52 protein-coding genes, 1 tRNA gene and 1 pseudogene (2 of these 54 running past the window's edge) are annotated in these 56000 nt (G+C 65.3%); 19 read left to right on the top strand and 35 right to left on the bottom strand.

Going from position 1 to position 56000, the window contains the following annotated elements; translation table 11 throughout:
• The 7 genes from SLNSH_RS02860 to SLNSH_RS02835 form a co-directional block, all read right to left on the bottom strand.
• Window positions 1–2458 carry the 5' portion of an error-prone DNA polymerase gene (locus SLNSH_RS02860; RefSeq protein WP_106335131.1) on the bottom strand. Its footprint begins 1268 nt before the window's first position, so 2458 of the gene's 3726 nt are visible here — the first part of the coding sequence; it begins with the start codon at window positions 2456–2458; its stop codon lies off the left edge, out of view.
• Window positions 2455–3942, bottom strand: coding sequence for a Y-family DNA polymerase (locus SLNSH_RS02855; protein ID WP_210202473.1), 1488 nt, complete (start codon window positions 3940–3942; stop codon window positions 2455–2457). The genes SLNSH_RS02860 and SLNSH_RS02855 overlap by 4 nt, the downstream gene beginning before the upstream one ends.
• The gene (locus tag SLNSH_RS25195; protein WP_210202468.1) at window positions 3902–4666 is read right to left on the bottom strand and encodes an ImuA family protein; all 765 of its coding nucleotides are present in this window, start codon (window positions 4664–4666) and stop codon (window positions 3902–3904) included. Before SLNSH_RS25195 ends, SLNSH_RS02855 begins: the two co-directional genes overlap by 41 nt.
• A 243-nt stretch (window positions 4667–4909) precedes the next feature.
• A complete protein-coding gene (locus SLNSH_RS02850) occupies window positions 4910–6739 on the bottom strand; it encodes a methyl-accepting chemotaxis protein (RefSeq protein ID WP_106335129.1) in 1830 nt (609 codons plus the stop codon).
• Window positions 6740–7163: 424 nt separating this feature from the next.
• Window positions 7164–8822: an acyl-CoA synthetase gene (locus tag SLNSH_RS02845; protein WP_106335128.1), complete on the bottom strand. Its 1659-nt coding sequence runs from the start codon at window positions 8820–8822 to the stop codon at window positions 7164–7166.
• 72 nt (window positions 8823–8894) lie between these two features.
• Entirely contained in the window at window positions 8895–10001 is a 1107-nt protein-coding gene (gmd, locus tag SLNSH_RS02840) for a GDP-mannose 4,6-dehydratase (protein WP_106335127.1), read from the bottom strand.
• Between the two features lie 35 nt (window positions 10002–10036).
• On the bottom strand, window positions 10037–11209 hold the full coding sequence (locus tag SLNSH_RS02835; RefSeq protein WP_106335126.1) for a glycosyltransferase family 4 protein: 1173 nt from the start codon (window positions 11207–11209) through the stop codon (window positions 10037–10039).
• Between the two features lie 325 nt (window positions 11210–11534).
• Here SLNSH_RS02835 and SLNSH_RS02830 point away from each other — a divergent pair.
• Window positions 11535–11609 (top strand) — tRNA-Thr (locus tag SLNSH_RS02830).
• A gap of 165 nt (window positions 11610–11774) precedes the next feature.
• Here the strand turns inward: SLNSH_RS02830 and SLNSH_RS02825 are convergent.
• Window positions 11775–12068: a hypothetical protein gene (locus SLNSH_RS02825; protein ID WP_146140177.1), complete on the bottom strand. Its 294-nt coding sequence runs from the start codon at window positions 12066–12068 to the stop codon at window positions 11775–11777.
• A gap of 209 nt (window positions 12069–12277) precedes the next feature.
• Between SLNSH_RS02825 and SLNSH_RS24480 the strand changes: the two genes are divergently transcribed.
• Window positions 12278–12679: a hypothetical protein gene (locus SLNSH_RS24480; protein WP_146140176.1), complete on the top strand. Its 402-nt coding sequence runs from the start codon at window positions 12278–12280 to the stop codon at window positions 12677–12679.
• Window positions 12680–12793: 114 nt separating this feature from the next.
• Here SLNSH_RS24480 and SLNSH_RS02820 read toward each other — a convergent pair whose 3' ends face one another.
• Both SLNSH_RS02820 and SLNSH_RS02815 read right to left on the bottom strand, forming a co-directional pair.
• On the bottom strand, window positions 12794–13657 hold the full coding sequence (locus tag SLNSH_RS02820) for a hypothetical protein (RefSeq protein WP_106335124.1): 864 nt from the start codon (window positions 13655–13657) through the stop codon (window positions 12794–12796).
• A 13-nt stretch (window positions 13658–13670) separates the two neighbouring features.
• Window positions 13671–14225, bottom strand: coding sequence for an ATP-dependent DNA ligase (locus SLNSH_RS02815; RefSeq protein WP_158266652.1), 555 nt, complete (start codon window positions 14223–14225; stop codon window positions 13671–13673).
• Between the two features lie 249 nt (window positions 14226–14474).
• On the opposite strand from SLNSH_RS02815, the gene SLNSH_RS24475 reads away from it, so the two are divergent.
• The 4 genes from SLNSH_RS24475 (at window position 14475) to SLNSH_RS24470 (ending at window position 15868) form a co-directional block, all read left to right on the top strand.
• On the top strand, window positions 14475–14960 hold the full coding sequence (locus SLNSH_RS24475; protein ID WP_146140175.1) for a hypothetical protein: 486 nt from the start codon (window positions 14475–14477) through the stop codon (window positions 14958–14960).
• A gap of 92 nt (window positions 14961–15052) precedes the next feature.
• Complete coding sequence (locus SLNSH_RS02810) at window positions 15053–15292, top strand: hypothetical protein (RefSeq protein ID WP_106335122.1); 240 nt, start codon at window positions 15053–15055, stop codon at window positions 15290–15292.
• Window positions 15293–15386: 94 nt separating this feature from the next.
• Complete coding sequence (locus tag SLNSH_RS02805) at window positions 15387–15617, top strand: hypothetical protein (protein ID WP_106335121.1); 231 nt, start codon at window positions 15387–15389, stop codon at window positions 15615–15617.
• A 53-nt stretch (window positions 15618–15670) separates the two neighbouring features.
• A complete protein-coding gene (locus tag SLNSH_RS24470) occupies window positions 15671–15868 on the top strand; it encodes a hypothetical protein (RefSeq protein ID WP_146140174.1) in 198 nt (65 codons plus the stop codon).
• 16 nt (window positions 15869–15884) lie between these two features.
• Here SLNSH_RS24470 and SLNSH_RS02795 read toward each other — a convergent pair whose 3' ends face one another.
• On the bottom strand, window positions 15885–16103 hold the full coding sequence (locus SLNSH_RS02795) for a hypothetical protein (protein WP_106335119.1): 219 nt from the start codon (window positions 16101–16103) through the stop codon (window positions 15885–15887).
• A 231-nt stretch (window positions 16104–16334) separates the two neighbouring features.
• The gene (locus SLNSH_RS02790) at window positions 16335–16598 is read right to left on the bottom strand and encodes a hypothetical protein (RefSeq protein WP_106335118.1); all 264 of its coding nucleotides are present in this window, start codon (window positions 16596–16598) and stop codon (window positions 16335–16337) included.
• A gap of 163 nt (window positions 16599–16761) precedes the next feature.
• Between SLNSH_RS02790 and SLNSH_RS02785 the strand changes: the two genes are divergently transcribed.
• The gene (locus SLNSH_RS02785; protein ID WP_106335117.1) at window positions 16762–17025 is read left to right on the top strand and encodes a hypothetical protein; all 264 of its coding nucleotides are present in this window, start codon (window positions 16762–16764) and stop codon (window positions 17023–17025) included.
• A 2318-nt stretch (window positions 17026–19343) separates the two neighbouring features.
• Here the strand turns inward: SLNSH_RS02785 and SLNSH_RS02780 are convergent.
• Window positions 19344–19658, bottom strand: coding sequence for a hypothetical protein (locus SLNSH_RS02780; RefSeq protein WP_106335116.1), 315 nt, complete (start codon window positions 19656–19658; stop codon window positions 19344–19346).
• 376 nt (window positions 19659–20034) lie between these two features.
• Here SLNSH_RS02780 and SLNSH_RS02775 point away from each other — a divergent pair, with 376 nt between their 5' ends.
• On the top strand, window positions 20035–21099 hold the full coding sequence (locus SLNSH_RS02775) for a COG3904 family protein (RefSeq protein ID WP_106335115.1): 1065 nt from the start codon (window positions 20035–20037) through the stop codon (window positions 21097–21099).
• A gap of 25 nt (window positions 21100–21124) precedes the next feature.
• On the opposite strand, the gene SLNSH_RS02770 is transcribed toward SLNSH_RS02775, so the two are convergent.
• The 4 genes from SLNSH_RS02770 to SLNSH_RS02755 are packed head-to-tail and all read right to left on the bottom strand — an operon-like array spanning window position 21125 to window position 25813.
• Window positions 21125–23317 (bottom strand): hypothetical protein, encoded by a 2193-nt coding sequence (locus SLNSH_RS02770; RefSeq protein WP_106335114.1) that lies wholly within the window; start codon window positions 23315–23317, stop codon window positions 21125–21127.
• Window positions 23314–24825, bottom strand: coding sequence for a hypothetical protein (locus SLNSH_RS02765; protein ID WP_106335113.1), 1512 nt, complete (start codon window positions 24823–24825; stop codon window positions 23314–23316). The genes SLNSH_RS02770 and SLNSH_RS02765 overlap by 4 nt, the downstream gene beginning before the upstream one ends.
• Before the next feature lie 8 nt (window positions 24826–24833).
• A complete protein-coding gene (locus SLNSH_RS02760) occupies window positions 24834–25316 on the bottom strand; it encodes a hypothetical protein (protein WP_106335112.1) in 483 nt (160 codons plus the stop codon).
• Window positions 25313–25813 carry a hypothetical protein gene (locus SLNSH_RS02755; protein WP_106335111.1) on the bottom strand — a complete coding sequence of 167 codons (501 nt, stop codon included), beginning with the start codon at window positions 25811–25813 and terminating at the stop codon, window positions 25313–25315. The genes SLNSH_RS02760 and SLNSH_RS02755 overlap by 4 nt, the downstream gene beginning before the upstream one ends.
• Window positions 25814–26208: 395 nt before the next feature.
• On the opposite strand from SLNSH_RS02755, the gene SLNSH_RS02750 reads away from it, so the two are divergent.
• Window positions 26209–26871 (top strand): recombinase family protein, encoded by a 663-nt coding sequence (locus SLNSH_RS02750; protein ID WP_106335110.1) that lies wholly within the window; start codon window positions 26209–26211, stop codon window positions 26869–26871.
• A gap of 86 nt (window positions 26872–26957) precedes the next feature.
• Here SLNSH_RS02750 and SLNSH_RS02745 read toward each other — a convergent pair whose 3' ends face one another.
• From SLNSH_RS02745 to SLNSH_RS02715, 7 genes are all read right to left on the bottom strand, one after another.
• On the bottom strand, window positions 26958–27161 hold the full coding sequence (locus SLNSH_RS02745) for a hypothetical protein (protein ID WP_106335109.1): 204 nt from the start codon (window positions 27159–27161) through the stop codon (window positions 26958–26960).
• 276 nt (window positions 27162–27437) lie between these two features.
• Window positions 27438–27902, bottom strand: coding sequence for a terminase small subunit (locus SLNSH_RS02740; protein WP_158266651.1), 465 nt, complete (start codon window positions 27900–27902; stop codon window positions 27438–27440).
• 356 nt (window positions 27903–28258) lie between these two features.
• A complete protein-coding gene (locus tag SLNSH_RS02735; protein ID WP_106335107.1) occupies window positions 28259–30496 on the bottom strand; it encodes an AAA family ATPase in 2238 nt (745 codons plus the stop codon).
• A 53-nt stretch (window positions 30497–30549) separates the two neighbouring features.
• Window positions 30550–30822 carry a hypothetical protein gene (locus SLNSH_RS02730; protein WP_106335106.1) on the bottom strand — a complete coding sequence of 91 codons (273 nt, stop codon included), beginning with the start codon at window positions 30820–30822 and terminating at the stop codon, window positions 30550–30552.
• A 78-nt stretch (window positions 30823–30900) separates the two neighbouring features.
• Window positions 30901–31458, bottom strand: a complete 558-nt coding sequence (locus SLNSH_RS02725) for a hypothetical protein (RefSeq protein WP_146140173.1) — start codon at window positions 31456–31458, stop codon at window positions 30901–30903.
• A complete protein-coding gene (locus SLNSH_RS02720) occupies window positions 31455–31667 on the bottom strand; it encodes a helix-turn-helix transcriptional regulator (protein ID WP_106335104.1) in 213 nt (70 codons plus the stop codon). The genes SLNSH_RS02725 and SLNSH_RS02720 overlap by 4 nt, the downstream gene beginning before the upstream one ends.
• Before the next feature lie 136 nt (window positions 31668–31803).
• A complete protein-coding gene (locus SLNSH_RS02715; protein ID WP_106335103.1) occupies window positions 31804–33000 on the bottom strand; it encodes a tyrosine-type recombinase/integrase in 1197 nt (398 codons plus the stop codon).
• 302 nt (window positions 33001–33302) lie between these two features.
• Between SLNSH_RS02715 and SLNSH_RS02710 the strand changes: the two genes are divergently transcribed.
• A complete protein-coding gene (locus SLNSH_RS02710; RefSeq protein WP_106335102.1) occupies window positions 33303–34934 on the top strand; it encodes a DUF6538 domain-containing protein in 1632 nt (543 codons plus the stop codon).
• Between the two features lie 1770 nt (window positions 34935–36704).
• Here the strand turns inward: SLNSH_RS02710 and SLNSH_RS24465 are convergent.
• From SLNSH_RS24465 to SLNSH_RS24460, 3 genes are all read right to left on the bottom strand, one after another.
• Complete coding sequence (locus tag SLNSH_RS24465; protein WP_146140172.1) at window positions 36705–37853, bottom strand: YaaC family protein; 1149 nt, start codon at window positions 37851–37853, stop codon at window positions 36705–36707.
• Between the two features lie 80 nt (window positions 37854–37933).
• Window positions 37934–38590, bottom strand: a complete 657-nt coding sequence (locus tag SLNSH_RS02705) for a recombinase family protein (protein WP_106335101.1) — start codon at window positions 38588–38590, stop codon at window positions 37934–37936.
• Window positions 38591–39197: 607 nt separating this feature from the next.
• The gene (locus SLNSH_RS24460) at window positions 39198–39764 is read right to left on the bottom strand and encodes a DUF6680 family protein (protein WP_146140171.1); all 567 of its coding nucleotides are present in this window, start codon (window positions 39762–39764) and stop codon (window positions 39198–39200) included.
• A 478-nt stretch (window positions 39765–40242) separates the two neighbouring features.
• On the opposite strand from SLNSH_RS24460, the pseudogene SLNSH_RS25685 reads away from it, so the two are divergent.
• Window positions 40243–40416, top strand: a pseudogene (locus tag SLNSH_RS25685) (hypothetical protein); the annotation flags it as partial.
• 63 nt (window positions 40417–40479) lie between these two features.
• Here the strand turns inward: SLNSH_RS25685 and SLNSH_RS24455 are convergent.
• The 4 genes from SLNSH_RS24455 to SLNSH_RS02685 form a co-directional block, all read right to left on the bottom strand.
• Window positions 40480–40770: a hypothetical protein gene (locus SLNSH_RS24455; RefSeq protein WP_146140170.1), complete on the bottom strand. Its 291-nt coding sequence runs from the start codon at window positions 40768–40770 to the stop codon at window positions 40480–40482.
• A gap of 1215 nt (window positions 40771–41985) precedes the next feature.
• A complete protein-coding gene (locus tag SLNSH_RS02695; RefSeq protein WP_106335099.1) occupies window positions 41986–42237 on the bottom strand; it encodes a hypothetical protein in 252 nt (83 codons plus the stop codon).
• A gap of 619 nt (window positions 42238–42856) precedes the next feature.
• The gene (locus SLNSH_RS02690; RefSeq protein ID WP_106335098.1) at window positions 42857–43462 is read right to left on the bottom strand and encodes a general stress protein; all 606 of its coding nucleotides are present in this window, start codon (window positions 43460–43462) and stop codon (window positions 42857–42859) included.
• 24 nt (window positions 43463–43486) lie between these two features.
• Window positions 43487–43804, bottom strand: coding sequence for a PepSY domain-containing protein (locus SLNSH_RS02685; RefSeq protein ID WP_106335097.1), 318 nt, complete (start codon window positions 43802–43804; stop codon window positions 43487–43489).
• 553 nt (window positions 43805–44357) lie between these two features.
• On the opposite strand from SLNSH_RS02685, the gene SLNSH_RS02680 reads away from it, so the two are divergent.
• From SLNSH_RS02680 to SLNSH_RS02665, 4 genes are all read left to right on the top strand, one after another.
• Window positions 44358–44756 (top strand): DUF1622 domain-containing protein, encoded by a 399-nt coding sequence (locus tag SLNSH_RS02680; protein ID WP_342587853.1) that lies wholly within the window; start codon window positions 44358–44360, stop codon window positions 44754–44756.
• 201 nt (window positions 44757–44957) lie between these two features.
• Window positions 44958–45164: a hypothetical protein gene (locus tag SLNSH_RS02675; protein WP_106335096.1), complete on the top strand. Its 207-nt coding sequence runs from the start codon at window positions 44958–44960 to the stop codon at window positions 45162–45164.
• A 378-nt stretch (window positions 45165–45542) separates the two neighbouring features.
• The gene (gene ligK / locus SLNSH_RS02670) at window positions 45543–46226 is read left to right on the top strand and encodes a 4-carboxy-4-hydroxy-2-oxoadipate aldolase/oxaloacetate decarboxylase (protein WP_106335095.1); all 684 of its coding nucleotides are present in this window, start codon (window positions 45543–45545) and stop codon (window positions 46224–46226) included.
• A 30-nt stretch (window positions 46227–46256) separates the two neighbouring features.
• Window positions 46257–47036, top strand: a complete 780-nt coding sequence (locus tag SLNSH_RS02665; RefSeq protein WP_106335094.1) for a substrate-binding domain-containing protein — start codon at window positions 46257–46259, stop codon at window positions 47034–47036.
• On the opposite strand, the gene SLNSH_RS02660 is transcribed toward SLNSH_RS02665, so the two are convergent.
• The 3 genes from SLNSH_RS02660 to SLNSH_RS02650 form a co-directional block, all read right to left on the bottom strand.
• A complete protein-coding gene (locus SLNSH_RS02660) occupies window positions 46954–48141 on the bottom strand; it encodes an NAD(P)/FAD-dependent oxidoreductase (RefSeq protein WP_106335093.1) in 1188 nt (395 codons plus the stop codon). The genes SLNSH_RS02665 and SLNSH_RS02660 overlap by 83 nt on opposite strands.
• An 11-nt stretch (window positions 48142–48152) precedes the next feature.
• Complete coding sequence (locus SLNSH_RS02655) at window positions 48153–49205, bottom strand: YeiH family protein (RefSeq protein ID WP_106335186.1); 1053 nt, start codon at window positions 49203–49205, stop codon at window positions 48153–48155.
• 116 nt (window positions 49206–49321) lie between these two features.
• Window positions 49322–50932 carry a TolC family protein gene (locus SLNSH_RS02650; protein ID WP_158266648.1) on the bottom strand — a complete coding sequence of 537 codons (1611 nt, stop codon included), beginning with the start codon at window positions 50930–50932 and terminating at the stop codon, window positions 49322–49324.
• A gap of 247 nt (window positions 50933–51179) precedes the next feature.
• On the opposite strand from SLNSH_RS02650, the gene SLNSH_RS02645 reads away from it, so the two are divergent.
• Genes SLNSH_RS02645 through SLNSH_RS02635 form a run of 3 tightly spaced genes read left to right on the top strand, consistent with a single transcriptional unit; the run spans window position 51180 to window position 53921 of the window.
• Entirely contained in the window at window positions 51180–51956 is a 777-nt protein-coding gene (locus tag SLNSH_RS02645) for a hypothetical protein (RefSeq protein WP_106335091.1), read from the top strand.
• Between the two features lie 30 nt (window positions 51957–51986).
• Window positions 51987–53543, top strand: a complete 1557-nt coding sequence (locus SLNSH_RS02640) for a MotA/TolQ/ExbB proton channel family protein (RefSeq protein WP_106335090.1) — start codon at window positions 51987–51989, stop codon at window positions 53541–53543.
• Between the two features lie 18 nt (window positions 53544–53561).
• The gene (locus SLNSH_RS02635) at window positions 53562–53921 is read left to right on the top strand and encodes a PilZ domain-containing protein (RefSeq protein WP_106335089.1); all 360 of its coding nucleotides are present in this window, start codon (window positions 53562–53564) and stop codon (window positions 53919–53921) included.
• Here the strand turns inward: SLNSH_RS02635 and SLNSH_RS02630 are convergent.
• The gene (locus SLNSH_RS02630) at window positions 53918–55231 is read right to left on the bottom strand and encodes an HlyD family type I secretion periplasmic adaptor subunit (RefSeq protein WP_158266647.1); all 1314 of its coding nucleotides are present in this window, start codon (window positions 55229–55231) and stop codon (window positions 53918–53920) included. The genes SLNSH_RS02635 and SLNSH_RS02630 overlap by 4 nt on opposite strands.
• Before the next feature lie 114 nt (window positions 55232–55345).
• Here SLNSH_RS02630 and SLNSH_RS02625 point away from each other — a divergent pair, with 114 nt between their 5' ends.
• Window positions 55346–56000: the beginning of an ATP-binding cassette domain-containing protein gene (locus SLNSH_RS02625; protein WP_158266646.1), read on the top strand. 1550 nt of this gene lie beyond the right edge of the window; the window shows 655 of its 2205 coding nt (coding positions 1–655); its start codon is at window positions 55346–55348; its stop codon lies beyond the right edge, outside the window.

Genomic DNA, 56000 nt, shown 5'->3' with positions numbered 1-56000 from the left:
CGAGCTGCATGGCCTGCTCCTGGAAGAGCGGCACGCCCATGGTCTTGCCCAGCACGTTGCGCAGCTCGTCGGCGGGGCCGTGCTCCGGCGCAGGCGACGGGAAGGTGACCTCCTCCAGGCCGGCGCGGCGGCGCAGATAGGGGTGCACCATGTTGCCCTGGATGGGTCCCGGCCGGACGATCGCGACCTCGATCACGAGGTCGTAGAAGGTGCGCGGCTTGAGGCGCGGCAGCATGTTGATCTGGGCGCGGCTCTCCACCTGGAAGACGCCGATGGAGTCGCCCTTGCAGAGCATGTCGTAGGTGGCGACGTCCTCCCCCGGCACGTCGGCGAGGCCGAGTTCGAGGCCCTCGTGCTCGCCCAGCAGCTCGAAGGCCTTGCGGATGCAGGTGAGCATGCCAAGCGCCAGCACGTCGACCTTCATGAGGCCGAGCGTGTCGATGTCGTCCTTGTCCCACTCGATGAAGGTGCGGTCCGGCATGGCCGCGTTGCCGATGGGCACCAGCTCGTCCAGGCGCCCGCGCGTCAGCACGAAGCCGCCGACGTGCTGGGAGAGGTGGCGCGGAAAGCCCAGGAGGCGCTTGGCGAAGTCCACCGCGCGTCGGATCTCCGGGTTGTCCGGGTCGAGCCCGGCCTGCTGCACCTGGTTGCGGGTGATGTCGCTGCCCCAGCTGCCCCACTGGGTGCCGGAGAGGGCGGCCGTGACATCCTCCGACAGGCCCAGAGCCTTGCCGGCCTCCCGGATGGCGCTCTTCGGCCGGTAGTGGATCACGGTGGCGGCGATGCCGGCGCGGTGGCGGCCGTATTTCTCGTAGATGTGCTGGATGACCTCCTCGCGCCGCTCGTGCTCGAAGTCGACGTCGATGTCCGGCGGCTCGCGCCGCTCCTCCGAGATGAAGCGGGCGAAGAGCACGTTGTGCTCGTTGGGGTCCACGGCGGTGATGCCGAGCACGTAGCAGACGGCCGAATTGGCGGCCGAGCCGCGGCCCTGGCAGAGGATGCCCTTGTCGCGGGCCACCCGCACGATGTCGTGAATGGTGAGGAAGTAGCGGGCGTAGTCGAGCTTGCCGATGAGCGCGAGCTCGTCGCGCAGGAGGGTCTGCACCTTGGCGGGCACGCCGGACGGGTAGCGCGCCTCCGCGGAGCGCCAGGTGAGCTCCTCCAGCCAGTCCTGCGAGTCGCGGCCGGGCGGCGTCGGCTCGTCGGGGTATTCGTAGCGCAGCTGGTCCAGGGAGAACTCGACGCGCTCGAGAAGGGCCTGGGTCTCGGCGATGGCCTGCGGGCAGTCGCGGAACAGGCGGGCCATCTCGGCCGGCGGCTTGAGATGGCGCTCGGCGTTGGCCTCCAGGAGGCGGCCGGCGGTCTCGATCGTCACGCCTTCCCGGATGCAGGACAGGATGTCCTGCAGCTCGCGGTCTGAAGGGTCGGCGTAGAGGGCGTCGTTGGTGGCGAGCAGCGGCAGGCGCGCCGCGTCGGCGAGCGCCTTGAGACGAGCGAGGCGGCGGCGCTCGTCGCCGCGGCGGTGCATGGTCGCGCCGAGCCACACGGCCCCGGGCGCGGCTTCGTTGAGGCGCGGCAGCAGGCCCGGCAGGGGCCGGAGGTCCCGGCCGGGGGAGACGACCAGCAGCAGGCCCCGGGCGTCGGCCAGGAGGTCGTCGAGAGTGAGGAGGCACTCGCCCTTCTTCGCCCGGCGGGAGCCCTCCGTGAGGATGCGGCACAGCCGCCCCCAGCCGGCGCGGTCGGCCGGGTGGACGACGATGTCGGGCGTCCCGTCCGTGAACACGAGGCGGGCGCCGGTGACCAGCCTGAAGGTCTGGGCGCGCTCCTCGGCCCACTCGGCGATCACGGGCGGCTCAGGCTCCGGTGGGTCGGGCGGATCGGGCCAGGCGTAGCCCGGGGGCTGCGCGGGGTCGTCGGTCCAGGGCCGGTTGGGGTCCCAGGGGCCCTTGGAAAGGCCCAGGGGGGTGGAAGACTCGTGCGGGGCGCGGCCGACCTCCCTCCCCCTTGTGGGGAGTGATTGGGGCTGGGGGCCGCTCGACCCGTCATGATCTGGGGCAAGATCTCCACCTCTAGCCCTTCCCCACAAGGGGGAGGGGGACAGGCCGGGCGCCGAGCGCTCCTGGGTTGCTTCGCCTTCGGCTCGCAATGACGGGGGAGACAGCGGCGCGGTTCCCGCCAAGGCGTCCGGCAGGGGAAAGGGCTCGACGCTGAAGCAGCCGGGTTCGCCGCCAATCCGGCGCTTGAGGGGTGGGAGCACGCCGCCCTCGCGCAGGTCCTTCAGGGCCGCGAAGGCGCGCACCACGCCGGCCACCGTGTTGCGGTCGGCGATCCCGAGGCCGGTGTGGCCGAGCAGCAGCGAGGTCAGCAGCATGTGCTCGGCGTGGGAGGCGCCGCGCAGGAAGGAGAAGTTCGTGGCCGCGACGAGCTCGGCGTAAGGCGTGGAGGCGCGGGCGTTCATGCGAAGAGCCCGTGGAGGAACCAGCGCGGACGTCCCTCCCCTTCGCCATGGAAACCTTCCCGGAACACCCAGAAGCGGCGGCCCTGCCCGTTCTCCACGCGGTAGTAGTCGCGGGTCGCCGGCGGACGGGCGCCGACGCGCCACCATTCGGGGGCAATGCGCTCCGGCCCTTCGGCGCGGGCGACGTCATGCAGCACGCGCCGCCAGCGGAAGCGCAGTGGCGGCCCGTCCGGCACCTCGGCGAGCGCCTCGATCGCCTGGGGCGGGTCGAACAGGGTGACGGGGCGGGACGGCGGCTGGCCGGGATCGGGCTCGGGCCAGGGCGCCGCGGGAGCGGCGGCAGGCTCCAGCGCCGCCGCGCGCAGGGGGTCGTGCGAGTCGCGGGCGGCGAAGCGCAGCACCTGCGCGCGGCCGAAGCGGGCCACCAGCCTGTCCACCAACGCGGCCACGTCGCCGTCCGGGTCGGGCTTGCCCTCCAGGTCCGCCTGGCTCTGGTCGAAGGGCTCCGCTCGGCGCACGGCCAAGCGGAGCGCGTCGAAGCCGAAGCCGGGGTCGAGCGGGTCGGCGAGCGCGTCGATCTTGAGCCGGACGAGGCGCAGCAGGCCAGGCGCGTCGCGCAGGGGCTGGGCGGTCTCCACGACGATGCGGCGCACCGCGCCGTCCGTGCGGAAGAAGCTCGCCTCGAACAGGCGTCCGCCCTCCCCGCGCCGCTCCAGGATGGCGCCGACCTCGCGGCCGAGGCGCTCCAGCACGGCCATGAGCGAGTCCATGGCGCCCAGCGGCTCGGGGAAATGACGCTCGGCCATGCAGGCCGGCGGGTCGCGCAGGGGCGTGAGGCGGATGTCCTCCCGGCCCATGAGGCGGGCGAGCTTCGTCGCAAGGCCTGCGCCGAAGCGGGCCGTGAGCGCCTGGGAGGGGCGCTCGGCCAGTTCGCCCACGGCCCGGAAGCCGGCGCGCCCGAGGGCCAGGTGCGTGTCGGCGCCCAGGTCCAGCGCCGCAAGGGGCAGGCCGGCCACGAAGGCGGCGGTCTCGCCCGGCGGGACGACCTTGGCGGCGCCGTGGCGCGCCAGCGCGCGGGCGGCGTCGGGGGTGTCGGCCACCACCGCGCGGGTGTGGAGGCCGAGGCGCGCCAGCGTCCGGCGGGCCTGCATGCGCAGGCCCTCCTCGCCGCCGAACAGGTGGGCGCAGCCGGTGACGTCGAGCAGGACTCCGTCCGCGCCATCGAGCGCCACCAGCGGCGTGAACATCTCGCACAGGGTGGCGCAAGCCTGCAGCAGGTCGGCGTCGGCCTGCGGGTCCGTCTCCCCCACGCGCAGCGCCGGCAGGCAGGCGCGGGCGTCGGCCAGCGCCATGCCAGCCTTGAGGCCGCTCTCCAGCGCGGCGGCGTTCAGCGCGGCGATGCGCAGCGCGCCTCGCGCCTTGTCGACAAGGACGAAGGGCCCCTCAGCCTGCCCGGCGGACTGGCGCCGCCGCTCCTGGAGGATCCGGTCGGTCGGCAGAAAAGGGAACCACAGCGCCAGGTAGCGCCGGCCCGGTCCGCGCCGGGGAAGCGTCGGGGACGCGGTCTGCGAAGCGTGCGTGGTCACGGCTCCACTCCAGGCGCCACTCGCCGGGCGCGAGCCCGCCGCGGTGGCGCAGCAAGGTGAACGAGAAGGACGGGTCGCCCGGCGCGTTAGCCTCGAGCGCCCGCGATGGCGCAGCCTCGATCCGCCAGCGGGTCTCGGCGGCGCTGGGCTGCGGGTTCGCCGCGACGCGGGCCATCAGGACGAGCGTTCCGGACGTCCGCGCCGCCAGCGCGAGGCGCCGGCTGGCGGTGAGGTCGAGGGCCTTGGCCTCGCCCCAGAGCTCGATCACGGCGGCGCCCAGGGCGGCGCAGCGCGCGCCTTCAAGCCCCGCCTGGAGGGCGGAAGGGATGTCGCGGGCGCGCACCAGGGTGAGCCGGCCGGGGTCGAGCCCCAGTTCGGCCACGCCGGGCGGATAGAGCGCGCCCGTCTCGCGGTCCACGAAGGCGTGGCGCACCCACAGGATGGGCGAATCGGGGGCGGCCATGCGGGCGAGGGCCAGCAGGGCGCCGGTGACGGCCGGGCCGTCCGCGGGCGCCGCGGCATAGAACTCGTGCAGCGCCGCGCGCGCCAGACCGGCGGCAGGAGACGCCTCGCGAGCGGCCGCGGGGGCCGGCGAGAGGGAGGTGAGGCCATGGGCTCTCATCGCGGTGTTCCTATTTTGTTCTAGGATTCAAATTCCGCGTCCGAGAGTCAAGCAGAGTCCGGATTCAATCAGAGCGTGTGGACAAGCCCCGCTTGACGCGGGGCCTAGGCGCGGGACGGGGATCCGGAGTCCTGCGCGCCTTGCCCTGGATCCCCTTCCCTCCGCGGCTTCGCCGCTCCGGCCGGGGATGACGGCGGCGTTTTCAAGGGCTGGCTGCAAGGCGTCCAGCAGGCCTCCAGCCTGTCAGAACTCCGACCAGTCCCCTCCCCCGCCGGCTGCGCGCCTGGGGGCAGGCGCAGCCGCTTTCACTTTCCTGGCGAGTTGCGCCGCGCCTGACGGCCTGGCCGAGAAAGCCGCCTCGGCCAGGGCCTTGAGGCGGGCGGGTTCGTTGCGGCGGCCCTCCGGCTGGTCGAGGGTGCGGAATTCGCGCACCAGGGCGTTCAACTGCTCGATCTGGCCGGACAGGGCCCGGGCCGAGGCGGCGCTCTCCTCGGCCAGCGCGGCGTTTTGCTGCGTCATCTCGTCCATATGGGCCACGGCCTGGCTCATCTCGTCGATGCCGTTGGCCTGCTCGCCGGCGGCGACCGAGATCTCCGCCACGGTGGCGGACACCTTGCGGGCGGCGTCGACGATCTTCTCCAGCGCGTCGCCGGCGGAGCGCACCAGCTTCACGCCCTGGGCGACCTCGGCCCCCGAGGCGCCAATCAGGCCCGTGATGTCCTTGGCCGCCTCGCTGGAGCGCTGGGCAAGGGTGCGAACCTCCGAGGCGACGACCGCGAAGCCCTTTCCGGCCTCTCCGGCCCGCGCGGCCTCCACGGCCGCGTTGAGGGCGAGAAGGTTAGTCTGGAAGGCGATCTCGTCGATCACCGCGTTGATGTCCGAGATCTTCTGGGAGGCCTGCTCGATCCGGGCCATCGCCTCGACTGCCTCGCGCACGATGCCGCCGCCCGCCTGGGCCACGGAATTGGCCTGCTCGGCCAGATCAACCGCCTGGCGCGACGCGCTGGCCGTCGTCTTCACCGAGGCCGCCAATTCCTCGGTGGTGGCCGCCGTCTCCTCCAGGGAGGAGGCCTGCTGCTCCGTGCGGCTGGCCAGATCATTGCTGCCGCTCGCGATCTCGCCTGCGGCGGCCAGGGTTTCCTCGGCGGCCACGCGCACCGATCCGATCACCGAGGTGAGCGTGTCGAGGAGTTGGTTAACGCCCCCGGCGAGCTCCTTCACGTCGCCCTGAAGGCCGTCGAGCGACACCCTGCGGGTGAGATCGCTCGCCTTGGCGGCCTCCACGATGCCGATCGTCTGGCGAACCGCATCCTCCATCATGGCGGCCGCGCGCACCTGCTCGGTGATGTCGGTCGCGTATTTCACAACCTTGAAGGGCTTGCCGTCCGGATCGAGGATGGGATTGTAGCTGGCCTGGATCCAGACCTCCCGGCCGCCCTTGCCAATGCGGCGATAGCGACCGGCGTCGTATTCGCCATTGCGGAGCTTCTCCCAGAGGCGACGGTACTCCGGGCTGGTCCGCTCGGTCTCGCCGACGAACATGCCGTGGTGATGGTTCTGGATCTCCGCCAGAGCGTACCCCATGGCGGCCAGAAAGTTCCGGTTGGCGTGAAGGATCCTGCCGTCGAGCGCGAACTCGATCACCGCCTGCGCCTTGTCGATGGCTGCGATCTGGCCCGCGAAGTTCGCCTCCTTCAGTTTTTGCTCGGTGATGTCGGTCGCGAACTTGATGACCTTCACGGTCCGGCCGCGGCGGTCCAGCACTGGATTGTAGCTGGCCTGCAGCCATAGGGCGCCGCCGTTCTTCGCCACGCGCCGATACTGGCCGGCGAAATACTCGCCTCGCTTCAGCCTGTCCCAGAACTGCCGGTACTCGGCGCTTCCCTTCATCGATGGATCGACGAACAGGCCATGGTGCTTGCCCTTGATCTCTTCGAGCGCGTACCCGACCGATTCCAGGAACCTGCCGTTCGCGCCAAGGATCTCGCCCTCCGGCGTGAACTCGATGACCGCCTGGGAGCGGTTGATCGCGGCGACGATGTCCCGGGAATCGTCTCGGAGGAAAAAGCTCATCGGATACCTCGTGGGAGAGGCCCGGACTGGGCCGGGCTCGTCATTCCGGGGGACCAGGCCCGCCGGTTGGATTTACGGACTCGCCGCAGGGCGCTCGCTGCGAGGACGATGCAGCGCGCAAGGCTCACGAGGGGGATTACGTTTCCGAGGAAGGCGCGGATGCTCCGATCGGCAGCGGAAGCTTTCCGTGCAGGCGCTTATACACGCAGATGCTTAATCATTGACTGTATCCCCAATAATTGCAAAGACCCAATCCCTGGTCCTGGTCGTATTTCCATGAATTTGGTCGGGCAGCGTGTCATGGATAACGGACACGCACCGTGACCGCGATCGCCCGACCCCAAGCAGAATGAGGCCCGCCGACTTAACTAATGGTTGCTTATTGAGGGCTTTTCTACCTGAGGCGCCTTTATCTGAGTACGTATCAGTTCGTATTCGCCTTGCGCCCACTTCCTTCCGGCGCTTCTTTCCGGGCCTGCTCCCGCAGGGCTCGGCGGATGATCTTGCCGGTGGTGGTGAGCGGAAGCTGGTCGACGAAAGCCACTTCCCGTGGGTATTCGTGCGCAGCCAGGCGCGAGCGGACATGCTCCTGGATGGAGCGCGCCAAACCTTCGGAGGGCTCGTAGCCCTCGCGCAGCACCACGTAGGCCTTGACGATTTCGGTCCGCTCGGGATCCGGCTTGCCGACCACGCCGGCGAGCGCCACCGCCGGATGGCGCAGAAGGCAGTCCTCGATCTCCCCGGGACCGATCCGGTAGCCGGCGGAGGTGATCACGTCATCGTCGCGGCCGACGAAGCGCAGCGTCCCGTCACTCTCGGCCATCCCGATGTCGCCCGTCACCAGCCAGTCGCCCACGAACTTGGCCTCGGTGGCGCCGGGGTTGTTCCAGTAGCCCAGGAACATCACCGGATCGCCGCGACGCACCGCGATCGCTCCCTGCTCGCCTGGCGGGAGCCGGCGCCCCTCCGGGTCGATCACCGCCACCTCGTGGCCCGGGACGGGGCGGCCCATGCGGCCCGGCCGCGCCGGGAAGAGGCTCTGGCACGACGAGACGATCATGTTGCACTCGGTCTGGCCATAGAACTCGTTGATCGTGACGCCCAGCGCCGCGCGGCCCCAGTCCAGTAGTTCGGCCCCAAGCGTCTCGCCGCCGCTCGCCACGCTGCGCAGCTCGTAGCGCCAGCGGGAGCGAGGATCAGGCACGCCGCGCATCATCTTGAGCGCGGTCGGCGGGATGAACGCGTTGCGCACGCCGTGGCTGGCGATCAGGTTGAAGGCCGCCTCGCCCGAGAACTTGGCGAAGCGGCGCGCCACCACGGGCACGCCGTGGCGCAGGGCCGGCAGGAGAACGTCGAGCAGGCCCCCGATCCAGGCCCAATCGGCGGGTGTCCAGATCCGATCGCCCGGCTGGGGCAGGAGATCGTGGCTCATCTCTACGCCAGGCAGGTGGCCCAGCAGCACCCGGTGGGCGTGGAGCGCCCCCTTGGGCAGGCCCGTGGTGCCCGATGTGTAGATGATCAGGGCCGGGTCGTCCGCGGCCGTGTCAACCGGCGCGAAGGCGGCGCTCTCTCCCCGCATCAGGGCGTGGAGATCCTCCGCGTCGGCGGAGCCCGTTTCGATGCTGAAAACCGACCGCAGAGCCGGCAGGCCCTCGCGAATACGCGAGAGCTTGGCCGCGCCCTCGCCGTTCGTGATCACCGCCGCCGCGCCGGCGTGGGCCAGGCGATGCTGCAGGGCCTCCTCGCCGAAAAGCGTGAAAAGCGGAATCGCGATGGCGCCCAGCTTGTAGACGGCGATGTGGGCGACTGCGGTCTCCAGGGATTGGGGCAGCAGCACCCCGACGCGGTCCCCGCGCCCGACGCCCCGGGAGGCGAGCAGGTTGGCGCAGCGGTTCGAGAAGTCCCTGAGCTCACCGTAGGTCACCACGCGGGCGCCTGCTTCGTCGGCCAGGATCAGCGCCTCTCGGCCGGGCGCCTCCGCAGCCCAGCGGTCGCAGGCGTCCACGCCGATGTTGTAGCGCGGCGGAATCGCCCAGGCGAACCCGGCGCAAAGGTCCTCGTAGGTGGCGGCCCTCGTCAGCACCCTGCCCTCCCCGCGCTGCTTCTGGAGAATGCTAGCGCCGTTCGGGGCCGCCCGACTACGGGCTCCTGCGGTCTAAAGCCGCGGAGCGGCGACCGCCCGCTCCGCCAGCCAGGCGTGGCCGGCCGGCTGGCCAAGCGGCTCGTGCGCAGCGTGCCGCTCGCGCGCGACGCGGGCCATGTCGGCGTCCACCATGAGGGCGCAGAGCTCCTCCAGGGTGGTCGTCTGGCGCCAGCCCAGCACTTCCCGGGCCTTGGCGGGATCGCCAATCAGCAGGGACACCTCGGCCGGGCGGTAGAACTCGGGATTGATGCTCACCAGTTCGGACCCGTCGATGGCGGAAACGCCCTTCTCGTCCTCGCCCTGTCCCGTCCACACGATGGGGATCCCCGCCCGCTTGAAGGCCAGGGCGGCGAAGTCCCGGACGGTTTCCGTGCGATTGGTGGCGAGCACGAAGCTGTCGGGCTCGTCGGCCTGCAGCATGCGCCACATGCCCTCGACGTAGTCCTTGGCGTAGCCCCAGTCGCGCTTGGCGTCGAGATTGCCCAGCGTCAGCGGCTTCTTGGACCCGTGGGCGATGCGGGCCACCCCGTCGGAGATGCGACGGGTCACGAACTCGAGCCCGCGGAGCGGCGACTCGTGGTTGAACAGGATGCCGCTGGCCACGAACATGCCGTAGCTCTCGCGGTAGTTGATGCCCATCCAGTGAGCGAACACCTTGGCGACCCCGTAGGGGCTGCGGGGGTAGAAGGGCGTCTTCTCGTTTTGCGGGACCGTCTGCACCTTGCCGAACATCTCGGCGGAAGAGGCCTGGTAGACGCGGATTTTCGGGTTCACGATCCGCACCGCCTCCAGAAGGTTGAGCGGCCCCATGCCGGTCATCATGGCGGTGGCGATCGGCTGCTCGAAGGAGGCGGCCACGTAGGTCTGGGCGCCGAGGTTGTAGAGCTCATCCGGCTCGGCCGTGTCGATGAGCCGGGCCAGGGATCCGAGGTCGGTGACATCGCAGCACGAGAGCGTCAGGTTCGGGTGCTCGCGCACGCCGAGATCCTCCAGCCGCCAGAAATTGGGCGTGCTGGACCGCCGATACGTCCCGTGCACCCGGTACCCCTTCTCCAGCAGCAGGGCCGTCAGGTAGGCCCCGTCCTGTCCGGTGACGCCAGTGATGACGGCGCGCTTCATGCGATTGCTCCTTTTTTGCGAGGCCCCTCTCCGGCTCAGACCGAAAGCGCCTCCAGTTTCGGCTTGCTGGGCCGGAACCGCGCCCCGGGCGCGATGCGCGCCCGGTGCCTCGCCCATTGGGCGACGACGAAGTCGTGGAACTCGCGCCGGAACCGCTCGGTGGAGAACAGGTCCGCATGCGCCCGGATGGCCTGGGGGTCGAAGCGCTCCGCCATGGTCTCGAAGCGCGCCACCACGTCGCGGATAGCCGCCGGAGTCTGCTCGGAGAAGTGCAGTCCGGTGACGCCGTCCACCACGGTCTCGCTGGCCCCGCCCCGGTCGAAGGCCAGCACGGGCGTGCCGCAGGCCTGGGCCTCCACGGGCGCGATGCCGAAGTCCTCCTCCGAAGCGAAGATGAAGGCCTTGGCGCGCTGCATGTGGTCGAGCAGCACCGGATAGGGCTGGAAGCCCATCACCTGGACGTTGGGGGTCGCGAGGCTCTTGCACTTCTCCAGCATCGGCCCGTCGCCGATCACCACGAGCTTCCTGTCCGGCATGGACGCGAAGGCTTCGACGATGAGCTGCATCTTCTTGTAGGGGACCAACCGGGACGACGTGAGATAGAAGTCGTCCCGCACCGCGGGCCCAACCGGGAACCGGTCCACCGCCACGTTGGGGTAGATGACCGTCGACTCGCGCCGGTAGACCTTGTCGATGCGGCGCGCGATGTAGCGCGAGCAGGCGATGAACTGGTCGACGCCGGCCGCCGTGCGCATGTCCCACAGGCGCATGCGATGGAGGAACAGGCGGGCCATGGCGCCCCGCAGCCCCGTCCATCCAGATTCCTCCAGGTACTGGTTCTGCAGGTCCCAGGCATAGCGCATGGGCGTGTAGCAGTAGCAGATGTGCAGCTGGTCCGGCCCGGTGATCACGCCCTTCGCCACGGCATGGCTGTTGGACACGATCACGTCGTAGCCGGACAGGTCGAATTGCTCGACCGCCAGCGGCATCAAGGGAAGCAGGTTGCGGTAGGATGTCCCGACGCCCGGGATCTTCTGGAGAAAACTCGTGGTGATCTTCCGCCCCGCCAGCCAGCCCCTGTCCTTCTCTGGCATTTTGTCCACCAGAGTGAAAAGATCAGCTTCTGGGAAGAGCTCGAGCATGACCTCAAGCACTTTCTCCGAACCGGCGTAGGTCGTAAGCCACTCGTGAACGAAAGCGATCTTCATGGACCGCTCCTTTTAAAGAGCCCTCGATTTACAAAGATCACGGTGAATGAGCTTGGCTGCAGTGGGAAGCGCGGCGCGTTCCCTTCGTTGGTAGCAGTTGCAGGCGTAAGACCTAGCCTTTCGGAGAGCAGGCTTATGCCGATCGTATGCCTGCCTTCGAGGGAACGGCGGCGCCAGCCTCATTCATCGGCGCCACGCCACTTTTGCAGGCACGGTGGTTCGCCCGCCTCGACCGCGGCTTTTTTCCACCGTCACGGCTTGCGCCCCCGCCCCCCGTGTGGCAAGAGAGCCCCGCTTCGGGACGGGCGTCTGCGCCGCATCCCACGCTGCCGTAGCTCAGTGGTAGAGCACTCCCTTGGTAAGGGAGAGGTCGAGAGTTCAATCCTCTCCGGCAGCACCATTTTACCCGCAATATCAATGGCTTGCGACTTCTGACGGGAGTGGTTTTCGGACACTTGCGCTACTCGGCAGCACGCCGGCAGCACGCATTGCAGAGCATGTCAGGAGCCGTTCTGGGCGCGTTCGGCCAGAATCGCTTGAGAATGCCGGTCAGGATCACGCGCAATCAGGACCGGACGCAGGAGCCGAGGCTTTGCGAAGGCACGAAGTCGCCTTGCATGACGGTGTTTCTGCTGTGAACGGCCTTGCCGGTGCTCAAGATGATTGTCGTCGTCTGGACGGCGCCGCTCGGCACCTCCTCAACGAAGGACAGCGAAGAGACGTTGTCGAGCGCCGTCCCAGCGTGAGCGACCACGTGCACTCTGCCGGCCGGGCCGAGAAGGGCCGCGGTGCGGCTCTCCATGTCCACTAGATAGACGAGAGGCGCCATAAGGTTCGGGAACGTACATACGATGCGCACCTCGTGGGCCTCGGTAGGCGCGGCGCATCCAATGACTGCCCCAGCTAGCGCTATCGCACCTGCTCTCACGGCCGCCCCCTAGCCTCGCAACCCGAGAAGCGGAAGCCCTCGGTTTTTCAGTCGCGAGAAGCATTCATTAACATGCCTCAATGCAGATTGCGCGGCTTGCTGGTGGAAGGCACCCCGAGCTAGAACTGGGAATATCGAATATGAAGGTGAGCCAAGGCCTTGCGGCCGTGTTCCTAATGGCCGGGCTAAGTGGTTGTGTCACAGCCGAACAAGCGAATCAGGCCTACGCATCGGCCCGGCCAGCGACAGCTCAACAAAAGGCCGGCATCATCTCCAAGGTTCGCAACGTGTTTTTCGACCCTTACTCTATTCGGGACGCGGAACTGTCGTATGTGATGTACGGGAACAACGGCCGAGGAGTTGTCTGCCTTCACGCCAACAGCAAAAACAGAATGGGCGGATATGTGGGCCGAAGCTACACGGCCTTTCTTCTTGACCAGTCAGGCGCAGTCATTTCCTCTGACGATGGGCCTGGCATCACTCGTGACTGCGCGGACGCGAGACTTAGATACATGCCGTTCCCTGAAGCTGAAAAGCTGTGATCGGTGGCCGTCGGATCTACCGACGGCCTGTGCGATGCTCAATGGAGCGGGAGGGCAGAGATCGATCGGGAGACGCCCGGCCGTTCGGAGCCTCGCGCTTAGCGACGCTCAAGGTCACCGAGCCGCAGATATATTCAACTCCGTTCGATCAGCTTTTTCCCCGGCGAGAACGTCGATGTTAAGCCGTTCTCTCACCAGATTTTGCGCCTTTTCCAGTCGCGGGCGACGAGCGTCGGTAAAATTCCCCACCGTTTTCAGCGTTCGGTCCATTTGATGCGCATCGATACCGCGTTTGTCTTCCATGTCGCTCCATACGAGCACCTCCGTGATTTCATCGATAATCGCGTTTACTTCGGAAGTGATCTCTTCGGGCCAAAATATTGCGTTTCTCCGATTGAAGCTGCCCAATTTCCACATAGCTCGCCGAGCAGCGTTCGCGCGCCGGACCTTATTGATTCGCAGGATGGCTTTCGATTTGTCCGTTTCGTTGAGAAGAAAGGCGGTTTCGCTCTCCGTATAGTCGTGCTCAACTGCGTAGCGCCGTAATTCCTCCTCTCTGCTCCCGGAGAGATCCTGTATCCGGTCGAAGCTGAATGCCACCGCTGCGGTCGCGCTGAAGGCCTTGTCGAGCAACTCCCAAAGCCGTGGTAGGGCCTCGAATTCGTATTGGTGAAGTCTCAACCGCCGATCAGCCTGGGCGTTGATCCTTCCTTTCAGGATTTCCACCTCCCGACTCAATCCACCCTTGAGGAGCTCGACGTCCTTGTCGAGTTCGTTCTTGAGCCTTGCCGCTTCCTTATTCTGTTCGTGTATATGGTTCTGAAGGCGCTTCTTGAACCAGTTCTCGATCGCGCTCCGTCCGAAGAACTGCAGGAGAGCGGCCGCCACTCCGACGAGGGCCGCGTATTTCAAGACCGCGCCGACCAGGGTGCCGACTGTCAAAGGCCACCAGCCAAGCCACGTCAGCCACTCGTACATCGAGGAACTCCGTTCAGCGCCTAACGTAGTCCGGACACTTCGCCTTGAGCCATGCGAGCGACGGACCGGAGCGATAAAGGCTGTCCTTGCGCTTGCAGACAAGCCCCTCAAGTCCGAGCTCGCACGCGTGGCGGAACAGGTCCGGCCCTTGCTCGTCCAGGGCGTCCACAAGCGCAATCCCGTCGACGGGCGCCGCCAAGAGCCGCGCCAGAGCGGCGCGGCGCTCAACGAGAGGCAACTGCCGCAGATCGCGCCCATCCAGTTCGAGCAGGTCGAAGGCCATCAGGACTGCCTGGAGGCCGGCCTGCTTCGACCGGAGCGCGTGGAAGTCATCTCGTCCATCCGGGAGTTGAACAACCGCCTCGCCATCCAGGACGCAGGAGGCGCAGGGAAGCTCCCTGACGCCCGAGGCGATGCGCGGCAGGCGCTCGTACCACGCCAGGCCATTGCGGCTCCACAGACGCACCTTGCCGGCCCGCCAGTGGGCCTGCATCCGGTAGCCGTCGTGCTTCACCTGATAGAGCCACCCTGGGCCCGTGGGGATCACCTGAGACGGGGTCGCCAGCATGGGCGGAACGAACCCCTCCGGGGTGCGTCGATCACGAGCGAGGGGACGCGCACGCCAGGCCATAATTGGCTCATGTCGGCTGCCGTGTGTTTCGTTCCATCCCCGGATTGCACTGAAGCCGATTTGGCTTCAGCGTAGCCGCAACTTTCTGCTGGACCTAACGTCATGCAGCGCTGGTGCGTACTCGCAAGCCTTTTCTTGGTCACCCTCTCGCCCGCGAAAGCGAGCACGGAGGAGTTGCAAGCTGCCGTGACCAAACTGACGATCGAGGGCGGCCAATTCCGAAAATCCTACTCTGTGCAGGACCGACAAGCTCTGGCCGGCGCACTGGCCAGGTACTGGCAGTCATTCCAGGAGAGAGTGCCCCGGATCTCGCCAGCAGAGCGCGCTTGGATCGAGGGTGAGACGAATTCGAACTCCTCTGAGCGCTTGGCCAAGGTTCTGAACAGTACGGAATGGAACCTGTCTGAACTGGCCGAAACGGCTGAAAATTGCGCGAAAGCTTACAAAGAGCTTGCGACGGATATTGGTGCGAACAGCAAGCGCGAGGCGCTTCGATGGGTTCGAACGCTCCGTTGTTACAATGAGGATGTTTCCGAGCGTCTCTCGGTAGTTGGGCTGAACCCGCGCGGACAATTAGACGGGCCATTCAAGGCGCAGATGTTCAACTTCTGGCGTACAGCGATCACTGGCCCTTTGCTGGGTTCAGTTTTGGGTGAGCCGGAATTCCGGTGACATCGGGCCCAAGCCGTCCCGGCCACCTGTGGAGAACGGGGACGCGCGGAAACTGATCTGGCGCATGCCGGGCATCTCCGTATGTTCGTTCTATGTTCCCCGATATGACCATCGCCGCTTTGGAGCGGGACCGGATCACCCATGCCGAATACGAGTGCTGCGGCTCACGCGTGATGGTGCCCTGGCGCATGCTGGGCGCCGCACCGGACGAGACCTTTGACGACGTGGTCGAGCGGCTGGTCTGCCGCCGCTGCGGCGGAAAGCCGAACCCGGGGACTGTCCGGCCGTGGGGTCAGTGGATGTGCGAGGGGTGGGTGGATACGCCGTGCTAATCCGGGGTTTTTACGTAATTCAACTGACGAGATCTGTGCTTGGGTTTGCCGCATTCTCGCAGACAGGAGCCGTGCTGTTCCGTGAGGGCGGGCGATGTCGTTCATCGCTTGGGACGACAAGCCAGGCGTTGTGATGGGGACCACGATCTACGTGCTTTCCAGACATGGAAGCAGTTGGATCCCAGTTACGCTCGATGCACTCGACTGTCTGGAAGTGATCGGGGAGGCGGAATTCCGATTGCGCTTCGCTGACTGGAATTTGCCTCCTCTCCCGGCCGAGGACACCCAGAAGCTAGCCGTGGGATCGGCCGCGATCACGAGCTGAGCACAACAGCATCAGTGGTGGCGGGGATCACCATGCGAGCGGTCGACGTATAGGTGCACGCACGCATCCACGAATGCGTCGGGATCAAGTTCCGGATGTTGGGAGAGGAAATCGACAACACTCTGGCCGAACGCGTCTTCGTCGAGGTGTCCTTCGTCCTCTACGAATTGGGTCGCCAGTCTCCAGAGAAGCGCTTGCTTGGGGTCGTGGTCGTTCATGCCGCTTGGGGTTGTTATTCTTCCAAGCAGTGAACGCCGTAGGGCCCACTCAGTTCAGACGGCTGCGGCGGTGCCGGAGCTCTTCGACAGCAGCATGGATCTGTTCCAGACGTTCCGTCTTGGGCAAGCCGCTCCAACCAGCGATCGGCGTTATTGCCCTGAGGTCCAAAAGGTTGGTGTAGAGGATTGCGAGCGCGTCATCAGACGGCTCGTCCAAATCCAACACAGCCTCGAAAACATCCAATGACGGTGCCAAAATCCGCTCCATGCATCGACCCTAGCTCGGCCCGGACGATCCGGAATTGACGATGCTCAGTACAAAAAGGCCCCGATGATCACTCAGCGGGGCCAAGGGCATGGCGGATTGCCTGGGTTGGGGGTCCACCAGCACTCTTCAAATGCTGTGAACGAAGATTTGTTCCCAAAAGGCGCCGGCGCTGCGCGATCGGCTCCGACCGCCATCTGACGCGCCTGGTATTCTGGCTCTTTCCGCCCCGGTTCAGGCCGGCTTTGGAGCGAATCCCCTGCGGCAAAGTTCGGCCAGCACGAGATCTATGAGGTCCCCAGCGACATCGTCCTCCGTCTCGCTTCCGGCCTCGAGCCGGGCATAAAGCCCGCCCATCTCGGCCAGGAAGCCGGGCCAGTCTCCCTTGTGGAACTCTCGCGCGCGGCTCTCGAACCAATGCAGTAGATCAAGCGCGGCCTCGATCTTGTCGCCGAGCGGAAGAGAGCTGCCGGCGATCTCGGCCAGCTTCTCAGCCATCCCGTCCCTCATGCGGAGAGCTTACGCCGGCTTACCGGGCGTGGCGACCTGTCTGGGATAGGTGAATGGCCACGTTCACCCTGTCCGAGACGCCGGGTCGACGGCCCCGCATTGCTAAGCTAGCGTCGTGCGCCGCCTCAATGGCGGGCTGGGGAAACATCAAATGAAAGCTCTTACAATCGCGACGGGCCTGCTGCTCCTGTCGTCGCCCGCGTTCGCGCAGTTCACATACGGCACTGGGTCCAGCGGCAGCAGCCACTACGTGCAGCCGCACTACAACAGCAACGGCTCTTACACGTCCGGGCACTATCAGACTAACTCAGACGGCTACGGCGGCAACAATTACGGCGCCTCCGGCAACTACAACCCCAATAACGGGATGTATGGCAACGGGTACGGCGGCTCTAATCGTCGCTCGCCTTACTGACATGAAGCTCAGTCGTTTAAAACACTGCGAATAGAGGCAGAAGCGGAGATGCAGGCCTCCTCGCGCAAACTACTCAGCAGCAAGCCGATGGCGAACAGAACCTGAGGTCAAGGCGACGTTGGGCCGCATGAGGGTGTGTACACCCACTCCTCGCTTCCGCTGTAGGCGTCGTTAGTGTCCAGACCCCCATTCGGCCCTTTGGGGAATCGGCACCAGTCATTGCGGTTCGCTTCATCGACCGCGCTATCCTTTGCTGCTCTGCAGTTCGAATTCGCGACTCCGATCACGTCACTAAATCCGCCGCCCATGCAATATCGTCTCAGAAAGATATGCAGCTCCCAAGGATGAACGGGAGGCTTGGCAGGGTCCGGGGGAATGGGCGGCTGATCTGGCTGCTTTGGGGGCACGTCAGCACATTCAGCTCGTTCACGCTCCTCGACGGTCGCACCCACTTTAATCCAGGTCACGAAAAATTCGGCATGCAGCCACCTTGTTTCACCGAACCACCCGCCAGAGGGATTCACCCAAGCATGCCACCTCATTAGCCCCGCGGAGCTGTCGATCAGTGCGTACCCAGCCTCCCCTTGCTGCTCAGGAGGAAAGGTACGAGGACTCCTGCTGTGTTCCCAGACCGCGTGCTTACAGTACTCGTATTCACTACCCTCTTGGCCAGGGGCCCGTAGGGCGAAATAACCGTTCCAGGAATTCTGGTCGTAGTTTACGGACGCCTTCGCCTCGGCACGCGTAACAATGGTGCTTTGTGGAGCTTGCAGCGGCGGTGTTTGGGGCAAGGCGGGGGAAAGTGTTTGCTGGAACAGGACGCAGAGCGAGACTGCATTTGAAGCCCGCATGTACAAACTCCTGTGCAAAAGACTGTCTCAGTTCTTGACCCCGGGATTGGCACGCACTCACGGGACCCACTGCCTCCGCAACGGCCGGCTGCTGCTGCCGCCTTGCAAGGTCATTCCAGCCTGGACACTTCGCTCGGCAAACTATCACTTTTTATGCATCGTCTACCACCAATGCTCACATCAAACGACGGCTGACGCCGCGTGGAAAAAGTGCAAATTGGGCGTCATGTCGGACAGTCTCCCTGGCATTGGCCCGGGCCTGTCGCGGCCACGGATGCCCTGAGGCACCAATGAGAAGGCCGCGGCGCCAGCAAGTTCGCCGTGCATCGGGCGAGACTTGCCGGTCAGAGGCCACCATCACGGCTGTCCGCGATAGGCATGCTCGTTCGGGCGATTGCGACAGGTTAATCGGAAGTCAGCCTCTGGAAACGACTTGGCCCTACTTGCCCAGCACGTCGACAAGTTCCGCAGTCAGTGCGGCCTCTGCACCTCTGCACGGGGCACCGACAGCCCGGAACCAGTGCAGCAGATTGAGCGCAGCCTGATCTTTATGCTGCCGCGAGTTGCCGGCGGGCTCGGCAGGCTTTTAGGTCGGCGGGCTTTCGGAATCGAATAGCGGCCATTCGCGTCGGCTGCGCGGAAGCCGGCCGGCATGCCGTGGACCGTCCAAGGCGGTGAGAAGCGGCGGCTCAACTATGCTGCGGGAAGGTCATTTATTTGAAGCATCCTTACGCCGGTATCAGCGCAGATTTGAAAATCGCTCACGACCTTGGATTTCAGAGCTGACTTTAAGACCGAATTACTCAGTCCGTTCAGGTTGTGGTGACAATCATCCCCTGTGTCTGTGGTTTCCTGGGAGAAAGTTGCAGCCGCGACGACTGATTGGTCAAGGCGCCAGAAAATCGGGGGCTCCCCACTAATGCGCTCGGGATAAAATGCTCGAATGTGCGTGCAAATGCAGCCACTTGTCGCAGTTGCACAGACCTCGTCAATGACCGATACCCCTCCTCCGCTCGAATTGCGGAAGGCCAAGCTGACGAATTCGCCTCGCCGCGCATCCCAATGCTTGCTGTGGATGAGACGGATCCAACCCATATCGCTTCCGAGATCTTTCGCAGGTAAGAGATGAGTTCGGGGTCGGACTTGAGGCACTGATGGTCGCGCTCATGGCCAGACACTTCATGGGTCAGGGTGAACGTCCCGTCCACCTCAACTATGATTTCGATTACATTGTGAGACGCATAACCGACCACCATGATTTCACCGGATAGGCCCGGGAAGGCATCCGTCTTGAACCCTAGAGAGTGAAGACGCGCTGAAAGCCCGCACGCCTTTTCCGCACGCTCGAGAGTTGGCGCAGTTCCGTGCCCGTAATGCCAACCGTTTGACGTGTGTGCGAACCCGACGATCTTCGCCTCGGTCTCATCAGGTCGTTTCTGGAGGCTATATAAGTGATATCCGGACAAATTAGTCCTCCCGTACGATCGAGGCTGACCCTTTGGCCATAAATTCGGCTAGCGACTGATCAATGACCTGGGTCGTCATGATTTCGCGGCCGGTCGCCTCCTCCAGTTGGGCGACAAGTTGCCCCAGCATCACGGCCAAAGTTTTCGCAGTGGTATAGGACATGTTTATCGCGACTTCTGGGATGCCATTTTGAACAAATGCGATTGTAACATCTGCGTTAGACAGGGAATTCTGAAAGCCGTTTACATAAAAACGAGGCATCTCCTTAAGCATTTCTGGCGTGATTTTAACCATAGTCTCAGCGGTCTGGGCCATCTGAGTCCTCCCTGTGCAAGGCGCGATATATGCACGGCAAGCACCGGAGGACAAGCACTGCCCCAAGACGCGTCCGCCCAGAGGCTTTCTTTTAGCTAGGGAAAAAGCGGAAAGCGCCGCCGCGGTGTTGTCCGGAGCGGGCTTGTGGCATTATGGCTGCCGCAGCGGCGATTGGGCATCTCGCTGGGATTTCAGACCGCATCCCGTCATGCAGGTAGTTATAGGTTAGAGGCGCAATCGCCGGCGACGCCTGCGCTGCCGCAATTGTCGCGCTTCGGTGAACAAGCGGCGTCCCTTACGATCACGCCTGAGATCAGCCTCTCTGCCGAGCGATCAATTAGCCATTTTTATACGGTGCCCCGTCTAGGCTAAGGTCATGCGCGTTCTTGTGTTTCTGGTACTCGAGTTCCTATCAACCTGTACCGCTTTAGCCGCCCCGATGCAGTTTCAAAGCCGCGGCAATGGCGGAAACTGCAATTCGTGCGTTTGGATCTCCGCTGAAGGCGAGATCACCGCCGATACGCCTGTCGCATTCGATAAGTTCCTCAAGGGCGAAGGCGCGGTCCGCAACTGGGACATCTACCTGGACTCGCCCGGCGGAAGCCTAGGGGCCGGAATTCAGCTCGGAGAAAAGTTCCGAGAAGCCGGACTGAGAACCAACATTGGCAAGTCGAGGAAGGCACCCGGTGCGTGGTACGATGAACTCGCGGAAGGAGGAGAGTGCCTATCCGCTTGCGCCTTTGCCTTCCTCGGCGGTGTGAGCCGTAGCGCGTCGGCCGGGAAGCTCGGCGTGCACCAATTTTATAATAACGCGGCCATTCACCAGCCCAGCGCCAAGCTCTTCGACGCAGTGGACCTTTCGGCCCAGCAGTTCGTCAGCGCGGTGCTGGTAGATTATGTTTTCCGCATGGGTGTGAACCCACGGTTCGTGGCCAAAGCTGCAGAAACATCTCCGGCAGAGATGCATCGCTTCAGTCAGCAAGAACTAAAGGAACTCGATATTGTCTGGGAGGCGGACAATTTCGAACCTTGGGCTATCGAGCCTTACGGCGGCGGGGTCGTTGCTTTTTCTCGCAGCAAGGACAAAAGTCGTATGGCGACCGCGTTCTGTCGAAAGGATAAGGTACCACGATTGCTTATTACGGGCCCCTGGCGCTTCAATGAGGGCGAGCTTCGGCAGATTATCGCCGGTCTCGGCGGGATAGAGGTGTTTGGGCAGCAATTCCCGAAGGAGGCGTTGTCGGTCAGGACTGCTAACAAAGCACCTGCGATCGAGGTCAGCATGGCAAGGTTCAGCCTTGCCGCGATCGACACAGCTAAAACCGCGGGCACATCCATCAGTCAGTACGGCCCACACGTGTATTGGGCTGACTTCGACTTTCGGATTGCAAAAGAAGGCGCATCACGTGCGCTCGCCATCGCCTTCCGGAATTGCATCTAAAAATCCTTGGGAGTTGGCCGCGATATCAGCGGCCCACGAAGAACGGCGCCAACTGCGCGCCCGAGCGGCCCGCAGCTTCGGCGTAGTTGATCGGCGCCCCGCGCGCGGCGGCCGCCCGGATGAGGTCGACGGAGTTCGGGTTCACGAACATGTCCGCAAGCGTCGAGACGCCCTTCCGAAGGGCCGCACGTTGCGCAGCGTCGGCGGCTTGGGTGATCAGCGACGTCCCGAGCGATCGCAGGCCGAGCCCGGCCCGCGAGGTCAGGGAGCCGTCCGCCAGTTCGGCGTTCAGGGTCCGGTTGAACTCCGTGGCGCTGCCGATCGGCATTCGCCGGCCCGTCGCCTGGAGCGCGTCGAGCAAGACCGCAGCATCTGCAGCGGGACCGCCCGGGATCCCGTTCAGGACAGCGTCGAGCACTTCGCGCCGCGCGTCGTTACCGGCGACATCGTTCCGGAACTTGGCGCCGGCGTACTCGCGGCTTCCCTGCTGTGTGTCCGTGGCCGCCCGGGCGTAGCGGTCCGCCAGATTCTGGCGAACTAGGCCACGCGTCGTCTCGGGATCGTGGCCGATGAGGCGCGCCACGGCGTCGGCCGTTTCCGGGCCGGATCCCGTCATGGGGTTCTGAGGCAGGAGAGCGGCGCCAGCGCTCGGGGTGTCGCTCGCGGCGGCGACCCGTCCGACCGGGCCTTCGGCGATCGGCTGGACCGTGTTGCGCGTGATGTCGGCGTAGCGCTGCTTGCCGGCGGCGAACTTGGCGCTGGCCTGTTCCATGGCCGTATCCAGCGGCTCGAGGATGCTTGAGATGGCGCCCGCCTGCTCCCGCGTGATGGCGTCGGCCCCGACCTGCGGCAGCGCCAGGCGGTCGCGGAAGTACTTCCGCGTCCGGTCCAGGTTTTCGATGTCGGTGATCGGAACGTGCGGCGTCGGATCCACTGCGGGAGTCGCCTCGTAGCGGATGACCTGGCCGTTCGGGCCCATGACGGGCGTCCGCGTAGCCGGCGCGCCGGGGCGCGCGGGCGTCTCGATGAGGCGGCTCCGGAGCTCGCCTAGTGGGCCGGACAGGATGCCCGTGCTGTCCGCGGCCAGCTGCCGGTCAATGTTGCCGATCAACCCATTGACCACGTCAGGCGCGACCCGGTCGGCGTTGGCCGCGGTGTAGAGCGGGTTCACAGCCGCCGTCCTGGCTTCCTCGACGTCGCGCAGGGCGCGCGTCGCCGCGTCCGAAGCGCGGGGGCCTAGTACGGATGGCGTCGGGCTCTGTGGCGCGATCCGGTCCAGGAAGGAGCCGACAGCCGCATCTACCTGACCCGGGCGCTGCGCGAAGAACGGCGCCGTGCGGGCGCGGCCTTCGACGGAGCCCTCCACCACGCGCTGCACGTTCGGAAGCGCGCTCGCGCCGCCAGTCGCCTGGCTGATCGCCTCGGGACCGGTCAGCTTGATCCCCTGTGGGTTGGCGGCAAGCTCGCGAGCGGCCTGCCACTGCGCGTCCGTCATATCGCCGGTCGCGCGCCGCAATACGTTGTCGGGCGCGCTTGCGCCGCGGACGTACGCGCTTCCCATGTTGCCCGCCACGGCGCCCGCAAGCCGCGCGATCGGCTCCAGCTTCGTCCCGGCGGTCGCCTGCCCGGCCGTCTCGGAAGCCAACGCAGGAACGACGACGTTGCCGGCCAGGTCCGCCAGATAGCCCTTCAGGAACTTCGCCGCGGTCGGCGCGGCGGTCGTGGCTTTGGTCGGAAGCGCGCCGGGGACGAGGAAGGAGCCGATTGTTTCACCGTACTTGCCCGCCCGGGTCTGCGGCTCATGCCAGGGCCCGGTGACGCCCTCGGCCAGGCGCTGCGCGCCCACGGCGCCGTCTACTCCCAAATTGGGCGTCATGGCGCGCCCGACGTCGACCACGGCCTGGCGCTGCTCTGGCGTCGGCGTGATCGGGTCCAGGCCGAGCCAGCCCCGAACCGTGTTGCCGGCCTTCAGGACGGCGTCAGTCATCGGCCCTGTCACGAGGCCCATGGCGTCGCGCGGCAACCCGGCGGCCTGCGCGGCCGTCTTCGCCACGCCGACCGGGATGGACTCGACGAAGTCGAGAGCGGCATTGGGCGGGGCCGACTGAGCGGGGGTGGCCGTGGCCGAGGTTGGGGTCGCGGGCGTGAACCGGGCCCAAGGGTCCGAACCGGGGCCGGCCGGCGAGGCTGGAGTGAAGCGCGCCCAAGGATCCGTCATCGCACAAACTCCCGACCGTCAGGGGTTCGGAACCGCGTCCCGACCGGAAGGCGGTCGGCGTCCTCCGGAGTGGCCACGGTCTGGACCTGGCCCGCGGCGCCCGGCGCGTTGCCGTTCGGCGCCGCGGTCGCCGTTGCTGCCGGCGCGACGGCTCCGGACTTGTCCATGTTCGCGATGGCCGGCCCGGCGAGCGCGCGCACGCCCTTCCGATAGGCCTCGAACTGCCGGCGGCGAGCCTGCGTCACGGCGGGGTCTTCGCCTGGAACAGGGACGAGCTCGGCGATCTTGCGCTCGGCCTCCTGCTCTGTGACGGCTTGGCCCGACTGAACCATCAGCTGGTAGGGCAGCGTCGAGCGCAGGTTCTGGAAGAACACCTGCCCTTGCGGGGACATCTGGCCCACCATGGCCGGCGACAGGATCGGGGCGGCCTGCATGGCCTTCTGGACCACCGTGTCCGTCGAGGTCGGCAGCTTTCCCGTGTCGAAGGCGTTCAGGATGTCGTTCGTCGCCCCGTCGGACATGACATAGGCATAGCCCGCCCGATCCTGGGCTTCCGTCGTCTTCGCCAGGCCGCCCGGGTTGGATGCCTGAATGGTGGGGAGGTTCGAGATCCCGACCTCGGGGCCGTAGATGTCGCCCGTCTGCGGGTTCTGCCACTTCCCGCCGGCAACGGAAATCGCCGGCCCGATCGGCTGGCCCGTCTTCGTGTCGTAAGCCTGCCCGTTCGCGACGCGCGCCGCGTCTGGAATAGGCGTGCGGCCCGCGGCGTCGGCCGCGTTGACGTAGGTCTGGCCGCCTGTCGCCGGATCCACGACGGCCGTCGGGTTGACGCCCTTCATGGCCACCGCACGCTGATCCTGGGGCGTCAGGCTGGAGAGGATCTGGCCCTCGACCTCGGACGAGGTCCGGGGCTTATCGCGGCCCTGCAGCGTGTCGCCACCCGGGACATTGGCGATCTGGCCCTCGTTCAGCTTGGTGATGCCTGTCACGGGCGTCGGCTGCGCCGGCAGGCCGAACATGCCCGCCACGCTCTCCGGCATCGCCGGCAGGCTCTGGCCCTCGCTCAGGGGCCCGTAACGGGTCGCGAAGGCCGCGCGTTGATTGTCCGCCGCATTCGTCTGTAGGGCGCGCTGGTTGTCGGCGGCGTTGTTCGCCCGCGACGTGGCGGCCTGGGTGTCGTAGCCGTATCGCTGCGTCTGGGCCGTGATGTCCTGACCGCGCCTGTTTGTGGCGTCCCCCAGATCCACGCTGTAGTAGCTCTGATTTGGGTTGTAGACGCCGGCGGCCACGCCGTACTGATCCACCAGACGACGGTCGGCGCCGGGCTGCGTCGCGATCCGGAAGAAGTCCGTCAGACGCTGCGCCTTTTCCCGGGTCGCGGCGGCCGTCGCATAGTTCGCGATGTCGCTTGCGTCCGGCGGGGCGAACATTTTCGAAATATTCCCGAAGGCCTTCGCGATGTTCGGATCATTGAATCCGTAGAGCGCATTGCGCTTGATGCTTCCCATGATGGACCTCAGTTCAGGGGGCCGTCGGGCCGAGCGGCCTCGCGCGCCTGGGCTAGTTGGACCTGGCGCTGGAGCGGTGCGCCGCGCCTTTCGATGCCGCGGCGTCGCGCCACGATTTCGAGCTCGGCGGCGAGGATGGCCGCTAGATCAAGCTGGTCCTGCCGGATCGCGGCCGGCCACGGATCGCCGGCCTCGAACACGGCCAGCAGGCCGGCGGCGGCTCCCATGCCTGGCGCGATGTCCTCAAGCGTCAGGCGATCGGCCATGTCCTTCATCACCATCGGCATGGCGTCATAGATCGCCGCCGCAGCGGCCTCGCGGGGGCCGGGGCCGGACAGCGCGAGCCGGTTGCTTCCGGCCGCCTGCACGATCACGCGCAAGCCAATGATGACATTCGCGACGGGATCGACGCCGGCCGCAGCCTTGCGGAACACGTCCGCGACGGCGGCCAGTGTCTTGTCGCTGTCGATCGGCTCGCCGCCCCCGATCATTGAAAGATCCCCCGGGGTGGGAACGGCACGACGTTGGCTCCGAGACGCTTTCGGCGCTGCTCGGCGCGGTCGGCGAGTTCGTAGGCCAGGGACGCGGAGTACGCGGCGTTATGCAACCGCCGGACATGGTCGAGAGCGTCTTCCACGTCGGTTCCGATGGCCTTGCGGCGCTCTGCCGGCTGCTCCGCCAGATAGTTGACCAGCACGGCCACCGCGGCAAAGCCGAGCTCGATGACGCTGCGCGGGCATTCCGGGGCTAGCTCGGCCTCGCACGAATGCCAGGCCTGCCCGAACATGTGCAGGAGTTCATCGCGATCCTCGTCGTCGAACATCGGGGCGGCGGCCCCCGCACGAGCTTCACGGAACAGCCGGTCGAGGGCGGGCGTCAGTCCGAAGCAGCGATGCTCCGCGGCGTACACGGCCGGTGTCAGGTGGGTGAGGATCGACTCGGCGACCTCGTGGCCTGTCGGGACGTAGCGCTTGGGGTGGTTCTGCACGGGTCGCCTCTCGATGGCTTCCCGTGCATCAAAGGGCGGATCAGATCGCCTAAACAGGCAAAATCTTCGCGGGGTTTATGCCCGAAGCGGGCGTCCGGACGGGATGTCCAGAAGGCTTTTCGGCCAGCAATTTTCTCCGGGCCTGGGCGGCGGATTCCCGGATAACGGGGAGGGTGTGGCGGCAGGGTCCGGCCCCGCCTGCCAGGCGGCGAGCACCCCGCCTCCCCGGCCCGGGTCGGCGTCCGTCGTGTCAGGAATGACGTGCGACGTCGCGCGCTGGATCAGACGGGGTGGACAAAAAGGAAAGGGCCGGAACGTCGCTGAAGGGCGCTGAACCACAAATTGACAAACCCAAACGGTCGTTTAGAATTGTCATTGTCAACGGAGCGCCTCGCATGTTTTCCTATGTGGCCTACTACCGCGTCAGCACCCGGAAGCAGTCGCTCGGCCTGGACGCACAGCGCGCCAGCGTCGAGGCCTTCGTAAGCCAGCAGGGCGGCCAGCTGGTCGGGCCGGCTTTTATCGAACAGGAGAGCGGCGGCGACAACGATCGCGCGCAGCTGCACGCGGCCATGGCCTTCGCGAAGGCCAACAACGCATGGGTGGTCGTCTCGAAGCTCGACCGCCTGTCGCGCGACGTCGAGTACATCGCCTCCTTGATGAACAAGGGCGTCCGTTTCGTGGTGGCCGAGCTCGGCCACGACGTCGACCCGTTCGTGCTGCACCTCTACGCCGCCCTGGCCGAGAAAGAGCGCAAGCTGATCTCGGAACGGACTCGCGCCGCCTTGGGGGCCATCAAGACGGGCGTCAGGGCCACAAAGAGCGGCAACCCGCTCGGGAACCCGCGCGCCGCCGAGGCGGCCGTGCTTGGGGCCGCTGCGGCGTCCGAACAGGCCAAGGAACGCCGGGCCGCGATTCTCCCCGCCATCGAAAAGTGCAAGGCCGCGGGTGCCTCGACGCTGGCCGAGATCGCCGATTGCCTGAACCGCCTCGGCCACAAGACGCCGCGCGGCGGCTCCTGGGGCCCTACGCAGGTCCGGCGCGTGCTGACGGCCTGAAGTCGACACCACGCCGCGTAGGGCGGCCTGGAAACGGAAAGGGCGCCCCGCGGCGCCCTTCGTCGTCTCTGGCCTCCCCTCGCCCGCTAGGCGGTATCGCCGGCCGGGATCACGAGCTCCTCGACCACGTCGAGAGCGTCATGAAGGACGTTCGCGATCTCGGCGGCACCGGCCGCTTGGGCTAGACGATCCTGAAGCCCAGGCGCTCCTTGGAATTCAGCAAGCGTCGCCAGCCGTGAGAACGCCAGGGCTAGGGACGGGGCGGGGTCGATCACACAATGCGCAGTCATCAGTAAACCTCCAACGCCGTTTCTAAGCGGCGTGTTTGATCCCGGGGCTAGAAATAGCCGACTGCTGGCGGCTCCTTCGCGCCTTTAGGCACATAGGCCTTGGACATCCGCGCGGAGGCCCCGGGACTTTCAAGATTTACTCCGGATCAGAGTGCAGTTCAGAGCTTTCTAGGCCCTTAATGCCACTCTAATCCGCGATCTTTTACTTGCGCAACGCAGACGTTGTCAGCCGTTGTCGCCTGCTATTCCGGACAGACTCCAGTTAATCTCTTGTACTCAGGCGAAAATGTCGTCCCGTTCTGCTCCTGACACCACCGCGACTCCCGAAATTATTTTGGCTCGATCGCCGGCAAGGCGTTCCAGGTGCTCGATGGCCTGCTGCAGCTCGCTCGCGGTCATCTCGTGCGGCTCCTTGGGCCGCCCGTCATCCGCCCGGCCGATTCCCGACTGCTTCACAAGCTCCGCCGCGGCCCGCACGCGCGTTCCGCCAGGCTGCTGCCGATCCGTCGCGATCTCGATGAGCGTCTGGACGCCGACCTCGGCCCCTTCGCTCTCCAGGCGCTTCCGGGCCTGTAGCCGGACCTCGGCCAGCACCCCGGGCTTTTGCAGGTTCGCGCTGGCGCGCTGCGCTGGCGACCCGTAGCCCGCCATGCGGGCCGAGTACGCCCCGTCTCCCGTGGCCGCGTAGTGCTTGGCGAACGTTCGCTCTTGCGCCGTCAGGCGCCCTTTAGGATCCGGCATCCGCGAAGGCCTTCGAATTCGTTTCGGATACAGAACGATTGCAGGTTCCGTAACTCCGCGCAAGTCACGCCAGAACTTCGGCCCTTGCCCCATGCTGTGATCAAATCCTGGTCCCCTTTCGTAGACGGGGGCGGCAGCGGAGCGGTCGGCGGGAGTAGCCGCCCCGTCCGAAGGACAGTTACTTTCGTTTGTAAAATCAATGACTTAGCCGGGGTACTCCCGTGGCTACTTTCGTAAGGTACTTTCGCCAGCAAAATCAAACACTTAGGACGGCTACTTTCGTACTCCCGCGTACTCCCGTCCTTTACTCCCGTTTTTTACTCCCGCGGTTACTCCCGTTGAGATCGCAGCGGTTTTCAGTCGAATAGACCGGCCTCGCATTGGACATCTTGTCCGCTGATGTCGACCACGCGAAAGCCGCGGCGGTTGCGTCCTGCGTCGAACTTTTCCATGCGGATCACGCCCGACGCTTTCCAGTGATCCAGGAGGCCCTGGGCTTCGTCACGGACGAGCCCGAAGTCCTGCATCATGCGGCGCAGCGCCTGGCGCTCTCCCGTGTTGTGGTGCTCGGCCCATGGCCGCCCCGCCTTCCAGGCAGCATCCATCTCCTTCAGGATGGCCGCCGCCTGGTCGGCTCCCGCGGTCTTAGCTCCGGCCTCGACACGCGTCGGGATCAGCGACGACAGCACGCCGCCGTTCGCCCACACCTTCTCGAAGCGGTAATCCTCGTGCCAATTGTCGGGCGCGTCTTTCTGCTTCTCGCAAGTCAGGCGGCCAACGGTCGCCCCTTTCTTGCGGTCCAGCTTGAACACGAAGTCGCCGGCTCCCAGTAGGACGGACGAGCCCCGCATTTGGCCTTCGCGGTTTGCGTGGTGCACCCCCATGACGCAGCAGCCGAACTCCTCCTTCAGGACGTCGCAGGCCCGAACGAACAGCGTCATCTCCTTTTGGAGGTTTTCGTCGGCGCCGGGCATGGCGCGGCTAACCGTGTCGACCACGATGAGCACCACGCCCGCCGGATCCGCCACGCGCTCGCGGATAGTGTCGGCCAAGGCCCGAACCTGGTCGGCCTCCATCATGTTCACGCCCTCAGGAATGAGCACGAAGCGGTCCTGCTGGTCGGACGGGGTCTTATGGTAGTCGAGCCAAGTCTGAAGGCGCGCCTTGAACCCTTGCGAACCCTCCCCAGCCAGGTAGACAACCGTCCCGCCCGGACGCGAGCGGATTGCGTGGCCATGCCAGGAACCACGGCCGAGGGCGATATGAAGCGCCTGGTCGAGCGCAATGAAGCTCTTGCCCGTCCCTGGGTCGCCATAGAGGAAGCCGACCGATTGCTCGGGGATATGCCGATCGATCATGAAAACCGGGTCGGGCCGGCTCAGGATGTCGGCGATGCTCAGCGTCTTGAACCGTCTTGCGGTGCGCGTGGCCGGCGGGTCTTCCGGGAAGAGCGGCGCGCGTCGGGTGGCCTCGGCCGCCTCTGCGTCAAACCAAACCTCGGCCCGGTCGAAGTCTGAGTGCTTGTCGGCGACCTCATAAATCCAGGGCGCGCCGACCTTGTAGGGCGGCTTCATCCTGGCCCAGTCCCCTGCCGCCATGTCGAAGTTGGGCGCGCCCTCGCGCCAGCGCTCGCACCACGACCACCACAGGTCAAAGGCCTCGGCCGCCTGCTCTGGTGGAAAGGCCGCTCGGATGGCGTAGCCGTACTTCACATAGCTGTCCCGGGTCGGGAACAGGGCCGACGTATTAGGGGTCGCCTCCACCGCGCGCCGGATCATGTCGGGATCGCCGCGCAGCGTCTCCTGCGGCGGGGCGTCCTCGGCGGCCGCGCTCTCCCGGATCAGCTTCGCCTTCGGGAGTTTGCGCTCGAGGACGTGCAAAAGCTCGTGCACGGCGTCCGCTGAAGCCACCGGCAAGGCCTCCAGCGGTTGCAGTCGGCTCGTCCAGCGGTACGGCTGCCGTGTGGCCGGGTGGATGCCGGACGCGACTGCCTGGCGGCCTTCGGACAGGATCTCCACTCGGTCGCTCAACGTGCCGCGCTCGTTGAGATCTCCGAACTCGACGCGCGTGTACCGCACCTCATCGGCTACCCGGACGACGTAGAGAGCCTTCGGCGCATTGCCGATCCGGACCGGGGGCGCGCCGAACAGCTTTGCGACCTCATGGGCCGAGATCTCGGCCGCCTCAGGGTCGCGGGTGTCGGCATCGATCCCGAGCAACCACGTTCCGTCGGCCTGGCGCCCTGTCTTGATCCCGACCCCGGCTCCCATGTCGAACCACCGATCCAGGTCCGCTTCGGTGGACTCGTGCTTGACCCATCCGAAAGACCGCCAGAGTCCATCCTCGCCGCGGATGCCGACTGCCTTACCGCGACATCCCGGGTTCTTGCTCAGGCTGGAGTTGGGAGAGAGCTCGGCGTCGGGCGGAACGATCGGCACAAGGCGCCGGTAGCCCATATCGAACAGCACGCGGAACGGGTTTTGCGGCGGCTCGGGTTTCGGCGCCGGGGTGGAGACCGCCTCCAGGAGGCGGCGGCCGCACTCATCGCCTAGTTGCTCGCGACCTTCATGCCGCGATATATTGGGGTCATCCATCAGACAGTTCCCTTCCGGGCCGGATCACGTTGCGAGCGTGGTCCGGCCCTCTCTTATTTGACCACCGTCAGGTGGCCGTATTTGCTGGGGGTCGGGCCGGCTTCGGCGCGCACTGGCGCTTGCTCGGCCTCGAGGCGGTCGAGGTAGTCGCTGATACTTTCGACCACGATGAACAGGGGGCCGCCCTTGGTCTGCCGGATGGCCTTCAGCACGCCGGCGGACACGAGGCGGCGAATGTAGCCGCTGCTGTAACAGAGGATCTCGCCGGCCATCGCCGGCGACACGAAGGCGCGCTCGCGCCAGTGCAAGAGTTGGGGTTCGGGCATTGGTGCGGTCTCCTCCGGACGAGGCTAGGCGCTTGGCGGACGCGTAAACAGGCGGCGCGGCGTGCGGGTTTTTGCCAGCTACGCCGAAGCGGCGCGGCCTTCTGTCAGGGCCGCCTGGCGCGCCTCGTTCCACTGTGCGTCCAGCTCGCCGCAGATGTTCAGGAGCTCGTCCAGATCGCGGTACAGGGCGCGGGTGTCGATGTTGGCGCCGGGGGCCGACGCGGTCAGAAGTCGAGACGTTACGCCGCGGACGAAGGCCAGCAGGTCGCCGCTGCTCCAGGCTGTTCGGGTCTGAGCCAGAAGCCTGTCTTCGATCCGCTTGCACGCATGGCCGACTTGTTCAGCAGGCAGACGGTGCCGGAGGCCAAGAAATTTGGCCGTTGCCTTGCGGGCTTCGGTCAGAGTCGCAGCGGGGTCGCGTCGTCGCTCATCTTCGAAGCGGGCCCGAACTATGAGGTCGCTGAACGTTGTCGCTGGCCGACCGGGACGCTTCCGCCTCTTGTCCTGCAGAACCCGCTCGTAGCCGCGAACCATGTGCTGCAGGGCGCGCAACGTGCGTTCGTGACGATTGATACCGACCGGCGCGGCATCAACCTCGCCCAGGATCCTTTCGATCAGGGTCGCCGGCTTGCTCACGGCGCCGCCCCGATCCAAGCCCGGACGTCCTCGACGCGGTAGCGCGGCCGGCCCTCGACGGCCGTAACGCGAGGCCCGCGGCCTTCCTTGCCGGCGGCCCAATTCCGCAAAGCCCGCTCCGTGTAGCCGGACACGGCGGAGACCTGCGCGCAGGTAAGCAGTGCGTCCGGTGGCAGGATGCGAAGGTCAGGGATCGACTTGGATTTCATGTTTACCTCGGTAGGCTGTGCCTCTCTGTGAAGCAGAATAGGCCTCCCTTCCGAAAGCAAACAAGATTTACGGACCCTCCCGCGAGCTAGAAACCAAGTACATCCGCCATACGTTTGCCATACGTGCCCCGATCCTTCACGCTGACGCTACAATGACTTGGACATGCTCGGCCCAACGCTCGAAAATTTTTCGAAGTTCTGCCAAGGCTGAGTCTCGGTTGTAGATCCGCACCAGATCTTCGCGGGCGTGGCCGAGTGCGAGTTCGGCAAGGTCGGTTTCGACGCCGAGGCGCGAGAGGCCCGTGCGGAACGTGCGGCGGAGGTCATGCAGGTCGAAGCTGACGCCAGACTTCTTTTCCAGGCCGGCGACAAGCTGTGTCCACCCGCCGATGACGCCGCCCGACCGCGGCGAGGCGAACACCAGATCCGGATCACGCGCGTCAACCGGGCAGGCCTCGAGGTGGGCGGCGAGGGCCGGCGCGATCGGCACGTAATGCTCGCGCCCCTGCTTCACGAACACGGCCGGAAACTCAATGACGTCGCCGGCGATCATGGAACGGCGCAGGCCGGCCCCCTCCCCTCGCCTGCAACCGGTCAGGATCAGGAAGCGCACGAGGCGGCCGAAGTTCGTGGTCGGATCCGCCGCGCGCCAGACGCTTGCCAACTCCTGGTCGGAGAGGGCCCGGCCGTGCTGCGCCTTCGCCACCCGGTCCGCGCGCGTCGCGCGCTGCTTCCGGTAGCCCGCCAGCGGGTTCTGTTCGATCACCTTGGCCTTCGTCACAGCGAAGGCCAAGAACGCCCGCACGCGCGACCGGAAGTCCTGCGCCGCCCCAGCCTTCCCGGCGCTCTCCAGGCGCTCGATGATACCGGCCAGGTCCGCCCCTTTGAGCTCTGCGATGTCGGCCTGCATATGCTTCACAAGGCGCGACCGGAGGCCAGACATCACCACCTTGGCGTTCACGTACTGGCGCCGGTTCAGATCGCGCTCGTAGGCGTCGAGCACGTCCGCCAGCTTCGACTTCTCCCGCCGCTTCTGTTCGGCGCGCTCGGCCGCCGGGTCGACGCCCGACGCCACGCGCCCCAGGAGCACGCGCGCGGCGTTGCGAGCCTCGGCCGTCGTCTTGAACGCCTCGGCGGGGCCGACCTTCAGCTTCTTCGAATTGGCCGCGCGCCCGGCGCCGGCCGGGCGATAGCTGACGATGAAGGTCCGGCTCTTCTCACCTATCCGGATCCCGAACCCGGTCAGTTCCGTATCCCATAGGATGACCTCGCTTCGGCCCTCGGGTAGACTGGCCTTGGCGATCGCGGAGTCGGTCAGCTTGATGCGAGGCATAGAGGATCCGAGGGAGTGGTGAACTGTCAGGCGCTCTGTCGGTAGCACATCGGCAGCACGAATCGCCAGACACAGGTGCACTCACGTTCCGCTTGGTTCCGCATTTTTCCGTTGCTCGGCCTAGGGTTTCCCTCCGCCATTCCGCTTCGTTCCGCTTGGTTCATCCGGCCCGAGGTATTTGGTAAGGGAGAGGTCGAGAGTTCAATCCTCTCCGGCAGCACCAGCAATTCCCTTGAGAAAGCAAGAACTCGTTGTAAGACAAGGGTTTCAGGCCGCCCCACTTGTACACAAGGGCGGTACACATGGCGTTCCGAATGGCATCCCCCGTCCAAGACCCTCAATCCCGAATCTGGTACCTCCGTGTCCGTGTTCCGACCGATCTGGTGAAGAAGGTTCGCGGTCAGAGCGTCAGTCTCCCCGTGGGCGAGGAAAGCGTTACAGCCAAGATCGGGGACGTTGTCCGGATATCCCTTCGCACCCGTGAGCCCAAGGAAGCCAAGGCTCGGTTTCTCACGGTCAGCGGGGCTCTGTGTACGTTCTGGGACTCTGTGAGAGCTGGACCGAAGCCGCTGAACCATAGGCAGCGAGTAGCCTTGGCAGGTGAGCTTTACCGGGAGTTCGTGGGGAAGCACGAGGACGACCCGGCTGCCCCTGAGGTCTGGGACTTGATACGGGAGGTCAATGCCAAACACCTGGTCATGGATGCCGAGGCCCGTGACGCTCAGGCTGGGGCTTTAGGCCGTGCGTTGATGATCGGCCAAGTGGCAAGGTTGGAAGCCTCTCTGAATCGCAGATTTGGAAGGCGCGTTGATCAGCTACTCAGCGCGAAGGGTATCGTCACGGATCAGGAGAGTCGTAGTGCGGTCCTGTTCCAAGTAGCTAAGGCGCTGGACGATGCAGCGGCCAACCTCAAGCGCAAGGCTGAGGGTGACTACTCCACTGATCCTAAGGCTGCGCGTTTCCCTGAGTTTGTCCCTGAGGGCTCAACCAAGGCGGAAGCTCTCACACTCGACGGGCTGTTTGAGCTTTGGGTCACACAGGCACAGCAGACCAAGGCAGCCTCAGCGGCGACCGTTCGGCGTTACCGGTCCGTGTTCAACACCTTCGGGGCATACGTGAAGGGCAAGCTCGCCAGTGCCATCAGCCCCGACGACATGATTGCGTACAAGGAGCACAGGCTTGCGGCTGGAACTCAGGCCAAGACCTTCAAGGACGCTGATCTGGCAGCTTTGAAATCCGTGTTTGGCTGGGCTCATGCCAACCGTAAGATTCCGGCTAACCCCGCCGCTGATGTCACGATCAAGGTACCTAAGAAGAAGGTGGAGCGGGAACATGGGTTCACTGAGGTCGAGGCTGATGCGATCCTGAGCGCAGCCCTGACGTACACGCGGACGGGCAAAGAGAGCGAGTTTTTGGCGAAGGCTAAGCGCTGGGTCCCTTGGATATGTGCCCTGAGTGGTGCTCGGGTCACTGAGGTTACGTCACTCACCAAAGCTGACTTTAGGACTGAGAGGGGAGTGTACAGCTTCAGGGTCTTTCAGGGCTCGAAGAATGGGACCTATCGGGACGTACCGGTTCACGCCCAGCTTCTGGCTATGGGCATCCGTGAGTTTGTGGCTGAGTCTGCTTCTGGTCCGCTTTTCTATGACGCCGAGGCTAGCGGGGAGCGAGGGGCCGAGTCTCAGTCAGGCAAGCTCAGGCTGTGGGTACGATCCATCATCAGCGACAAACAGGTTCAGCCGAACCATGGTTGGCGGCACAGGTTCACGACAATAGCGCGGGAAGTCGGCATGGACTTGGAAAAGCGAGAGTACATCGTGGGTCATACGATGAAGGACGTGGGTGCTCGGTACGGCGATATGGCTGGGTTGAAGGACGAACTTGACAAGCTGCCATGGTATCAGGTCGGGGCTGCACCAATCGGGGTTGGCTAGGGCATTAGTCAGCTGAAAGCTCAGCCCTCCGCCTCAGCCTTGGCTAGCTCTTCAAGCAGTAGCAGAAGCTGGGTAGGCACAGGCTCATCGATTACCTCAGCCCAGGCACGCCTAAGCTCAGCTTCATAGTCAGCCACGAGCTTAGCTGTTGGCTCAGGCCTTGGCTCATCAGGAACGCTTGTACTCATCTCTGGGCTGGCCTCAGCCGGGTACGAAAGGGCACCAACAGGTTCCACGTACGGGACCGACCACAATGGACCAAGCCTCGGAAGGCAGCCTAGGAAGCTCACAGTCGGCCTTCCGCTGTTGCACCGAGCCCCAACCTACCGACAGAACGAGAAGGCCTGTGTACCGCCTCCGCAGGGCCTTGTAGAGCCTTCCTGTTTGGGATGATGCAGAGCGGGACAGCTCAAAGAAAAAATAGCGATACATTATTTTGTACCGCTAACGCTAAGGCTGATCCCATTACTGAGCCGTGTCATACAGTAGCTGTTGCTATCGCTAAGCCTCTAATGTGTGATACTCATTATCATCAACAATGACTGCACTACCTAGGTCATACTGATGTTGTGCAACAGTGTTTACCTGGTGGTACTATAGTGTTTAACTGGGGCATAGGTTCGTGAGGTGGTGTTTATTGTTCTTGATCTTTTTCGCCTGATCCGGATGAGCCCAAGCCATTCCTCCTTGAGCAACGTAGCTTCACTCACGATAGCCTCTCCCTGACTCACAGAGCCCATACAGCGGCATTGCGGTGTTCCGGCTAGGGTGGGACCAGAGAGCAGCAGAACGGGGCTGTACGGCATTCCCTGCGTCAGCAGGAGGGTACAGCAACGGGCTATGCAGGGCTGAGCAGCAGGACAGAAACCCCGAGAGACGGATCAGCGATCTACCTTGCTCAAGGCGAGTGCTTCGGCAGGGGTTCAGCCTTAGGCACAGCGTCAGGGATAGCCCGAGTCGTAGTGCTAACAAAATACACGAAGGACAATCATACCCTCAGCTCAACCTAAGGTTATTCTGTTCATATGCATCAGTCATCAATCATAATGTCATTGAACCTGGTGGACCCGACGTTGAGCAACAGTGTTTAACCAAGAGTATAACCTATATGTCAGCCAGGGGTAGGGTTCAAGTGAGGGTGTTTATCTGATCCCTAATGATATACATATGTATTACCTATGTATTGCTATATAGTAATAATTATTATATGTTGTACTAATGTTATACGTATTGTTATACCTATGTTAAACAGGGGCTCTCCTTCGTAGAGGTGTACCTTTTTGCTCCGCCCCTATTCTCGGGCGTGTGTGGTTATTGGATAGGGCAGCGTCCAACCTCCCCAAACGCTCGGGAAGCCCAAGGGAATTCCTCAAGTTACGCCTCTGTGTATGTCCGCTACGCTGGCGTCTAACGCTAGGATATGCAAGGGAATTAAAAATACCCACACACAAGGGCTAACGTTAGAGCTAAGCTTTGAGCTGATCGAATGGATCACCGTATCCTAGTGCCATTTAGTTTATCCCACATGCATCCTGCTATGCCCATCCCTAATCTTACACATACAGCACTTTCCCGGCCCTCAGAGGCACCGTAGAAGCCCAACACGCCCAGCCCGCACCGTCACAGGTCGGACCCTCGCCTTGCCTGTGTACGGCATTCTCTGTAGCTCCTAGGGGCTATTCCGTTCTGCTGGTCAGCAATCCGTAAGCAATCCAAGCTGAACGTCCAGCTTCTCAGGTGAGACAGAGGGTCTAGCAGTATATGCTAGGGTCAACGCTCCAACGCGTAGTATGTGCCTGAAAACTCTGATAGAATTAAATGAGGCACCCGATCATCAGCGGCAGCCGCGAGTTCTTCGGCAGCTAGACCGATTGGCGTCGAACGTTCGACATCCTGAAGCCAGCGGTCCGGATAGTACCTAGCGTAATTACCGAGTATAAACAGAGCTGTATAGTAATATCCGAATTCGTTGAGCGGCTTCTTTTCTGGGTAGAACCAAGTTTCCTTTGTGTCGATTGTGATCGCGTTCGGCAACTCGACAACAATCCGGAAATTCTCGCCATACGTGATTGTCAACGCGCACCCGCTATCATATTCGCGCACCTCCAAGCATTCGTAGTCACTGGGCCTGAAAGCGATCGACCCATAGAACTTACTCAGAAGATTCGACTCGGTGGGATGAATCACGATCGTGATCTGATGCCTTTTCAAAGCGTCTCGGAATTCCCCCTGAACCGTGGTTCGTATGAACCCAAATGGAATACCGTGGTCTCCCAAAAACGAACTCATAGCGGGGATGCAGCGACAACATTCCAGGAACGAGATACCGGATTTGGGCAGTGGTGAAAGGGGCTCGTCGTTGCTCTGCAACAGAAGATGAAACCCTGTCACATGGTTTAGTGCCCGATGCTCCACGTATTTTCCGCCTAGAGGCGCTTCCCGCGCCGACCTGTGCCAGAGCTCAAAAGTCCCGAATGGCTGATTTTCCTTATTTCTGCTAGGAATTGCATAGAGCGCTGCTGCCGCTTTTTGCAACTCTATCTCAAGGCTACTCGATCGCTGTACGAAGTTCAGTCCGTGATGTCGATGCTGCTCCCTCGCTCGATCTAAACTGCTATTGCCGTCCTGCTTAAGCAGAATTTCTGCCAAAGCTAAGCTCATTATGGAATAGTACTGGAGTACCGGCTTTGTTGCGACTGTAACCGCGAGTGATGCATCTCTGTACTCCTTGGCTTGCCTCAAGCAGTATCTGATCTGTTCCGCTTGCTTTCCGGCATTTTGTCGGTGCTTGCGTGGAATGCGATGTCGCTCACATATGAGGTCGGTCACCATCGAGATGTTCTGATATTTGGCTAGTGCATTCCATCCATGCCGCCCAAGCTCGATTGAACGTAATGCCGAAAAACGTTGGACAGTCACTTAATCACCTTCTGGTTCGCAAGCAGTGGAATTGTATCGAAGACAACGCCCCACATTGGGCCAAATCAGTTTGGAAGAGACTACAAGCGATCTAGCACTCGTTTAACTGTTGCGGCTACCCAATCCCCACCTCTAGGCGTCTTGTACCCAAGGCCATTCAAAGCCCCAGCGATGTCCCTCAGGCTCTTCCCCGCGTCTCGCATGGGCCTGACCACGCCCTCTAGCTTCCGGGCCTCCTGTGTAGCTGTCTGAGCCCGTACGGTGTTGCGGCGCATCGTAGCGTCCCTCAGCCCGCCCAGCTTGGTCCCTCGTGCCTTGGCAGCCTGTAGAGCGTTCTTCGTCCTAGCCGAGATGAAGTCCCGTTCCTGCTCAGCCAAAGCCGCATAGATATGCAGAGCGAACTTGTCAGCCTGAGGCATAGAGGCAACCTTTAGCTGGACTTTAGGGTCATCCATAAGGGTTGAGATGAAGGATACCCTTCGGGATAACCGGTCTAGCTTGGCTACCAGAAGCTCAGCCCCCTTGTGCCTCCTGACCATATCCAGAGCCTTAGCCAGCTCAGGACGCTCATTGTCAGCACCACTCTCAATCTCAGTGAACTCAGCTAGGACCTCATACGGAACCTCAGTGTAAGCCTCTAGGAACAAGGCAATGTCCCGCTGCTGAGCCTCAAGCCCCAACCCTGACTTGCCCTGGTCCTTGGTGCTGACCCGGAGATACACAACGTAACGCTTCATGACCTGTGATCCCTTGTGCATGTGACAGCAGGGAATCAGGGCGCGTACGCTTTGTCAACGGACGTTGTGACTGTTACAGTCGTAATCAACTGGCCCGAGCGTCACCGGCTGAGGGAAAAGGAACAGCCCAGCCAACAATGTTTCGCCCCTGTCCTTTTTGTCTCACCGGCTCTCAAAGGCTGGAGCACCCTAGACGGGGGAAGAACACAAGCGTTTTCCCCTCCTAGAGGAAACACTATTTTCCACTATTTTTCTAAAGGGGCACCCCATAATGCTTACAATAGTGCAACGACTACACTAGTGACTCTTGTTATCCCTCTACATTCAGCTACACAGTCAAGGCACAGGTGAGTTGCCGAAGCGTTTTTCCAACGGCTGGACCTCTTGCTTAACTGGAATGGGGCTGAGTGTAATGTCTGTTGAAGTGTGGGTATGCAGCTATAACTTCATCATTGAATGGACTAAGGGCGGGCTATACCTGAAGATTGGGGAAAAGGGATTGGTTCTTCGCTAGGCAGAAGGCTAAGCCTAGGACTAAGGAAGCGGCTGAGCTTAGGGCCTAGCTGATAGACTCAGGGGAGGGCTGACCTAGGTTGCCCCTCCCTTGTCACTCCTTGGGATAAGTCCAACTCTCGCCGGGAGGGGGAGGATACTGAAAGACGAGAACAGGGAAGGGAACCTTACCCCTAAATATGTTCGCAAATCCGTTCCTGATTATGTGCTGCTCTTCCTCGACCAAGGCATGACCCTGAGGTGCATATATACCCCTCTCAATGTCCGCCTTACTAAAGTTGAATCCAAGATATTCAGAAATCGAAAACAAAAGCGATACCAACTTCGGTATTTGCTCGCCCTGCCAAGCATCTCTGTTGAGAGCTTGCTTCTCTTTGTCCCCAAAATGAGCCAGTAGATCATTCCACTCGTTTCGGATCGCTACCAACTTTGGCTTGGAGCCATAGAAAGTGATGGGAATGGCATTCAGAGCATCAACGTGTTTCGGAGCTAAGCGAGAAGCCCGGGTGGCCATTAAATCCTCGAACACGCGCATCTGCCGTGACCGGGCCTCAGAACGGCGCTCAACATACTTCTGAACTTGCACTGCAACGACAGGCCCAATGAGGGTAGCAAGCACAATGGCTGCGTCAGAAAGCCTGAAAAGAGCGTCGTCAGCCATCACAAGAGTCCCGTCGAATCAGTGCTGCAAGGACATTAGCCCGAGCCGGAAGCCACAACGTTTGGGACTTCCGTTATCCACAACGGCAAGCAGGATGAGGCTGCTTGAGGCATGACCACGAGGAAACGGCGGTTGCCCCTCCCCCTTGCCTCTTTGACACCGGACTTGTACACAAAGTCAGACAAGCGACCTGAAAAACCCTTGTTTTCTCAATGGTTAGCTGCTGGAAAAGCTGAGTTCAATCCTCTCCGGCAGCACCAGCTAACGTATTGCCCCTTCAACGATTTTTTCTGCCCGAGAGGGAGCGCTCTACGCCGGAGTGCGGCGCCGGCAGCACCAGCCCTTTCACCGGAAAGCGAGACGCAGCTTGGGTTGCGGGCCCCGCTTCGGTGCCCGGCGGTGGTGCACGGGGCCCTCTCCACGCCTCGTCCGACCAAGCACCCCAAGGACCGGCGTCCACTGGTAACGCAGGCGCGCGCCCGGCCGGCTGCGCCCGCTGATCGGCATGCGCGAGGAGAAGCGCAGCCTGCGCCACGGGCCCCGCACAGCCAAAAGGCTGCACGCCGAAGCGCACGCCGGGCTGGAGGCGGCCTTTCAGGCGGCCTGGGCCACGCGGAGCCCCCGCGTGGCGCGGCGGTCCGTACGGAATTGAACTAAATCAGCTCGGCGCCGCGACGCCGAGCGGACCCTGTCGCTTCCGAGGCCCGCTCGGCATTCAGTTCATGCGCTCTATCGCGACCTCCACCACGACCCCGTCCTGCACTTTCGCCCGTCCCGAGCGGCCCATGAACTGACGCCAGCTTTGGGCCGAAGTGGTGAACCGCCAATATTCGGGGCCCACCTGCGTGACCGAGATGGGTCGCTGGATCTGAGCGGCGACGTCCGGCGTCACGGCGATCGGGCGCCCGTCCGCGCCCGACCCCATGGCCACCAAGTACGCAGCTTCCCTCATTGCGGCCCGGACGGCCTCAGCGTTCTGGTGACCAATGCGGCGTTCGAGGGCCATGAGTTCGTCCAGCGCGATCGTGCGGTTCGGGTTCCGCCGGATCTCGTTTGCCGCTGCGCTCGCGCGTCGCGACGCCTTCCACGTTTCGTATGCAGCGAAGCTGGACACGGGCCAGAGCAAGAGCGTGAGGAGGCCGACCCCAAGCAGGGCGGCGGCCCTCTTCCGTGCGGTCCAGCGTCTCCGCCTGGCGGTTTCCATTTCCCCTTCCAGCAACCGTCGGCCGGGACCGACGGCGCAATTCGCGAAGCCGATGACGAGGTAAGCGGAAACGAGAACAGTCAGCAAAGGCAGGCTCCGTGGGCGCTTCGTGAATCGCCAGTCTAGCGCCCTCGATCCGCCGCGCCATGCGGAATGCCTCCGTAACGTAGCGGGGTATGCAAGCCGGTGAGGCGGCTATGGACCGGGCTGGCGTACAGGCCGCTGGGAAGCCCCCCTGAGCGCGCAAAAGGTCCGTCCTTCTCCGAGAAGCCACGGAACCGCGCCAAAGCGAGCGGCTCGGTGCGCCACCGTCGTCGACTGCTCAGCGAGCAAGTCTTGGCGCCTGCCTGAAAGTGCGCTGGACTGCCGAGCTCGGGCTTGGACCCTGGCCGCGGGCATGTCTCAATCGGGCGCGAATTCGCTAAGCCTTGTTCCGATCCGTCGCCGCCATCGGCGCCACCTTGCGCGGGCTCTTAAATAAAGCGCCGTCCATGGTGGAAGAAGCTTCATCCTCTCAGCCTCCAACGTTAAGCAACTCTCACGATTAACTCTGCCATCGCGCAGCTCTGAAACTCGCACGAAAGTGGTGCGGCTGGCCGGAACACGCACCCAGCTTCGGCGTTCCCACTGCACTGCTCTGCGGAGCGCATGGCAGCAAGGAGAAGGGCCAGCTCACCACGCCCTCGAGGCGAGTAGCCCTTCTCCTTTTTGCAATCGTCTCATCGCAACAGATGGGCGCCGCGCCGGCGCGGGCGCTCGTCGACGCCAACAGCACGCCGGCGCATCGGTGAACCCCAAAGCGCCCGATCGTCGTAGCAGAAGGAAGGTCCGGTGACGGACCACCGATCGGCTGCGGACAGCCCTAGAAAAATGGGCCGCCTCTTTTGGGAGGCGGCCCGATTACCGAGTGGGGCACATTCTCGGTATGGATTCTCAGTCCGCCACCTCAACGCTCCAGCTTGCCCCTTGTTCCCGGGGCGCCGGACAAACTCGCTGACCGACCGTTTGCACTTACTCTCAGTCGCAGCGCCGCACGCGACGGATGCGCACGTTCCCCCAATCATCCTCGCTGCGGATGGTGATCCAGCGGCACCCCCGATTGCCGTAATCATCTTCCCAACGACGCTGGCGCCAGTCTCGGCGGTAGCCATCCTCGTGGCGCCAGCCGCCTCTGTCCCAATCGCCTCCCCTGTCCCAGTCCTGCGCGAGCGCGGCGGTGGCCCCGGCGAGAGTTCCGAGCGCCGCGAGCGGAACGATGAGCTTCTTCATTGCCAGTCTCCAACTGTCGTCGTCCCCGCAGAACGTCGCCCGAGGACGCCAAGTTCCGGGCTGCAGGAAGCTCGGACTGGGGTAGACGAAGCGGCGCAAGGCGTGGCGGCATCCCGTGGGTTGTCTGCTGCCGGGCGGACCCGACCAGTCCCCTGAAGCGGGCCGAAGCGCCGCTGTTCCCTTCCACGCGACGGAAGGTCTGAACGTCGGCCGGCCTTCACACTCGGTATTCTCCCGAGCTCTACTGCGGCTTCCTGCGGCGGCCCGGGCCGCGGCCCGGTGGGCTACCCGGTCGCGTGCTCGCCGCAGGTCTTGTGCGTCCGGAGATCAGGCTCGGGCGTCGCCGTCACGGCGCCACGCAGAACATCCGATATACGGATGATGGTGGTTAGCTAGACATCGCCGCCCGTGAGCGGACGGCCAGAGCGCCGGCCCGTTGCGTCTTGGTGTGACAGACTGGTCGGTTCCCTTCGGAGCGATGGCGGGAACTGAGTCCCGTCCTGATCTTGGGCGATCTCTAGGGGCACATGATGCAAGCGCAAGGCCTTCGACACGCACGAAAGCCCCACAGCGCAGTGCTGCGGGGCTTCGTATTCCCGTCCATGCGGACGCGCCGGTATCAGACAGACCTGTAGAGCGCGCGCTCGCGTGCGATTTCGTCCGTCGTGTAGGCCGGCGCCGACGGATCGAAGGCCCGCCAGCCGCCCTGCTCGTAAGCCGCCCGCCGCGCGTTCACGTCGACCGACCTGTGGCGCTGCAGGATGGCCTGGGCTTCGCTGGCCCGCGCATCCTCCACCCGGGCGGTGACCAGGGCCCCGCCGCGCCGAACGCCTTCAGCGTAGGTGTGGGCGTCGCGCTCGGGCACGCCCGCGTCAGTCAACGCTCCGACCAATCCGCCCGCGGCGCCGCCCACAGCAGCGCCGGCGAGCGCGCCAGCGGCAGTCGAAGCCAGCCAGCCGGCGGCGACGACGGGGCCAAGTCCCGGAATGGCGAGCATGCCGAGGCCCGCCAGAAGGCCGCCTGCCCCTCCGAGGGCGGCTCCGATGCCCGCGCCCTTGCCCGCGTCGTCGGCCGCGTCGGAGGCGTCACCGCCCCGGTGCCACTTCTCCGTGTTGTTCGCGACCAGGCTCACGTCGGAATGCGGAAAGCCGGCGGCCTCCAAGGCGCTCACGGCGGCCGAGGCTTCGGTGTAGCTGTCGTAAAGAGCCGAAACGGTCTTCGTCATCGTCGTTCTCCTCCAGATCGGCGCTTACTTGGCGACCACGTTGCCCTGGTAATCGAGGCCCACGTCCATGGACTTCCCGCCCTTCGACGCCTTGCCGCGCCAGACGCCGTCCTTGTCCTTCGCCAGGTTCTTCACGTCGGAATAGCCAGCCGCCTCGATGCGCGACTTCGCCTGCCCTTCGGTGAAGCTGTTGGCGCCGGCGGCCGGAGCGCCGGGATTGTTGCCCTTATTCGTCGAGACGGCGGGCGTGCTCGGGTTGTGATTGGCGGGCGGCGAAGCCGATTGCGCCATGGCGGCGCCCGCAGTGAACACCAGCACGCTTGCGGCGAGGATATGCTTCATCGAATGGCTCCCTGAACGGTTCGAATGCGCCAAGAACGTCCTCCCGATCGCAACCGTTCCGGTCTCTTCGTTGATCTCTTGCGTATTTCGCCGCGGCGTAAACCCCGAAGCTGTCGCCGTTTTAGTTAACTCACCACCGGTTTCACGGCCGCCCGCGTCGCAGGCTTGCCAGGAGAGCTTCGCGGTTGGCTGCTGATACTGCGACGGGCGGCCCGTTCAGCCCGCCAAAGGACACAGGGTTCGAACGCGATATCCGCGCTTGCCGCTGCAAAGCCCCGGGGGAACCCATCGCATCGGCGCATTTGTGGGCCCGGGCGCACACCTGGAGGAATCCCCCTGGTCATTCGAACCAACACATCGCTGCTGATCGGTTTGATCGAGCGCAAAGATATTCGGGATCGATAGCGTTCGAATCGGCGGCCCCGGCCGTTTCAGAATCCACCGCCACGCATCAATTCCGCCCGGGCGACTGTTTCGCGGCGTACCGGCAACACAGGAACACGAGGGTCGCTTGGCCCGTTGCGCACGGGACCGTAGCGCAGGGAGGCCTCAAGTGCAGCCGGAAGTCGCCGGGCTGAAGGAACTCATCGACCCATGGATGCGCACGATTTCGGCGTGCATCGAAGCGGCCGGCGTCGGTCTCATGGTCCTGGGCGCCGTGATCGCGACGGTCTCGTTCCTATATGTGGGGCTGTTCACGGCAGGATGGCCCGATGCGTTCCGGCGCTACCGGGCGAACCTCGGCCGGGCGATCCTGCTCGGCCTGGAGTTGCTGGTCGCCGCGGACATCATCGGCACCGTGGCCGTCACTCCGTCGTTCCAGAACCTGGAGATCCTCGGGCTCATCGTCTTGATCCGAACCTTCCTGAGCTTCTCGCTCGAAGTCGAGATCGAGGGTCGCTGGCCTTGGCGCAAGGCCGCCGAAACGCCCACCAAAACCGACGAGCTGTAGGAAGCGGGAGAGCCGCGCCGAGATCGGGGCGTCGCCGGCGAACCCGAGCGCCCGCTTCGATTTCCCGGCCCGAGCGGCCGGGCGGCCTCGTCCAGGAGGCGCCGGTTGCGGAGCGGGTCTTCCACCCATCGAAACAAACCCGGCTCGCGTGCGTTATCGGCCCAAGGGCCAGGGCGGGCGCCATGAGCGGTTCAGGGTACCATGTTGCACAAGCGTTATCGCGAGCTCGCGGAGCGATGTCTCCAGCGCGTCAATCTCATGGAGGATGATGGAGACAAGGCCATGCTGCTGCGCATGGCCCAGACCTGGCTTCGCCTGGCGCGCCGCGAGGAGCAGGGCGACGGGGGCCACCGGGTTCCGGACGCGGAGGGGCTGCCAACGGTCCTGCACGATCCCGAGAAGCGCTGAATCCCAGGCTGCGGGGCGCCCGGGCGCGCCCCTCTGCTCCGCCGAGGAGGCTGAGCCCGCCTTGCGCCCCGTATCGCCCGCTCCGGCGCACGTCATTGCTGCACGGGATGCATGAACTCCCGGATTCGTATCATTACCTTCATGCCCTCGGGCTCCGCTAAGCCTTGTGCGAGCGAGAGAGGAATGTCGTCTTTGCTGACCGCGAGGGCGCCAGCGGGCCGCGATCGCGTCCTTGCGAGCCGGAAACGACGCGATCATGGCGACCTGGCGAGGGCCGGCTGGATTGCTTCGTCGCTGGGCTCCTCGCAATGACGGAGACAGCGAGCGGACAATGTGGAGGCGGGCTCCTCGCTCAGCTGGCCAACGGGGGAGAGGCGCATGCATGAGCTTGGCGTGGTGAAGCGGACCGTCGCGCGGGCGCCTGGTGAGGCCGTCACGCGGCTCAGCACATTCGGCGTGGCGACGGTCCACGAAGCCATGGGCCGCCTGGGCCTTATGAAGCCCTACATGCGACCGATCTACCCTGGGGCGCAGGCCTGCGGGACCGCCGTGACCGTGCTGCTCCATCCGGGCGACAACTGGATGCTGCACGTCGCGGCCGAGCAGATCCAGCCTGGCGACGTGGTCGTGGCCGCGGTCACGGCCGAGTGCACGGATGGGTATTTCGGCGACCTGCTCGCCACGAGCTTCAAGGCGCGCGGGGCGAAGGGGCTGGTCATCGACGCCGGGGTCCGAGACGTCCGCGCCCTCACCGACATGGGCTTCCCCGTGTGGAGCAGGTGCGTGTCCGCGAAAGGCACCGTGAAGGCGACGGTCGGGTCGGTGAACGTCCCGGTGGTCTGCGCCGGCGCGCTGGTCGAGGCCGGAGACGTGGTCGTGGCCGATGACGATGGCGTCGTGGTCATACCCTCGGCATGGGCTTCCAGGGTCGCCGAAGCGGCCGCCGCGCGCGAGGCGAACGAGGAGGGGAAGCGCGCCAAGCTGGCGTCCGGAACGCTGGGACTTGATCTGTACGGCATGCGCGAGCCCCTGGCGAAGGCGGGGCTGCGCTACATCGACTGAGGCCTCCCCTCCACCGCAGGCGGCGCGCCCATGCCGGACACGCTCACGATCATCTCCTCCATGGCGACGCGCCGCATCCTGGCCGAACACGCCGGCTCGGCGGCCCAGGATGCGGGACTGCAGACGAAGTTGCACGCCATGGGAGGCGTGGACGCCCTCGCCCGGCTGCGTAGGGGCGAGGCGGCCGACGTCGTCGTGCTCGCCGACAGCGCCATGGCGGCTCTGGAGCAGGAGGGCGTCGTGGCCGCGGGAACCCGGACGCCCTTCGCCCGCTCCGAAGCGGCCGCGGCCGTTCCCGCGGGACGCCCGCATCCGGCGATCGGGGACGAGAACGCGCTGAGGCAAGCCGTCACCGACGCCCGCGCCATCGGCTACTCGACGGGTCCGAGCGGCCAGCAACTCGTCTCGCTCTGGCGCGCCTGGGGCATCCTCGAGGCGATCAGGGATCGCCTGGTGCAGGCCCCACCGGGCGTCCCCGTGGGGCAATTGCTCGCGACGGGAGCCGTCGAGCTCGGCTTTCAGCAGACGAGCGAGTTGATGGACATTCCGGGGGTGGAGATCGTGGGGATGCTTCCGTCCTCGCTTGGCCTCGCGACCGTGTTCGAAGCCGGGATCTCCACCCGTTCTCGCCACGAGCGCGAGGCCAGCGCGTATGTGTCTTCGCTGCGGGCGCCGGCGGCCCACGACATCATCCGTCGCGGCGGCATGGAGCCGCCTGACTGCGGGATCAGGCTTGAGCCGCCTCGCTGGTCCCGGCGAGGTCGATGGGAATCGCCCGGCGCGCCAGCATGTGGCTGCGCGGGGCGTTGATGGAGTCCACCGCGAGCAGCCGGCCAGCGCGGCGATACTCAACGCTGAAAGAACCGGAATCCGGTTCTCCCTGCACGAGGCTGGAATCGTGGCCCTCGGAGAGCCCCGCGATCTGCAGCTTGACGTCGAACTGGTCGGACCAGAACCAAGGCACGGGGTCATACAGCACGGGCGCGCCCGCCATGGCGGCCGCAGCGGCCTTGGCCTGGTCGATCGCGTTCTGGACGGATTCGAGCCTGACCCGACGGCCGTAGAGGCGACTCGGGAAGTTCGCGACATCCCCGGCGGCGTAGACGTCCGGCGCGGCGGTGCGGGCGAAGGCGTCCACCACCACCCCGTCGGCGACGTCGAGACCAGCCTCAGCCGCGAGTTCGACATTGGGAACGCCGCCTACGGCGACGAGGACGATGTCCGCCGGCAGTGTGCTGCCGTCGACCAGCGTCACGCCGGTCGCCCGGTCCGCCCCCTCGATCGCCTCGACCCGGGCCTCCGTCAGGATTCGAACGCCCGCGCGGGCGTGCCGGGCCTCGAAGAAGGCGGACACCACGGGCGAGACCACGCGGGACAGGACGCGCGGCGCCGCTTCCAACACCACGACGTCAAGTCCGAGGGCGCGCGCCTTGGCGGCCGCCTCCAGCCCGATATAGCCAGCGCCGATCACCACCAGCCGGGCTCCGGGGCGGAGCTCGGCCCTGAACGCCTCGACGTCCCGGATGGCGCGCACATGGTGCACGCCGGCGAGGTTCGTCCCGCGCAGCGGGAGCGGGCGGGGGCGCATGCCCGTGGCGATCAGAAGCCGGGAGTAAGGCCAGAGACGCCCATCCGAGGTTTCCACCTCCCGGTCGCGCAGCCGGATGGCGCCGACCGGCTGGCCGAGGCGCAAATCAGCGCCCTGCTCCTCGTAGAAGTCTCGCGCCTTCAGTTCGAGCCGGTCGGCCGTGGTCTCGCCGGCCAGGAAGGCCTTCGACAAGGGAGGGCGCTGGTAGGGAGCGTGCGGTTCGTCGCCGAAGATCAGGATCGGAGTGGCTTCGCCAAGCTGCCGCAAGCTGGCGATCGCCTGCGCGGCGCTCTGGCCGGCTCCGATGATGACGATGGGCGGGGACATGCGATGGCGGCTCAAAGAGGCAGATGCTGAACGAGGATGTAGCTCATGACGGCCAGGGCCAGAATGGAAAGCGTCACGGCCGCGGTGGCGCGGGCGCCAACCTTGCGCAACTGCCCGAGGTCCACGCCCAAACCCAGCGCCGCCATGGACAGGACGGTGAGCACGGTCGTCACGACCCTGATCGGGCCCAGGGCCGCATCGGGCACTCCGCCGAGGGAACGCAGGACAGCCAGCGCCACGAAGCCGACCACGAACCAGGGTACGAAGCGCCAAACGCTGGCCCTCGGGGCGGGGCCCGCGCTGCCGTCATTGGCGCGGAGGCGCCGGACGAGCGCGGCGCCGAACACCACGGGCCCCAGCGCCAACACGCGCACGAGCTTGACGAGGGTTCCGAGCTGCGTCGCAACAGGGCCGACCGGGACCGTGGCGGCCAGCACCTGCGGGACCGCATAGACGGTCATGCCCGCCAGGGCGCCGTAGCGCACCTCGTTAAGCTGCAGCACGGCCGCGGCCACCGGGAGGGTCAGCACGACGATGACGCCCAGGATGGCCGTGAAGGCAATGGAGGAGGCGATGTCCTCCGCGTCCGCCTCGATGACCGAGGCCACGGCCGCGATGGCCGAATTGCCGCAAATCGCGTTCCCGCAGGCCACCAGCACGCTCATGGTCGGGCTCAGCCCCAGCAAGCGGCTCACCCCATAGCCCAGCGCGAGAGCGAGCACCACGAGGCCGATCACGCCAGCCAGCAACGGCGCGCCGGCGGCCGCGAGCGCGGCAGAGCTCAGGGACGCGCCCAGCAACATGACGGCGATCTCGAGCAGGGTCTTGCCGCTGAAGACAATCCCCTTGGCGTAGGCGCGCCCGGGCGTCCAGAGCGTGCGCACCACGGTCCCGCCGAGAATGGCGAAGACGAGCGCCTCCACGTAGCCGTGTCCGAGAAGGCGCTCCTCGCCCCACTGGAGCGCATAGGCGAGCAGGCTGATGGCGCCGCAGAGCAGAACGCCCGGCGCAAGTTCGGCGATGGTGGAGAAGACGGCCGAGCGAGGCCGGGGGGCGGACAACATGGCGCGCACCTTGCAGCGGCGGGCCTGCCGGAGCAAGGGCGTGTCCAGCCGCTCAGGCCCATCCTGCCGGCGCGCAGCGACGGGCTGCCATGCGTCCGAAGCTGCGCGGCCAAGACTCAGGCTTTGCGCTTCCTGGGAGAAGCTGGGGCCCGGGCCAAGGGCGCCTTGTCGTTATTCTCCAGGGCCGTCGCCAGCCGGCCGACGGACTTCAGGATAGTCAGCTGCGCCTTCTGTTCCTGGTAGGCGTTGGTGACCTGGTTGTAGCGAGCCGTGTAGTAGGACGACTGCACCTCCAGGAGCTCCAGAAGGCTGCGCTTGCCGCCCTGGAACTGCTCGCGGTAGAGCGACCGCGCCTTGGCGCTGGAGGCCACGCCTTCCGACAGGCCTGCGGCCTTGGCGCGGGCCGCGGCCAGTTGCAGGTAGGCCTGGCGGATGTCCGCTTCCACGTCCTGCTTCTCCGAGACGAGCTTCATCTCGGCCTGGGTCACCCGGGCGCCCGCCTGCTCGCGCTTGGCGAAGGACAGCCCGCCATCCGCGAGCTTGTAGGTCATGGTGAGCATGAGCCGCAGCTCGACATCCGTCCGGGTGTTCTGGCCGCGGAAGTTCTTCGAGTCCGCCTGCCCCTCGGCGCTGATCTTGGGCAGGTCGCCGAGCCTGAGGGAGTCCGCCTCGGCCCGGGCGGACTGCACGGTCGTGACCGCGCTCAGGATGCGCGGGCTGCGCTTGATCGCCTCGTCGAAGGCTGCGTTGGAGTTGGCGGGCAGCGCCGCCCGGAGGTCCGGCGCCTTGCGCAGGGCGCCGGGCTCGGCCTGAACGAGGCGCTTGAACCGCTCGATGGCGAGCTTGGTCTCGTAGTCCTGGTCGACCACGATGGCCTCCGCGTCCGCGACGCGCGCCTGCACGCGCTTCAGGTCGGCCTGCGTGCCGTTGCCGTTCTGCTCGTTGCGATTGATGAGCGAGGCGATGCCCTTCAGGGATTCCAGGTTGTCCTTGGCGAGGGCCAGCAGTTCGCGGCTCTGCTGCAGGCTGGCGTAGGCCTGGGCGGCGGACAAGGCCACGTCCTCCACCGTCGCCATGCCCTTCAGGGCCTGGGAGTCTCGGGTCTTCACGGCGCGTTCCACATCCGCCGAGGTCGCGCCGAAGTCATAGAGCAGCTGGGTGCCGGCCATGTTGGAGTCCGTGCGCCAGGCGCCTGTGGCGTTGCGGTTGTCCCAGTACTTGATCGGCACGTTGGTCTTGGTCAGCTTGTCGGCTCCGATCACGGTCCGGGAAGACGCGCGATAGAGCCCGTCGACGCCTTCCCCGCTGCCGCCGCTCACCTCCACCTTCGGGAAGAAAGGCGCCCTGGCCACCGAAACGCCGGCCTCGGCTTCGCTGGTGAGGGCGGAGGCGAGCCCGATCTGCGGGCTCCGCGCCAGGGCGCGACGCACCGCCTCCCCCATGCTGAAGTTCTGGGCGAGCTCCGGCCCGTTCGTCCCCGCTTCGGGGCTGAGAGAGGCGGTGTCGACCGGCTCGTTGATGGAGGGCGGGATCGTAAGGTCCCGCTTCGCGGACTTTGCGGGGGCGCTCGGCGACGCCGCCGGAGGGGGCCCCGCGCTGGCGTCCAGCCCGGACGAACAGGCGGGGCGCGGCGTCGCCTCGTCGGCCGCCGCGCAAGCCTTCCACTGGGGAGTGGATTTGCACCCCGCCAGCGCCGCCGCGATGGCCAAGGCGCAGGCCGGCCTCACGGCCCGCCTCGCCGTCCCAGCCCAGGCCTTCCGGATCCAGCTTGGTGTAGTGGGGCTCATCAGCAACCCTAACTTTTGGTAAATGTAAGTTTGATATTCAGTATGTGTGGTTAACAAAGCTCTAAGGGACTTGGGCCGGCGGCAGCGATCGAGTCTCGCCCACCCTCAATCCGGCCGATGATTCGATTGATAATTATTAACCTATATGTCGTACCGATTTGTCGATTGTTAATTGACGGGACGCGCCATGGCCCATTCCGGCGGAGCCGAAGAAGAGAATTACTGGCCTGGGTACGTCGACGCCCTGACCACCATGCTCATGGTCCTGACCTTCGTGATGATGGTGCTGGGCATCGTGGTGTTCACCCTCTCCCAGAACGTCTCGAAAAACCTGGTGCAGGCGATGGCCAAGGCGGCCCAGGTGGACACCAGCGAGCTTGCGTCCTCGACGCCTGACGAGATGCAGAAGGCCGTGCTCACGGCCATCGCCGAAAAGGTCGGCCATGGGCCCCAGCAGGCGCAGGACGCCGCGGCCCTGCGCACCACCGCGCCCGCCTCTGGCGGCGAGGCGAAAGCCGAGGCGGCGGACGCCGCGGTCGCGATGCGGCAGCCCGCTCCCCAGCCGGGCGCGGGCTCCGAGACGCACACGGGGGTGCAGATCCTGCAGGAGACGGCCGCCGCCCCCGCTCCCGACCGCCGCGAGGCCGAGCTGCGCGCCAGCGCCAGCGATCTTCAGATCCTGTTCCGCAACGGGTCCGTGCAGCTGGACGAGCGGAACATGGGCGCGCTCGACGCGTATGTGGGCGCGTCCAGGGCCGCGCGGTACGTGGTGCGCGGGGTCGCGGGCGCGCAGGCGGGCGGGGCCACGGAGGCGCGCCGGCGCGCGTACTACCGCGCCATGCTCGTGCGCGCGCGCATGGTCGCGCGCGGGATCCCGGCCGAGCGCGTGACCGTGCAGGTGCGCGACGCCCAGCCCGGCCTCACGCCCGACGCCGTGGACGTCCTCACACACCAGGGCTCGTGAGCCCCGACCCTTCTCAGCGAGCGGATCACCATGACGAGAACCATCTGGATACAGGCCCTGCGAATCGCCCTGGTGTTCGCAGCCCTGGCGGCGCTGGCGACCTGGCAGCACCACTTCATCCTGGCCGGGCTGAAGTCGAACCCCTACCTCAACGCCCTGATCATCGGCGTCTTCGCCTTCGGGTCGCTGCTGGCCATGGGCAACCTGGCCGGCCTGCGCAACGACGTGCGCGCCTTCTCGGCCCTGAAGAGCGTCTATGACGACGTCCAGGCCGAGCGCCTCAATCCCGACCACGACCGGCGCCGGCAGCTGGCCCGCTGCCTCGAGCCCGGGATCGTGTACCGCTCGCCCGAGCTGTTCGGCCACGTGTTCGACCTGACGCTGGAGGAACTGCTGCGCACCAGGCACATGCGCATCTCGGTCGCGACCATGCAGCACCTGATCTCCGCGATCGAAAGCCGCATGGCCCACCGCCGGTCCCTGATGGGCTACCTCACCGGCCTTTGCGTGTTCCTGGGCCTGATCGGCACCTTCATCGGCCTGATGGAGATGGTGGGATCGGTCGGCGGCATCATCGGCGGCCTCGCCCAGGGCGACTCGGCCTCGGCCGAGTCCATGAAGCGCCTGATCCACGACCTCGAGGCGCCGCTCACCGGCATGGCCACCGGCTTCTCGTGCTCGCTGTTCGGCCTGTTCAGCTCACTGATGCTGGGCCTCTTCAGCCGCTTCGTGAACTCAGCTGGCGACTCCGTGAAGAACGAGTTCGAAGCCTGGCTGGCGGGCATCTCCCAGATCGAGACCCGCCAGGTGGAGAGCCAGTCCCAGGGCGAGCTGGCCGCGGCCGGGAGCCCCGCCGCAGCAGGCCTCGGCCTGGCGGTTTCGCCTGACCTCGCGGCCTCCATGCGTCGCCTCGCGGAGCGGCAGGACGCCCAGGCGGAGCTGCTCGACCGCGTGTGCCGCCTGCTCGACCGCGCCGCCCACAATGACAGCGCGGCCCTTCATGCGCTGTCGCGGACCGAGGCGCTTCACGAAGAGGTCGCCCGGCTGCGCGAGGACGTAGCCCGGCAGAGCCAAGCGATGCAGCAGACCGCCCTGTCCGGGTTCGACCAGATCGCCAGGCTCGCGCGCGAGCAGCAGGAGAGCTCCTTGCGGGAGCTCTCCGAAGTCGCCGCCTCCCAGGCCCAGGCCCGCGCCACGCTGCGCCAGATCCAGGCGGAGCTCGGCGCTCGCGCCACCGAGCCGCTCGCCGCCGGCGCCATAGCCCAGGCCGTCACAGCCGGGGTCGGAGACCTGGCGAGCGCCCTTGACGGAAGCCTCCGTCACGTGGCTGGCGAGCTCGCGCGACTCTCGGACGAGCAGCGGGCGACCACGGCCGCCCTGGCTCAGGGCGCGCCGGATCATCTCGCCACCGAGCTGCGGGGCGTCGGCCGGTCGCTCCAGAACGGGCTGCAGGAAGGATTCGCCGAAATGGCCCAGTCTTTCGAGCACGCTTTCCAGGCTTATGCCGGCCTCGTCCAGCACATCGCCCAGCGCGAAGCCGAGCAGCCGTCCCAGCGCGCGCCGGCGCCCGCCCGTCGGCCGGCCTGACCAAGGGAGACAGGATCCATGACCAAGCAGCAGAATTCCGCGTTCCCTCCCCTGTTCTCGGCCTTCCAACGGGGAGGCGTCCTGAAGCGCGCCCACCCGCGCCACGCGTGCCGGATGGCAGCCGAGCTCGAAATGCCCGAGAAGGCGCTCGTCCTCGATGGGATGCTGCTCGAGATTTCGCGGAGCGGCGCCCTGTTTCGTGAAGCGTCCCGCTACATCCTCGACCGGCGAGGCGCCAAGGTGAGCCTGCACGTCGCCGGCCTCGCCCTTTCGGGCTCGATCGTGAACGTGTCGCCCATGGGCTACGGCATCCGCCTCGACCAGCTGGTGGACGAAGCGGACCTCGGCGACCTTCTCAGGATGCCCAACGCCGCCTAGCGGCGCAGCGCGTTGTCGCGCAGGTAGCGCAGGGGCCGCAGCAAGGTCGACAGGATCGAGCGGCGGCCCGAGAGGATGTCGACGTCCGCGGTCATGCCTGGGACGACCGGCTTGTCCGGCCCGAAATTGGCGGATGCGGCCTCCAGCCGGACCCGGTAATAGGGCTGGCCCCGCTCGTCCTGCAGGATGTCGGGGGAGACCTCGATCACCTTGCCCTTGAGGCCGCCGAAATCGGTGTAGTCGTAGGCGCTCACCTTGACGATGGCGGGCAGGCCCGGCCAGACCTCGGCGCGGTCATTCGGGGAAATCCGAGCCTCGACCACGATGGCCGCGTCGACCGGGACCAGGACGGCCAGGGGCTCGCCCGACTTCACCACGCCCCCAATGGTGGAGACGTGGAGCTTGTTCACGACGCCGTCCGTGGGCGCCAGCACGTCCGACCGCTGGCTGCGGTCTTTCAGCGCCGTCGCGCTCTCGCGCAACTTGGCCAATTGCAGGGCGACGTCGGTGGCCTCGCGCCCGGCGTCGGACTGAAAGCGCAGCTTCATTTCCGATTCGCGCCGCACGAATTCGGACAGCGCCGATTCGGCGCGCGGAATCTCGTGGGTCAGGTCCGACATCTTGCTCTCGACCTGCTGCAGGACCCGTTCGTTGTCGAGCAGGTCGTTGGAGGACACCGCGCCCATGCCGGCGAGGCGCCGGAGGTTCTTGACCCGCTGCAGCACGAGGTCGCGCTCGCGCACCGTGCTGGTCCAGCGCGATTTCAGCTCCGCCAGTTCAAGCTCCTTCTGCCTCTTCTGCTCGACGACAATAGCGAGCTGCTCGTCCAGGGTGCGGCGGCGGCTGTCGTAGAGCGCCGTCTCTTGCTGCACGAAGCTTTCGGCCGCTCCCGTGAGCCCGGCGGATGGCGCGAAGGGCGCCCCCGCCGTCTCCGCGTTCAGTCGGGCCAGCTTCAGCTCGCGCGCCGCGATCTCGATCTCGGCCTGCTGCAGCTCGGCGCGCGAGAAGCTATTGTCGATCCGCAGGAGCGGCGCGCCCTTTTCGACCCGATCGCCTTCGCGGACGAAAATGTCGGTGACGATGCCGCCCTCGAAGTGCTGGACGGTCTGGTTCTGGACTTGCGGAACGACGCGGCCCGAACCGCGCGTCACCTTGTCCAGGTCCGTGAGGCTCGCCCAAACGATGAGGGCCGCCACGCCCGCGGCGCTCGCGGCGATGAAGCTCGCCTGCGCGCGGTTGGCGATGCGGTCGCACTGGCGTGGATAGGGCAGATCGACGGAGGTCGGCGGGGAAAAATTGGGCGCGGGCATGGGTGCACTCGAAAGGGACGAGCCCATCCTGCCCAACTCGGCTTTACGAACTGTTAAGCATAAAACAATCAATGATCGCGGCGTGAATTCACGTACTCGACGGGCGAGGTGGCCGTGCACCCCATTCGGACTCTAGCGGCCTCGTGGCTGCGGGCGCGCGAAGAGCAGCCCCGGGAAACAAGGGCCCAGCCTCAGGGCGAGGCTCCCGCCCCGCGCCGGGGCGGCCTGTTCAGCGACATCGATTCCGTCGCCTCGGCCTGGTTCGGGCAGCGCTGGTTCGGCGGGGACAGAGCGCCCCCGGGGACACCCACCCCGGAAGAGCTTGCGACGGCGGCGAGCGCGCGGGGCATCGAGGTGTCCTACGCCACGCGCAAGCTGTCGGCTCTCCAGGATCAGGACTTCCCCTGCGTGATCCTGCTGAAGGACGGCAGCAGCGTCGTGCTGGCAGGCCGGATCGGCCGCGACAGGCTTCTGCGCAAGACAGACAGGGGAGTCGAGGACGTCCCCGTCGAGGATCTCGCGGCCTCCCATAGCGGGGTGGTGTTCTTTGTCGCCCCGAACCGCTCCCCCGCGGCGACCGACCCGGCTGCCCCCGAGGACGACCGGGAAGAAGCGCCCGCGACCACCCTCCTCCATGCGGTGTGGGGTGAGATCCTCAAGCGTCACAAGGGCCGGCTGCTGCAGCTCTGCGCCGCTGCGGCCGTCATCAACCTGCTGTCGCTGGCGCTGCCCCTGTTCTCCATGTCCGTCTACGACCGGGTGATCCCGC

The organism is Alsobacter soli (assembly GCF_003004785.1).
GTDB lineage: Bacteria > Pseudomonadota > Alphaproteobacteria > Rhizobiales > Beijerinckiaceae > Alsobacter > Alsobacter soli.
The sequence above is the reverse complement of the archived record's forward strand: the minus strand, read 5'-3'. Positions and strand labels throughout refer to the sequence as shown.

What these genes read in the sequence shown, in the direction of transcription:
- SLNSH_RS02785 (WP_106335117.1), top strand. Translation starts at nt 16,762, where the DNA reads ATGAAAGCTCTTACAATCGCGACGGGCCTGCTGCTCCTGTCGTCGCCC.
- SLNSH_RS02835 (WP_106335126.1), bottom strand. Translation starts at nt 11,209, where the DNA reads ATGAAGATCGCTTTCGTTCACGAGTGGCTTACGACCTACGCCGGTTCG.
- SLNSH_RS02815 (WP_158266652.1), bottom strand. Translation starts at nt 14,225, where the DNA reads ATGCTGGCGACCCCGTCTCAGGTGATCCCCACGGGCCCAGGGTGGCTC.
- SLNSH_RS02665 (WP_106335094.1), top strand. Translation starts at nt 46,257, where the DNA reads ATGCCGGACACGCTCACGATCATCTCCTCCATGGCGACGCGCCGCATC.
- SLNSH_RS02810 (WP_106335122.1), top strand. Translation starts at nt 15,053, where the DNA reads ATGTTCCCCGATATGACCATCGCCGCTTTGGAGCGGGACCGGATCACC.
- SLNSH_RS02750 (WP_106335110.1), top strand. Translation starts at nt 26,209, where the DNA reads ATGTTTTCCTATGTGGCCTACTACCGCGTCAGCACCCGGAAGCAGTCG.
- SLNSH_RS02850 (WP_106335129.1), bottom strand. Translation starts at nt 6,739, where the DNA reads ATGAGCTTTTTCCTCCGAGACGATTCCCGGGACATCGTCGCCGCGATC.
- SLNSH_RS02645 (WP_106335091.1), top strand. Translation starts at nt 51,180, where the DNA reads ATGGCCCATTCCGGCGGAGCCGAAGAAGAGAATTACTGGCCTGGGTAC.
- SLNSH_RS02640 (WP_106335090.1), top strand. Translation starts at nt 51,987, where the DNA reads ATGACGAGAACCATCTGGATACAGGCCCTGCGAATCGCCCTGGTGTTC.
- SLNSH_RS02685 (WP_106335097.1), bottom strand. Translation starts at nt 43,804, where the DNA reads ATGAAGCATATCCTCGCCGCAAGCGTGCTGGTGTTCACTGCGGGCGCC.
- SLNSH_RS02710 (WP_106335102.1), top strand. Translation starts at nt 33,303, where the DNA reads ATGGCGTTCCGAATGGCATCCCCCGTCCAAGACCCTCAATCCCGAATC.
- SLNSH_RS02740 (WP_158266651.1), bottom strand. Translation starts at nt 27,902, where the DNA reads ATGCCGGATCCTAAAGGGCGCCTGACGGCGCAAGAGCGAACGTTCGCC.
- SLNSH_RS02695 (WP_106335099.1), bottom strand. Translation starts at nt 42,237, where the DNA reads ATGAAGAAGCTCATCGTTCCGCTCGCGGCGCTCGGAACTCTCGCCGGG.
- SLNSH_RS25195 (WP_210202468.1), bottom strand. Translation starts at nt 4,666, where the DNA reads ATGAGAGCCCATGGCCTCACCTCCCTCTCGCCGGCCCCCGCGGCCGCT.
- SLNSH_RS24460 (WP_146140171.1), bottom strand. Translation starts at nt 39,764, where the DNA reads ATGGCTGACGACGCTCTTTTCAGGCTTTCTGACGCAGCCATTGTGCTT.
- SLNSH_RS02820 (WP_106335124.1), bottom strand. Translation starts at nt 13,657, where the DNA reads ATGTACGAGTGGCTGACGTGGCTTGGCTGGTGGCCTTTGACAGTCGGC.
- SLNSH_RS02715 (WP_106335103.1), bottom strand. Translation starts at nt 33,000, where the DNA reads ATGCCTCGCATCAAGCTGACCGACTCCGCGATCGCCAAGGCCAGTCTA.
- SLNSH_RS02795 (WP_106335119.1), bottom strand. Translation starts at nt 16,103, where the DNA reads ATGGAGCGGATTTTGGCACCGTCATTGGATGTTTTCGAGGCTGTGTTG.
- SLNSH_RS02735 (WP_106335107.1), bottom strand. Translation starts at nt 30,496, where the DNA reads ATGGATGACCCCAATATATCGCGGCATGAAGGTCGCGAGCAACTAGGC.
- gmd (WP_106335127.1), bottom strand. Translation starts at nt 10,001, where the DNA reads ATGAAGCGCGCCGTCATCACTGGCGTCACCGGACAGGACGGGGCCTAC.
- SLNSH_RS02720 (WP_106335104.1), bottom strand. Translation starts at nt 31,667, where the DNA reads ATGAAATCCAAGTCGATCCCTGACCTTCGCATCCTGCCACCGGACGCA.
- SLNSH_RS02675 (WP_106335096.1), top strand. Translation starts at nt 44,958, where the DNA reads ATGTTGCACAAGCGTTATCGCGAGCTCGCGGAGCGATGTCTCCAGCGC.
- SLNSH_RS02655 (WP_106335186.1), bottom strand. Translation starts at nt 49,205, where the DNA reads ATGTTGTCCGCCCCCCGGCCTCGCTCGGCCGTCTTCTCCACCATCGCC.
- SLNSH_RS24455 (WP_146140170.1), bottom strand. Translation starts at nt 40,770, where the DNA reads ATGGCCCTCGAACGCCGCATTGGTCACCAGAACGCTGAGGCCGTCCGG.
- SLNSH_RS02775 (WP_106335115.1), top strand. Translation starts at nt 20,035, where the DNA reads ATGCGCGTTCTTGTGTTTCTGGTACTCGAGTTCCTATCAACCTGTACC.
- SLNSH_RS02730 (WP_106335106.1), bottom strand. Translation starts at nt 30,822, where the DNA reads ATGCCCGAACCCCAACTCTTGCACTGGCGCGAGCGCGCCTTCGTGTCG.
- SLNSH_RS02790 (WP_106335118.1), bottom strand. Translation starts at nt 16,598, where the DNA reads ATGGCTGAGAAGCTGGCCGAGATCGCCGGCAGCTCTCTTCCGCTCGGC.
- SLNSH_RS02705 (WP_106335101.1), bottom strand. Translation starts at nt 38,590, where the DNA reads ATGAAGCGTTACGTTGTGTATCTCCGGGTCAGCACCAAGGACCAGGGC.
- SLNSH_RS02745 (WP_106335109.1), bottom strand. Translation starts at nt 27,161, where the DNA reads ATGACTGCGCATTGTGTGATCGACCCCGCCCCGTCCCTAGCCCTGGCG.
- SLNSH_RS24480 (WP_146140176.1), top strand. Translation starts at nt 12,278, where the DNA reads ATGAAGGTGAGCCAAGGCCTTGCGGCCGTGTTCCTAATGGCCGGGCTA.
- ligK (WP_106335095.1), top strand. Translation starts at nt 45,543, where the DNA reads ATGCATGAGCTTGGCGTGGTGAAGCGGACCGTCGCGCGGGCGCCTGGT.
- SLNSH_RS02660 (WP_106335093.1), bottom strand. Translation starts at nt 48,141, where the DNA reads ATGTCCCCGCCCATCGTCATCATCGGAGCCGGCCAGAGCGCCGCGCAG.
- SLNSH_RS02765 (WP_106335113.1), bottom strand. Translation starts at nt 24,825, where the DNA reads ATGGGAAGCATCAAGCGCAATGCGCTCTACGGATTCAATGATCCGAAC.
- SLNSH_RS02630 (WP_158266647.1), bottom strand. Translation starts at nt 55,231, where the DNA reads ATGCCCGCGCCCAATTTTTCCCCGCCGACCTCCGTCGATCTGCCCTAT.
- SLNSH_RS02770 (WP_106335114.1), bottom strand. Translation starts at nt 23,317, where the DNA reads ATGACGGATCCTTGGGCGCGCTTCACTCCAGCCTCGCCGGCCGGCCCC.
- SLNSH_RS02635 (WP_106335089.1), top strand. Translation starts at nt 53,562, where the DNA reads ATGACCAAGCAGCAGAATTCCGCGTTCCCTCCCCTGTTCTCGGCCTTC.
- SLNSH_RS02780 (WP_106335116.1), bottom strand. Translation starts at nt 19,658, where the DNA reads ATGGCCCAGACCGCTGAGACTATGGTTAAAATCACGCCAGAAATGCTT.
- SLNSH_RS02805 (WP_106335121.1), top strand. Translation starts at nt 15,387, where the DNA reads ATGTCGTTCATCGCTTGGGACGACAAGCCAGGCGTTGTGATGGGGACC.
- SLNSH_RS02690 (WP_106335098.1), bottom strand. Translation starts at nt 43,462, where the DNA reads ATGACGAAGACCGTTTCGGCTCTTTACGACAGCTACACCGAAGCCTCG.
- SLNSH_RS02760 (WP_106335112.1), bottom strand. Translation starts at nt 25,316, where the DNA reads ATGATCGGGGGCGGCGAGCCGATCGACAGCGACAAGACACTGGCCGCC.